The sequence below is a fragment of the Kitasatospora sp. NPDC087861 genome, from assembly GCF_044742585.1.
Classification (GTDB): Bacteria; Actinomycetota; Actinomycetes; order Streptomycetales; family Streptomycetaceae; genus Kitasatospora.
This window is the reverse complement of the sequence record NZ_JBIUUS010000030.1, coordinates 1-57,671: the sequence shown is the minus strand read 5'-3', so window position 1 is coordinate 57,671 and position 57,671 is coordinate 1. Positions and strand designations below refer to the sequence as shown.

Here is a 57,671-nt window from a genome sequence, read left to right as displayed (position 1 = left end):
ACTGCGGTCAGACCTCGGTACCCACCGGGGCGAAGTCGCCGTCGGGGACCGAGTGGTCCAGGCGGCGGGTCAGGGATTCGACGCCCGTCTCCGGGGCGAAGTCGCCGTCCGGGACCGAGTGGTCCAGGCGGCGGGTCAGGTTGGTGATCTCCGGGTCACCGGGCTGGATGGTGGCGGTGTTCACGTGCCTCTCCAATCGGGTTGGCTCTGCTCGCCCGGGTGCGGGTGCGCAGTCTTGCGGGGTGGTGCGGCCCGGCCCGTCAGACCTTTTCCGACGGACCGGGGGCTTGTTGGGCGCCCAGGGCCGCGAGTGTCGGCCAGAAGCGGCCGGAGGCGATGAGCGCCATTGCCTTTACTCGCTCTTCGGCTTGTCGCCGTTGTGGTCGCCCGACCCGTTGCTGGTGCCGTTCTTGTCGTCCATGCCGTGCACTCCTTCCGATTCACCCGCTGAGAAGCGCGGGGGTGGTGGGCTGCCGAAGGCCAGCGTGCGCAGCCAGGAAACCCCCAAAGAGGCAGCCAGCCCTGTGCGACAGCGAGTAGTCGCACCGTCACTCCGACGGGCAGGGCTAGTTGACCGCCGCGGCAAGATCAACGGCTGATAGCCAGCGGACTTTTCGACGGACTTTTCCACGGGCGGACCTATACACAGTCAGCGGCCCGCGGGCTACCGTCTGCGATGTGGAGACACAATTCACCCGCCTGTGCACAGAGTTCGGGTGGAGTAGCCCGGCCCGGTTCAGACAGGTGTACGCCGCGACGGCGCGCAAGCTCGGAGAGGACGAAGAGGTGAGCAGCCGCCAGTACCACCGCTGGCGTCAGCCGTTACCACCGTGCCCTCATCCGGCACGCCAGCGGGTTCTCGAAGCGATGTTGGGTATCCCGTTGGAGCAGGCGGGTTTTACCGTGCCACCACACCGTCGATCAGGACCAGCACCCACGCCACGAGAAGAGCCAGAAGACGTGAACCGCCGATCCTTCATCGCCATGGCCGGCGGTGCCGCCGTGTCCGCCAAGCTAACGCCGCCGCGAATCGGGACCGAGACCGTCATGGACCTGCGGGCCGGGCTCACTTCCTTGTACGGGCTGGACGACCGGTTTGGCGGTGCGACAGTCGGCCCCCTCGCGCAAGCTCACCTCGCTCGGGTCGAACGGCTGATCGCCACCAAGAGTTACCCGGGTACGATCGGCCGTCAGCTCCGACTGATCGCGGGGGAGACTGCGGAACACGTGGCGTGGCTGGCCTTCGACGCTGGCGACAACGTCCGGGCCAAGAAGCATTGGAAGCACGCACTCACCCGAGCCGAGGAGCTGCAAGACAACTCGCTCGCCGTAGTGGTGATGGCGTCCATGGCGCTGATGAGTCTTCGAGAACGCGAGCCTAGTACCGCGCTCGATCTCGCCCGCGCCGCACAGTCGAAGGCCGCGTCGTGGGCGCCCCCCTCGCTGATGTCCATCCTGATGACCCGGGAGGCCCGCGCTTACGCGATGATGGGCAACCCCGTCAGGGCCCGATCGACTTTGTCGCAGGCGACTCGCACCTTCGAGCAAGAACGCAACGAGCGACCGGTGCCCGACTGGGCGGTGTTCCACGGGCCGGCGGAGTTGGCGCTGGCGCAGGCATCCCTCTTCACGGAGGCGGGGCACCACAAGGCGGCCGTGGACTGGCTGCGGCGCTCGCTCCAACACCAGGAGACGAACTACGCGCGGAACGAGGCGCTGGTGCGGTTCAGCCTCGCCGGGGCGCTCGCGCAGGCAGGTGAGGCCGAGGAGTCGGCCCACGAACTCACCTCGGGAGCCGTCCTGCTGACCGAGGTGTCGTCCGGCCGGGCTCGCACATCGATGGAGGAGGCACACTCCCACCTGAAGCTGTTGAATCCCTCCCTGGCCGCTGCCAGCACCGCCCACCTGATCGCCTAAAAGGAGAATCGTGCAGACGCCCGTCTTAGAGACCTTCACAGATCCGGATGTCGCTGCCCGGGTGTTGGACGAGATAGCACCGCTGTACGAGCAGGTGTTCGCGGAGCCGCCCTATTTCGAGGGGCCCCGCGACCTCGCCGGGTTCCTGGAGGACTACGAGTCGTTCCGGACCATGCCCGGCTTCCGACTGGTGCTGGCTCGCTCAGGTGCTGCGTTGGTCGGGTTCGCTTTTGGTGTCCTGCTCCAGTCGGACAGCCGTTGGTGGAATGGCCTCGGCCTGAACGAGGGCTTCACCCGCGAAGACGGACACCGGACGTTCGTGATCCGGGAAATCGCCGTGGCTCCGGAGCAGCGCCGGCAGGGGTTGGGCCGGGAGCTGCACGCAGCCGTACTCAAAGGGGCTCAGGTGGAGCGTGTGACGCTTGCGGTCCGGCCCGAAGCACAGGCTGCGATGAAGATGTACGAAGCCCTCGGCTATCGGGACCTGGGCGACAAGCCCCCGGCCTGGGAAGGGGCCCCGGTGTACCGCTACATGGTCCGATAGCCCGCTACTCGGCTCCGGACGGATGCGTCCGCCGCGGACACCGCCGGACTTTTCCACGAGGCCCTGTCGCTCCATCGGTGGTTTCCAGGGGCGGGGCCTTCCGCTACGACGACCACTTGCTCGTCAACCCGCTGCTCCACCTCAAGCGAGTGGACGCCACCGGCTGGTTCGACAACAACGCTCACAGCTTCGAAGCCGTTTGGGCCCGCGCGCGGCCCTGGACACCTGACCACGAGGGGACCGCCGTACATGGGCAGGACCGAGTACTACAACGACCCCGACGCCCCCAAGGCCAACACCCTCTTCTCCAGAACCTCCCGGAGGCCACGTTCCTCGGCTTCGAGCAGAGCGAACGAATGGTTCGCCACCAACCGCGTGAGCTGGTCGCCAGCCTTGTGGACGTCGCGGAGGAACCACGCGCCGTCGAGCGGCTGGAAACCGGTTGCCGCCAGCCTCGGCGCGTAGCCGACGTTGTGCAGCAGAGCAGCGCAGATGAGCACGCCGACGCGGGCGCCCAGAACTTCTTCAAGGCTGCCCGCCCGGTCTGCCACGCCTTGGGTGTGTGCCCAGCGGCGGGGCAGCGGCCCGGCAAGCCCGCTCTCCGCCACCGCTCTGGCACAGGAGGTCGGCTGTTCGCTCATGCGTCGATGCTTTCCCACGTCGGCGCCCTCTGTACGCGCAGGCCCTTCGCCGTGACGGGACGAATTACCCTGCCAGATGGTCGAACTCTCCCGCCCTGACACCGCGTAGGAAGGCGCGGAGCTTGTCGGGCGTTGTGGTGATGATGACGTCGGGGTCATCGCTCTCGCGGAGTTTGATGCTGCGGTCGGGGGCTGCGGCAAGGTAAAGGCAGTTGGCCGACTCGGAACTGTAGCTGGACTTCTGCCAGTTGAGAGCTGACATGGCGCTTCCTCTCAGGTGTCCTTTTCGATACGGGCAATGAGATCACGCGACTTCGCCGGGCTGAGGGCACAGGCCTCCATAAGGTCCAGAACCTTCTGGTACCTCACCAGTTGCGCGTGGGCGTCAAGGAACTCGGAGCCGTGGTACGTGTCGAGCTGCACAGTGTCGAGTTGGGGCACGACCTCGGAGCAGTAGACGATGGACTGCCCGGAGCCGGGGAACGTGCCCGCACCGAAGGGAATCACGAGGACCGAGACATTCTCGCGGGTGCTGGCCTCGATGAGGTGTCTGTGCTGTGCGCGGGCCACGGCCGACCCACCGAACCCCATCCGCAGGGCTGCCTCATGGATGATCGCTGTGAGCGGGATCGCCCGCTGGCCGTAGACGACGGCCTGCCGTTTGATCCGGTACGACACCCGGTGCTCCACGTCGGGTGGCGTCAGAGATGGTACGACGTTGCTGGCGAGCACACGTGCGTGGTCGGCGGTCTGGAGCAGGCCGGGGATGTGAATCACCGAGGCGATGCGCATCGCCGTGGCGTGGTGTTCCGTTTCAGCAAGATCGAGCATGTTCGGCGGCAGGATGTCGCGGTATTCCTCCCACCACCCCCGGGGCCGCCTGCCCGTCATGCCGGCGAGAGCGTCGATCAGGTTCTGGTCCGTGCATGTGTACGCCCGGGCGAAGGCGCGGACGCGCTCAGCGCTCACCGCGTAGCGACCCGCTTCGATTCGGCTCATGTGGCCCTGGTTCACACCGACGAGGGCTGCGGCGGCGGTTGAGCTGAGCCCGGCGTTCTCGCGGAGTTTGCGCAGCTCAAACCCAAGGCGCTGCTGACGCAACGTCGGGGTGCCACTCGATGCCATCGCGATCCTCTCGTTCACTACCAGGAGTGATATGGCAAGTCTTCAATTGGATTCATGGAAACTATGCCATGTTGACGCTACCGTATGACATGGATCAGTTACCAAAGGTGCTGGCCGTTGGCTCAACCATGCCTTCAGGCAGGAGACTTCCATGACTGCTGAGCCCTCGCAAAACCCCCGCCCGGCCATGCTCGCGCCGACCGTTCCCGACCCCTTCGACCAGGAGCTGTGCGGGCTCGTACTCGACACCGCACCCCGACTGTTCGCCGTCGTGCAGGTGTGCGGCGAGGGCCCCGCAGACGCCGACGGGTGGGTCGTGGCCTGGGGGCTCGTCGATCGTGACGGGCCGACACACGTGATCGGCATCGACGGGCGGGCGCGGATGACCCTCCCATCTCCCGATCGAGCCTTGCGCCATTTTGCTGGGCGCCCGGGGATCACCGCGCGGCTGGTCTGGCTCGCGCAGCCGGGAGCTGCCGGGTTGGACCGGCCCGAAGCCGCTTGATCTTCGGCCTGATGGTGCATCTGTCGGCGAAGGAGCAGGCATGAACGGGTCGCAAGGGATGCGGCGGGCTCGGATCTTGGTCGCGGGCCCACCCGGTGTGCGTTGATCATTTGTTTCCCCTGGTTTAGGGCGGCCCGGCCGTTGTCGGCCGGGCCGCCCACCTCTCGCTGCGATTGCAGGTCAGGCCAGATGGGAGCAGCACTCCCGCGACTCTGATAACGGCGGCCCCGGCCCCCTTGGCCGGCGCCGCCGCCTTCGCCTTCGACTTCCAGCGGGGTGGGTGGAGTACTCAATGCCTGGGTGGGCCCGCGTCCAATGACGCGGGCCCACCTTTCTCATCCGCTCCATGTCCGCCCTGCAGTACATTCCGCGCCCCGCCGCGATCACGATCGCGGCGGGGCGGCGAAAGGAGCTTTGATTGACCTTCAACCTTCCCGCCTTCTGCGCAGAAAGTCGGCCTGACCGACTTCCTGCGCAGCTGCCCGGACATTCCGTCGCCGCTTCGGCCGCGCCGAAGCGGCGACGGGAGACAGGGCTGACGGCAAGGTCAGGGACATCCTTGACCCCGGCCCCAAATTTCTACTCTCCGGTGACCTTTCTTTGGGCGGCGGACTCCTCGCCCGAGGAGGCCGCCGCGCCTGTTTTCAGCAGCAGCCGATCTGCCCTTGATCCTGCCCGCCTCGCCGCCCAGGCGAGGCGGGCAGGATCAGTAGAGCATTTCCCTATTCAGCCCCATGGCTGGGCGTTCCTTGTGGGGTGGCCCCTCGATTCACCGAGAGGCCACACTACAATTCCTGCCTTCTTTTATGCTTCGTTCTTTGGTGCGCTGCCCCTCCTTGTTCAAGGAGGGGCAGCGCATTTATTTTTATATAAATTTCTTTTTTGAAGCTGAGCCAGCGCGAGCCCCGCCCCCACTAGAACCCAAGCCAGTGGGGCGGGGCTCTGCCGTGTCCGGTAACGCTTCGGCATCCACCGAGCTGCGGACCATTGACACTCCGCTGACGGGGCCCGTACGGTCCTTCCCAAGCGACTGGAAACTTTCCTAACAGTTCGGGTCCCCAGGCTCGACGGCGCCCCTCGTCGCCCCCCACCAGCCGAAAGAGGAGGATTCGCGCGTGACCAAGAACACCGCCAAGGCCCCTCTCGCCGGTACCCCCAGCCTGCTGCGCGCCATCAACGACCGCGCCGCCCTCGAACTGCTGCTGGAGAACGGCCCGCTCTCCCGCACCCAGATCGGCACCCTGACCGGACTCTCCAAGCCCACCGCCTCCCAGCTGCTGGGCCGCCTGGAGGCGGCCGGACTGGTCCTGCCGGTCGGCACCACCGCGGGCGGCCCCGGCCCCAACGCGCAGCTCTACCAGGTGAATCCGGCCGCCGCCCACGTCGCGGGGCTGGACGTCACCAACAGTGAGATCCGGGTCGCCGTCGCCGACATCACCGGCGCCACGCTGGCCGAGCACACCGTGCCGACCAAGGGCGTCCCGGCCGCCGAGACCGTCGCCAAGGTCGCCGCCGCCGTCGCCGGGACCGTCCGCGCCGCCGGACTCGCCGAGGGCGACCTGCACGCCGCCGTGATCGGCGTCGGTGGCGCCCCCGACCCGGTCACCGGCAAGCTGCGCTACGCCTCCCACCTGCCCGGCTGGCACTCGCCGCGGCTGGTCGAGGAGCTGTCCGAGGCGATCGGCGCGTCCGTGTCGATCGAGAACGACGTGAACCTCGCCGCCGTCGCCGAGCAGTCCTCCGGCGCGGCCCGGGGCTGCGAGGACTTCGTCCTCCTCTGGGCCGGTACGGGCACCGGCGCCGCGATCGTCATCGCCGGCCGGCTGCACCGCGGTTTCACCGGCGGCGCCGGGGAGGTCGGCTACATGCCGGTGCCCGGTTCACCGGTCGTGCGGGACGTGCGCCGCCGCAACTTCGGCGGGTTCCAGGACCTGGTCGGCACACCCGCCGTCCGGACCCTGGCCCGCGAACACGGGCTCGGCGCGCCCACCGCCGAGGAGTCGATCGCCAAGGCCCTGGAGACCCCGGGCGCCGGCGACGCGTTCCTCGCCGAGCTGGCGGCCCGGCTCGCCGTCGGACTGGCCGCGATCGTCGCCGTCGTCGACCCCCAACTGGTGGTCCTCTCCGGCGCGGTGCCCAGCGCGGGCGGCGAACGCCTGCGCGCGCTCGTCGAGGACGAGCTGGCCCGGCTCTCCATGGCCAGACCGGAAGTCCGCAGCAGCGCCCTGTCCGGCTCGCCCGTCCTGCTCGGCGCCCTGCAACGCGCCCTGGCGGACGCCCGCGAGGCGGTCTTCTCCACGCACTGACGCGCCCCCCTGACACCACCCGCCGCCACCGCTCCCCCGCCACCCCGCACGCACCCTGCACCCACCTCTCCCCACCCCCGAACGCGGGCCCCGAGGCAATGACGCCTGTCCGCGCACCCCCAGGAGGACCTCGAAGTGCACTCCACCACCTCCCGCAGAGGCCGCCGCACGATCGCCGCCATCACCGGCAGCGCCGTCCTGGCCCTGCTCGCCACCGCCTGCACCGGCAGCAACGACGCCGGCGGCAACGACGACTCGGCCAGCGGCAAGGACGTCACCATCACCTTCTGGCACGGCTGGAGCCAGGACAACGAGGTGAAGGCGATCAACGACAACATCGCCGCCTTCGAGAAGGCCCACCCGAACATCCACGTCAAGGCCGTCGCCAACATCGCGGACGACAAGGTCAACCAGGCGCTGCGGGCCGGCGGCGACGACGCACCGGACGTGGTGTCCTCCTTCACCACCAACAACGTCGGCATGTTCTGTTCGACCAAGTCCTTCGCCGACCTCAAGCCCTTCCTGGACAAGAGCGGCATCGACACGGCCCGGACCTTCCCGTCCGCGATGCTCAGCTACACGCAGTTCCAGGGCAACCAGTGCTCGCTGCCGCTGCTCGGCGACGCCTACGGCCTCTACTACAACAAGAAGGCCTTCGCCGACGCGGGCATCACCGCCCCGCCGAAGACCTTCAGCGAGTTCGCCGCCGACGCCGTCAAGCTGACCGTCAACGACGGCGACAGCTACAAGCAGCTGGGCTTCATGCCGCTGTACCACGGCTACGAGTCCACCACCGAGCACTTCCTCGGCCAGTACGGGCCCACCTACTTCAACGCCGACGGCAAGTCGGCCGTCGCGACCGACCCCAAGGTCGCCCAGATGCTCACCTGGCAGAAGAGCATGGTCGACAAGCTCGGCGGCTACGCCAAGCTGGACAAGTACCGCTCCACCTTCGGCGAGGAGTTCAGCGCCAAGAACCCCTTCCACACCGGCCAGGTCGCGATGGCCATCGACGGCGAGTGGCGCACCACCTCGCTCGCCGAGAACAAGCCCGACTTCGACTGGGCCACCGCGCCGTTCCCCGTCCCGGACGACCAGGCCGACTCCTGGGGCCGCGGCTACCAGACCGGCACCATCATCGGCATCGCCAGCGGCAGCAAGAAGCAGGCCGCCGCCTGGGAACTGGTCAAGTACCTGACCACCGACACCGACGCGGTCGTCAACTTCGCCAACGCGATCCACAACGTGCCGAGCACCTTCGACGCGCTCAACTCACCGAAGCTGGTCAGCGACCCGAACTTCAAGACCTTCCTGGACATCGCCAAGCACCCGCAGTCGGGCACCACCCCGGCGAGCGTCAACGGCGGCGGCTACATCGTCTCGCTGCAGAACCTCGGCTACGACTACGAGTCCGGCAAGCAGGGCGACCTCGCGGCCGGCCTGGCGGCCACCGCCAAGGAGATCGACGCCGCCATCGCCCAGGCCAAGTAGCGGCCAAGGTCCACGGAGCTCCCATGTCACTCGCGTTCGGCACCCGCAAGGGCACCGGATCGCCCGCCCCGGCGGCGCCCTCCACGCAGCACCTGCTGCGCCGGAAGCGCCGCCGGGAGGCGGCCCGCACCCTCGCCTTCCTCTCCCCCTGGCTGATCGGCTTCAGCGTCTTCTTCCTGTACCCGCTGATCTCGACCATCTACTTCTCCCTGACCAAGTACAACGGCTTCGGCGCCCCCACCTTCAGCGGCCTCAAGAACTGGGACTACGTCTTCAACGACCTCCCGGCGTTCTGGCAGGGCCTGCGCAACACCCTGTGGCTGGTCGTCATCATGGTGAGCCTGCGGGTGGTGTTCGGACTCGGCATCGGACTGCTCATCACCAAGGTCAAGACCGGCGTGGGCTTCTTCCGCACCGTGTTCTACCTGCCGTACCTGGCACCGCCGGTGGCCGCCACCGTCGCCTTCGCCTTCCTGCTCAACCCCGGCACCGGCCCGGTCAACCACCTGCTCGGCGAACTGGGGCTGCCGCAGCCCGGCTGGTTCTCGGACCCGACCTGGTCCAAGCCCGCGCTCACCCTGCTCGCCATGTGGGGCATCGGCGACCTGATGGTCATCTTCATGGCCTCGCTGCTCGACGTCCCCAAGGAGCAGTACGAGGCGGCCGAACTGGACGGCGCCGGGCCCTTCCAGCGCTTCCGGTACGTCACGCTGCCGAACATCTCGCCGATCATCATGTTCTCGGTGGTCACCGGGGTCATCCAGACCATGCAGTACTACACCCAGGCGATCGTCGCCGGGAAGGTCGCCGGCGGCATCGCGGGCAACTCCGGCCAGCAGTTCGAACCGGGCTACCCGCAGGGCTCCACCTGGACCCTGCCGCAGATGGTCTACAACCTCGGCTTCCAACGCTTCAACTACGGCGCGGCCTGCGTCGTCGCCCTGGTGCTGTTCGTCATCTCGATGGCCGTCACCTCGATCCTGCTCCGCCGCAAGTCCGGCTTCATGGCGAGCGACGACTAGGGCGTGTCTGACAGACACGCCCTAACGGACCCAGCGGACCAGTGAGGACCCCATCATGACGCTCAGCTCCACGCTCACCAAGGCGCCGTCCCCGGCCGGCGCCTCCGGCACCGGCGGCGCCGCCGCCCGGGTCGCCCGTCGCCGCGCGCTGCTCAACTGGGTGGCCGTGCACTCCCTGGCGATCGCCGCCGCGCTCTTCTTCCTGCTGCCGTTCGTGTTCGCCTTCCTCACCTCGGTGATGACGGACCAGCAGGCGCTCACCACCGACTACTGGCCCACCTCCTGGGAGTGGGGCAACTACGGCAAGGTCTGGGACACCCCCGGCTTCCTGACCTGGTGGCGCAACACCCTGCTCTACGCCGGCCTCGGCACCGTGCTGACCATCGTCTCCAGCCTGCCGGTCGCCTACGCGCTCGCCAAGTTCCGCTTCCGGGGCCGCAACCTCGCGCTGATGGCCGTCATCGCCATGATGATGCTCCCGCCGCAGGTCACCGTCATCCCGATGTACCTGTTCTGGGCGAAGCAGCTCGGTCTCGGCGGCTCGCTCTGGCCGCTGATCATCCCGATGGCCTTCGGCGACGCGTTCTCGATCTTCCTGCTGCGCCAGTTCCTGCTGACCATCCCCAAGGAGTACATCGAGGCCGCCCGGATCGACGGCTGCGGCGACCTGCGCACCCTGCTCAAGGTCGTCCTGCCGATGGCCAAGCCGGCCATCGCCGCCGTCGCGCTGTTCCAGTTCTTCTACTGCTGGAACGACTACTTCGGCCCGCAGATCTACGCCAGCAACAACCACGACGCGTGGACCCTCTCGTACGGCCTGGAGTCGTTCAAGGGCGCCCACCACACCAACTGGAACCTCACCATGGCCGCCACCCTCCTCGTGATGGCGCCGGTGATCATCCTCTTCTTCTTCGCACAGAAGGCCTTCATCGAAGGCGTGACACTGACAGGGGTCAAGGGCTGATGTCCGCACTCAAGTTGGCAATCGTCGGCGGCGGTTCGACGTACACCCCGGAGCTGATCGACGGCTTCGCCCGGCTCCGCGACACCCTGCCGATCGGCGAGCTGGTGCTCATCGACCCGGCCGCCGAACGCCTGGAACTGATCGGCGGACTCGCCCGGCGGATCTTCGCCAAGCAGGGGCACGGCGCGGTCGTCACCACGACCACGGACCTGGCGGCGGGCGTCGCCGACGCCGACGCCGTCCTGCTCCAGCTGCGCGTCGGCGGCCAGGCCGCCCGCAACCAGGACGAGACCTGGCCGCTGGAGTGCGGCTGCGTCGGCCAGGAGACCACCGGCGCCGGCGGCCTCGCCAAGGCGCTGCGCACCGTCCCGGTCGTCCTCGACATCGCCGAGAAGGTCCGGCGCACCAACCCAGACGCCTGGATCGTCGACTTCACCAACCCCGTCGGCATCGTCACCCGCGCCCTGCAGAACGCCGGCCACAAGGCCGTCGGCCTGTGCAACGTCGCCATCGGCTTCCAGCGCAAGTTCGCGACCCACCTCGGCGTCGACCCGGAGCTGATCCGCCTCGACCACGTCGGCCTCAACCACCTCACCTGGGAGCGCGGCGTCACCCTGCTCGACGCGCCCGGGGCCGCCACCGGCCGGGAGGTGCTGCCGGAGCTGCTGTCCTCCTTCGGCAAGGAGATCGCCGAGGACCTGCACCTGCCGCAGCCCGTCATCGAGCGCCTCGGCGTCGTGCCGTCCTACTACCTGCGCTACTTCTACCAGCACGACGCGGTCGTCGAGGAGCTCAAGGTGCAGGGCTCGCGGGCCGCCCAGGTCTCCGAGATCGAGCGGCAGCTGCTGGAGATGTACGCCGACCCGACCCTCGACACCAAGCCGGAACTCCTCGGCAAGCGCGGCGGCGCGTTCTACTCCGAGGCCGCGGTCCAGCTGATCGCCGCGCTGCTCGGCACCGGCGGCGCGACCTCCGTGCAGGTCGTCAACGCGCGGAACGACGGCGTGCTGCCGTTCCTGCCCGACGACGCCGTCATCGAGGTCCCGGCCGAGGTCGACGCCGACGGCGTCCGGCCGCTCCCGCAGCGGGCCGTCGAGCCGCTGTACGCCGGCCTCATCGCCGCCGTCACCTCGTACGAGCACCTCGCGCTCGACGCCGCCCTGCACGGCGGCCGCGACCGGGTCTTCGACGCCCTGCTCGCCCACCCGCTGGTCGGCCAGATCGATCTCGCCGACCAGCTCACCGATCGGCTGCTCGCCCACAACCGCGAGCACCTCGCCTGGGCCTGACGCCCACCGAGCCGCCCGGCCCGCGATATGAGGGTGTCGCGGGCCGGGCACGGCGAGGAGACCGACCACCCCCGGCCGGGGACAACGCCACGGCCGGGCCACGTACGAGCCGCGGGGACCTGATGACCCACCAGCCCGAACCACTCCTGCCCGGCGTTCTCGCCATCGACGCCGGCAACTCCAAGACCGACGTCGCCCTGATCGGCGTCGACGGCACCGTCCACGGCACCGCCCGCGGCGGCGGCTTCGCACCCCAGAAGATCGGCGGCGCCGCCGCCGTCGCCGGCCTCGTCCCGCTGGTCGAGCAGGCCGCCGCGGCGGCCGGCCACCCCGCCTGGAGCGGTGTCCTCACCAGCCACGTCAGCGCCTGCCTGGCCAACGCCGACCTGCCCGTCGAGGAAGAAGCCCTGCGCACCGCTCTGGAGTCCCACCCCTGGGGCGCCAGCAACACCGTCGTGAACGACACCTTCGGCCTGCTGCGGGCCGGCACCGACGGCCCGCGCGGCGTCGCCGTCGTCTGCGGCGCCGGCATCAACTGCGTCGGCCTGCTGCCCGACGGCCGCACCGCCCGGTTCCCCGCCCTCGGCGAGCTCACCGGCGACTGGGGCGGCGGTGGCGGCCTCGCCGTCACCAGCATGTGGCACGCCGTCCGCCACGAGGACGGCCGCGGCGGCCCCACCGCGCTCTCCCGCGCCATCGCCGAACACTTCGGCCTGCCCAGCGCCGGCGCCGTCGCCGAGGCCGTCCACCTCGGGCACCTGCCGAACAGCCGGCTGCACGAGATCGTCCGGGTGCTGTTCGCCGCCGCCGAGACGGGCGACGAGGTCGCGCTGGGGCTGATCGACCGCCAGGCCGACGAGATCGTCCGGCTCGCCGTCGTCGCCCTGCGGCGGCTGGAACTGCTCGACTCGCCGACCCCGGTCGTGCTCGGCGGCGGCGTGCTCGCCTCCCGGCAGCCGCTGCTGCTCGACAACGTGACCGCCCGGCTGGCCGAGGCCGCGCCGCTCGCCGAACCGCGGGTCGTCGTCGCAGCGCCCGTCCTGGGCTCGGCGCTGCTCGGGCTCGACCACCTCGACGCGGGCGCCGAGGCCCAGGCCCGGCTGCGCCGGGCGTACGAGGCGCAACGGCCCGTCGCCGCCTGACGGTTCCCCCCCAAGACCCCCGCCCCCGCCGGATCCGCACATCCGACGGGGGCGGGAACCACGGACCGTGCACCGGTCGTGTACCTGGGTGACGACGGCGACCGCCAGCGGGGAGACTAGTGCCATGGCCGTGCCTCGAACCCTCCTCGCCGCTCTGCTGTGCTGTAGTGCCGCAGCCGCCCTCGCCGCCTGCACCCCCGCCGACTCCGCGCCCACCGTCGCGGCCGCCTCCGCCGCCGCGGTCGCCGACGGGGCCTACGACGACGAGGACGACCTGCTGGACGACGACCTCGCCGACCCCGAGCCCAGCATGGACACCGCCTCCGTCCCCGCCGCCCCCACCGCCGAGTGCGCCACCCCGACCCCGACCGAACTCCCCGGCCACACCGTCCTCCTGGTCGTCGCGGTGGAGGAGAACGACCTCACCGCCCAACCCGCCCGCTACCTCTGCGACGAGGCCCGCTACGACGCGGCGGGCACCGCGGAGCACTACGGCTTCGCCACGGCGGGAGTCGAGGCCACCCTGGTGGACCGCGCGCACGGGGACCCGGTCAGACCGGTCCGGCTGGACGCGGTGATCAGCCACCTCGACGACTGCCTGGCGGGCCGCGACCCCGGCTCGCCCTACGGGTGCTTCGGGAACGCGTACGACGTGGTGCTGGACTCGCACGGGCGGATCATGCGGATCGGGGAGCTGGCCGTGCCGTAGGCGGTTCACTCGGGTTCACTCGGCGGCTCACGGTCCCGTGGGCGGTTCCCTCGGGGCTCACGGTCCCGTGGGCGCCGCACCGTCGCGCGGGGGGCTCAGGCCGGGGCGACGAGGCCGAACTCGTAGGCCTGGATGACCAGGTGGACCCGGTCGCGGGCGTCGAGCTTGGTGAACAGCCGGGCCACGTGCGCCTTAGCGGTGGCCACGCTGATGGTGAGCTCCTCGGCGATCTCGGTGTTGGAGAGTCCGCGGCCGACCAGGGTCAGCACCTCGCGCTCGCGCTCGGTGATCCCGTCGACGGCCGTCCGGCCGGTCCGGACCGCGGCGGGCTGCGGGCGGGCGGCGAACTCGCCGATCAGGCGGCGGGTGATGCTCGGGGCGATCAGGGCGTCCCCGGCCGCGACGACCCGGACGCCGTCCAGGATGGTCTCCAGGGCGAGGTCCTTGACCAGGAAGCCGCTCGCGCCGGCGCGCAGCGCGCCGTACACGTAGTCGTCGTCGTCGAAGGTGGTGAGGACCAGGACGTGGGTCGGCAGGTCAGGGGTGGCGGTGATCCGGCGGGTGGCCTCGATGCCGTCCATGCCGGGCATCCGGATGTCCATCACGGCGACGTCGGGGCGCAGCCTGGCGGCGAGTTCGACCGCCTCGGCGCCGTTGCCGGCCTCGCCGACGACCTCCAGGTCCGGGGTGTCGGCGATGAGCACGCGCAGGCCGGTGCGGATGAGCGGCTGGTCGTCGACCAGGAGGACGCGGATCATGGTGAGACCTCCACGGGGAGCGGCAGTCGGGCGGCGACCTGGAAGCCGCCGTCGGGGCGCGGTCCGGCGCTGAACTGGCCGTGCAGCAGGCCGACCCGCTCGCGCATGCCGGCGATGCCGTAGCCGGAGCCCGCGGACGGCCCGGTGGTGCCGGCGCCGAGGTCGACGACGGTGACGGCGAGTTGCTCCGGGCCGTAGTCGACGGTGACGTGGCAGTCCCGGGTGCCCGCGTGCTTGACCACGTTGGTGACCGACTCCTGGACGATGCGGTAGGCGGCGAGGTCCACCTCGGGCGGCAGCGCGCGGGGTTCGCCCCGGCGGGTGAGCGCGACCCGGACTCCGGCGCCGGCCGTCTTCTCGACCAGCCGGTCCAACTCGCCCAGCCCCGGGGCGACCTCCAGCGGCGCGGACTCCGGCTCGCCCTGGCGCAGTGCGCCGAGCATCCGGCGCAGGCCGGCCAGGGTCTCCCGGCTGGTGTCCTCGATGGCGTTCAGCGCGTTGCGGGTCTCGGCGGGCTGGGTGTCCATGACCCGGCTGCCCATGCCGGCCTGGATCGCGATGATGCCGATGTTGTGCGCGACCATGTCGTGCAACTCGCGGGCGATCCGCAGCCGTTCGGCGGTGATCGCCTGCTCGGTGGCGCGGCCGCGCAGCGCCTCGGCGTGCGCGCGGTTCTGCCGGACGGTGTTGCCGACCAGCCAGGCGATCGCGGCGGTGGAGGCGACCGCGGCCTGGGCGAACAGGTCGGTGGGGTAGTCGCTCGCCAGGCGCCAGGCCGCCATGGCGGCCACCACGGCGACCGGCATCGCGGCGGCGCACAGCGACACGGCCCGGGAGCGGGTGGCCGCGCAGTAGCCGATCGCCGCCTCGGCGAGCAGCAGCTGCACCGCGGCCGTCTCCTGGATCCGCATGCCGATCGTGAAGACGCACGCCGCGAGCGGGATCGCGACCGCCAGCAGCGGCAGGCGGACCAGCAGCGACGCCATCAGGACGGTGACCACCGCGGTGACCAGCAGCGGCATGTCCTCGACATTGCCGTTGTAGCGGAACAGGTGGGCCAGTTCGTCGTCCCGTTGGAAGCAGCGGACCCCGACGACCGTCACCCAGAACGCCGCCACCCACGCGGCCGGCGGCAGGCGCCTAAGCAGGGGCGGACGAGGGTTGATGATCACCGTCCGATGGTAGCGGCGGCCCGCGGGCCGGTGCATTGGCCCGTGGGCGTAATCCCTGGGGCCGGTCCGGCGGCCACCGGTTGTGGCCCGCGGCCCGATGTCCGGGCGGGGCCCCGGGCGGCACCGTGGTCCCCGTGATCGAGATCGAGCGACTGACCAAGCGGTACGGCGCCACCACGGCCGTCGACCAGTTGACCTTCACCGTCCAGCCGGGCACCGTCACCGGCTTCCTGGGCCCCAACGGCGCCGGGAAGTCCACCACCCTGCGCATGATCCTGGGCCTCAACACCCCCACCGAGGGGACCGTCACCGTGGACGGGGTGCCCTTCGCGAACCGGCCGCGCGGCCTGCGCCACGTCGGCGCCCTCCTGGACGCCCAGGACGTGCACGGCGGGCGCAGCGCCCGGGCCCACCTGTCGGCGCTCGCCCGGGGCAACCGCATCCCGCTCGGGCGGGTGGACGAGGTGCTCGCCGAGGTCGGACTCGGCAAGGCCGCCGGGCGCCGGATCGGCGGCTACTCGCTGGGCATGAAGCAGCGGCTCGGCATCGCCGGTGCGCTGCTGGGCGACCCGCCGGTGCTGCTGTTCGACGAGCCGCTCAACGGGCTCGACCCGGAGGGCGTGCTGTGGGTGCGCGGGCTGTTCCGCCGCCTCGCCGAGGAGGGCCGGACGGTGTTCGTCTCCAGCCACATGATGGCGGAGATGGAGCACACCGCCGACCGGCTGGTGGTGATCGGCCGGGGCCGGCTGATCGCCGACGAGAGCCTGGCGGAGTTCTCCGCCCGCAACGCGGTGACCTCGGTGGCCGTCCGTACGCCCGAACTGGCCGCGCTGGCGCAGGTGTTGCGGGCAGAGGGGGCGAGCGTACGGCGGGCGGAGCCGGAGGTGGGTGTGGTGACCGGCCTGCCCGCCGCCCGGATCGGCGAGCTCGCCCTCCGGCACGGCCTGGTGCTGCACGAGCTCACCACCCGTACCTCGTCCCTGGAGTCGGCGTTCATGTCCCTGACCGCCGACAGCGTCGAATACCTGGCAGGAGAAGCCCGATGAGCGCGACCACCCTCTCCCCCGTCCGGCCCGGCGGCACCCGCCCGGCCGAGCCGAGGCCGCGGTTCGCCGACCTGCTCGCCGCCGAGTGGATCAAACTGCGCTCGCTGCGGTCCACGTACTGGGTGCTGGCCCTCGCCTCGCTGGCCGCGATCGCGATCAACCTGAACGCCGTCCACACCGACCTGACCTACATCGACCATCCGCCCGCACCGATACCCGGCTTCCCCCCGTACCGGTACGACCCGCTCCACCACGGCCTCAACAGCATCTCCGCCGCGCTGATGGCCGTCGCCGCCGGCAGCCTCGGTGCGATCACCGTGTTCGGCGAGTACACCACCGGCATGATCCGCACCACCTTCGCCGCCGTGCCCGACCGCCGGGGCGTGGCCGCGGCCAAGGTGGTGCTGATCGCCGGCCTCACCTCGCTGGCCGGCGCCGTCGTGTCCGCGGCGTCCTTCTTCGGCAGCAACGCCATGCTGGCCTCCCGGCACGTCGGGCTCTCCCTCACCGACGAGGGCTGCCTGGGAGCCGTCCTCGGCTACGCGGCGATCGTGCCCGTCTGCGCGCTGATCGGCATGGCCCTCGGCGCCCTGCTGCGGCACGCCACCGCCTCGATCGTCTCGCTGGTCATGCTGCTGCTCATCGTGCCGATGATGTTCGGCGGCGACCGCTACCGTCTGCTGAAGGAGATCGGCAACCACCTGCCGCTCTCCGCCGAGGTGCGGCTGACCTTCAACCCCAACTCCTCGACGACGATGGGCAAGTACGCGCCGAGCGTGCTGGACTCCTGGATCACCCTGGGGGCCTGGGCGGCCGTCGCACTGACGGTGACGGTGGTCCTGATGCGGCGGCGGGACGTGTAGGACCCGTACGGCTGACGGCTCACGGCGTGCGGCTCCTCGAACCGTTCGCCCCCGTCACCGCCGAGCAGGCCCTGGCTCACCTCCACGCCGCCACCACCGCGGCTGACTGCCCCCGGAGCCGCCGTCGCGGCTCCGGGGCCGGATGCGTCAGAGGGCGGGGGCGGCGGCCTTGGTGCGGAAGGCGCCGAGGGTGGTGGCGGGGACGCCGCAGGCGGGGAGGAAGGAGGCGGCGCCGCCGTGGCGGGTGCGGACGCCGTCGAGGAAGACGGCCATGGCTTCGGCCGGGGCCTGCAGGAGCGGGGCGGGGATGCTGAGTTCACGGCCCTGGGAGTCGGTGACGCGGGCCTGGCGGTCGTTGAGGGCGGTGCGGTGGCGCTCGGCGAGGCCGGCGAAGATCTGCGGCAGGGCGTCGGCGGTGCGGGCGTAGTCGGCGACGATCCGTTCGGCGGGCACGTCGAGGAGGTCCAGCAGCAGAGCGGTCAGCAGGCCGGTGCGATCCTTGCCGGCGGCGCAGTGCAGCAGGACGGCGCCCGGGCGGGCGGCGGCCTCGACGGCGGCGGCGACGGCCTCGGGCGCGGACTCGGCCAGCAGCACGTAGTAGTCGCCGAGGTCGGCGGCGGTGGCCATGGTGCGCATGCGCGCGGCGAGGTCGTCGGTGGTGGGGTTGACCGGGGCCGCGACGACGGCTATCCCGGCGGCCTCGGCGGCGGCCCAGTCGGCGGGGTCGGTCTCGCGGGTGTCGCGCAGGTCGACGATGGTGCGGATGTCGCAGGCGCGCAGCTGGGCGACGGTGGCCTCGTCGGCGGCCGGGAAGGGCTGGGCGGAGCGGTACAGCACGCCGGGGCGGATCCGCCGGCCCTCGGGGTCACTGAGGACGGCGGGGTCGCGGAAGTTGACCAGGGACATGCGCGAGGCCTTTCGGTGGAGCCACAGGAGGAGGGGCCGGACATCTAGACGTCTAGATGTCTAGTCTCTCCCCCGGGCGTCGGGCAAACCGCGCCCGCCCGCACCCCTTCATCCCACCCCCGCGCGCGGCTCCCGTCGACCCGGGAAGCGGGCGCGGCGGCCCGGCGGGCGCGGGCGGCGGGCGGCGGGCGGCGGGCGGCGGTCCGGCGGGCGGCGGTCCGGCGGGCGGCGGTCCGGCGGGCCGGCGGGCAGCGGTCCGGCGGCGGGCCCGGGGCTTCGTAGGATCGGGCCTGTGGCGACGAACCCTCCCAAGACCCCGCTCTACCGCCGGCTGGCCCGGCGGCTCCAGGAGCGGATCGACGCCGGCGCGTACCCGGCGGGCACCCGGATGCCGAGCGAGCCCGAGCTGAGCGCCGAGTTCGGGGTGAACCGGCTGACCGTCCGGCAGGCGGTCGCGGAGCTGGAGCGGGCCGCCGTGGTGGAGATCCGGCGGGGCGTGGGCACGTTCGTCCGCGCGCCGGCCGTCCGCGTCTCGATCGCGGTGGATCCGCGCAGCCAGCGGTTCGACCTGGGCAGCGTGCACGCCGCGCTCCCCGGCACGGCGGACGGCGGGTCCGCGGACGGCGACGTCACGGGCGACGAACTCACGGACGACGGGTTCACGGACGACGGGTTCACGGACGGCGAGTTCGTGCTGGGCGCCCCACCGGTGTCCGGGTCGGCGGAGGACGAGGAGGCGGCCCGCCAGCTGGACCGGGCTCCGGCGGAGCTGTCCCGGGTGGACACGGTGATCCGGCTCGGCGGACGGGCCCGGGCGGTGTGCAGCTACTGGGTGCCGTTCGGCCCGCTACCGGGCACCCTGGTGCGGCCCGGCCGGCCCGGGAACCTGGTGCTGGACCTGGCCCGGGCGGCCGGGGTGGAGCTGGAGTACGACTGGCGGGCGTTCGGCGCGATCGGCGCGGACCTGGCCGACGCCGAACTGCTGGACGTCCCCGCCGGCACCCCGCTGCTGGTGCGCGAAGGGGTCAGCTGCACCCCGGACGGCGCTCCGGCGCTGTACGTCCGGCGGCGGATCGACGGCAGCAGCGCGCGCTTCGTCCTGAACTTCCGCGAGCCACGACCGGAGCCACGACCGGAGCGGCGATCGGAGCAGCCGCCGGAGCCCCCGCCGGGGCCGCCGTCCGGCCCGCGATAGCCCCAGGTCAGACCGCCGGCCCCGGGACGATTCGCGCCGTATGGATCCTGCTAAAGTTCCGCGCCGGATCATCAGGCGTCACGGGGGGCGGAGCACGGCGATGTCCGAGGGAATCGAGCGCCACATACCCGCCGAACTGGCCGAGGTCTACCTCGGGCTGCTGGCCGACTCCTCCCGCACCGGCAGGCTGCTGCGCCGGGACGAGCTGGAGTGCCTGCGCACGCTGGGCGAGCGCAGCGCCGAGGCCGGGTACGGGCTGCGCGACGTGGTCGCGCACTGCCTGTCGGTCACCCGACGGGCCTGGCAGGTACTGCCGGGCATCACCACGGCGGGCAGCGTCGGGGAGCTGCGCCGGACGGGCGACGCCGTGCTCGCGGCGACCGAGGCCGCGCTGGCCGCGCTCGGCGAGGGGCACGAGCGCGCCCAGCGCATGGCGGTCCATCAGGCGGAGTCCGCCCGGCGGGAGTTCATCGACGACCTGCTGTACGGCCGCAGCGACCTCGGGCTGCTCGCGGAGCGCGCGGAGCGGTTCGGACTGCGGCTGGCGGGCGCGTACGCGGTGGCGGTGGCGGTGGGCGGCACGCCGTTCGCGGACGTCCATCCGCTGGTGCACCGGGTGGAGCGGGAACTGGTCGGGCGGTTCGGCGAGCGGGACGTCCTGCTGGCCAGCAAGGACGGCCGGCTGGTGTGCATCGCCCCGGACTCCGAGCGCGCCGTCCTGGAGGCCTTCACGGACCTGGCGCTGAACCCCGGCCCCGGCTACCGCCCGGTGCTGCGGGTGGCGACCGGGCGCCGGCACTCAGGAGCGAGCGGGGTGCTGCGCAGCTACGAGGAGGCGCTGGGCGCGCTGGACTACGCGGACCGGCTGCACCTGCCGGCGAAGCAGCTGAAGGCCGAGGAACTGCTGGTCTTCCCGGTGCTGATGCGCGACCGGGCGGCGATGGCCGATCTGGTGCGCAGCGTGCTGGGCCCGCTGACCGAGGCGCGGGGCGGCGCGCGTCCGCTGCTGGACACGATCGCGGTGCAGGCGGAGGCCGCGTACGTGAACGCGGAGGCGGCCCGGCGGCTGGGGCTGAGCGTGCGCACGCTCGGCTACCGGCTGGAGCGGATCAAGGCGCTGACCGGCTACGACCCGTCGGACGCGCTGCAACGGTTCACCCTGGAGACGGCGGCGATGGGGGCCCGGCTGCTGAACTGGCCGGAGCAGCCGCTGTAGGCGGTGGCCGAGCGCCCCCGGCCGGTGCGTACCAGGGTGTCAAAGGGCCGTAAAGATTGCCGGATCCTGGCAATGTGCGGACGGCCCCCGCGCTGTCACGATCTCCGTGGCGCCGAAGTGCGGCGCCGTGGGAAAAGCGGGGGAGCGTGGCCGGGATGGGGGGATTCGTCGCGGCCGCGTTGGCTTTTCCGACGGCGCTGTTCAGCTTCGCGCTGGTGGTGGTCGTCGGGTACTGGCTGCTGATGCTGCTCGGTGGCCTCGGGTTCGACGCCCTGCACGGGGGGCACGGCGTCGGCCATGCGGGGCACGTCGGCCACGTCGGCCACGTGGGCCACACGGGCCATGTCGGGCACGGCGGCCACGTCGGGCACGGCGGCCAGGTCGGTCATGCAGGTGACGTGGGGCACGGTGCCGGGGGGCACGCGGGCCACGGGGGACACGCCACCGGCGACCACGACACCCACCACCACGGGGGCGTGCTGGGCGCGCTGGGGCTGGGCGGGGTGCCCGTGACGGTGGCGGTGTCGCTGCTGGTCGCGATCGCCTGGTTCGTCAGCCTGGCCGGCACCGTCCTCACCTCGGGGGCACCGGCGCGCGGCGGCGTGTTCGCCGTCGCGCTGGTCGCTTCCTGGGCGGGCACCCGGTTGCTGGTCCGCCCGCTGTCCCGGCTGTTCCCCGAGGACCGCCCGGCGACCCGGGGGGACTTCGTCGGCCGCGTCTGCGTGATCCGGACCGGCCGGGTGACGGCCGACTTCGGGCAGGCGGAGGTCACCGCCGAGGACGGCTCCACCGCGACCGTCCAGGTCCGCACGCTCACCGACGAGCCCGGGCTGGCGGCCGGCCGCACCGCCCTGATCTTCGACTACGACGCCGACGGCGAGCACTTCCTGGTGGCGCCGTTCGACCCGGCGGCGTTACCTGGCACCTGACGCCCCCACACCTGACGTCCCTGGACACCCCCGCGTCCGCTGACGCCCGACGCCCCGACGCCCCGACGTCCCGACGTCCCGACGTCCCCCGGCCGCCGCGTCCCCGGGCACCTGGCGCCACCGGACACCTGGCGCCCCTGGGCGTCGACCCCTTCCGCTCACCTTCGCACCGTCTCGTCAAAGGACTCCGTGATGGACACCATCGCCGTGGGTTTCGGCGTGCTCGTCGCCGTCGTGCTGCTCATCGTGCTCGCCATGCTGCTGTTCGTGGGCCGCCTGTTCCAGAAGGTCGAGCAGGGCAAGGCGCTGATCGTCTCCCGCACCAAGAAGGTGGACGTCACCTTCACCGGCACGATCGTCCTCCCGGTGCTGCACAAGGCCGAGTTGATGGACATCTCGGTGAAGACGGTGGAGATCCACCGCGCCGGCCGGGACGGGCTGATCTGCCGGGACAACATCCGGGCGGACATCCGGATCTCCTTCTTCGTGCGGGTGAACAAGACCGTCGAGGACGTCATCAAGGTCGCGCAGGCCATCGGCACCGCCCGGGCCAGCGACCCGTCCGCGATCCAGGACTTCTTCGCGGCCAAGTTCGCCGAGGCGCTGAAGACCGTCGGCAAGCAGCTCGACTTCACCGACCTCTACACGCACCGGCACGAGTTCCGGGACCAGATCATCGCGGTGATCGGCACCGACCTCAACGGCTACACCCTTGAGGACGCGGCCATCGACCACCTCGAACAGACCCCGATGAACCAGCTGGACTCCGACAACATCCTGGACGCCCAGGGCATCCGCAAGATCACCGAGCTGACCGCGATCGAGCACGTGCGCACCAACGAGTACCAGCGCACCGAGGAGAAGGAGATCACCCGGCAGAACGTGGACGCACGGGAGACCGTCCTGGAGCTCCAACGCCGCCAGGCCGACGCCGAGATCCGCCAGCGCCGCGAGATCGAGACCCTGCGGGCCAAGGAGGACGCGGTGATCGCCCGGGTGCAGGAGGAGGAGCGGCTGAACGCCCAGACCGCCTTCCTGCGCACCGAGGAACTGCTCGGCGTGCAGCGGGAGAACCAGGCCCGCGAGGTCGCGGTGGCGCAGAAGAACCGCGAGCGGGTGATCGCGGTGGAGAACGAGCGGATCGAGAAGGACCGCCTGCTGGAGGTGATCGGGCGCGACCGGGAGACCGAACTCGCCTCGATGGCCAAGCAGAAGGAGGTCGAGTCCCGCCGGCGGGAGGTCGCCGACGTGGTCCGCGAACGGGTCGCGGTGGAGCGGACCGTCGCCGAGCAGGAGGAGGCCGTCAAGACGCTGCGCGCCACTGAGGACGCCGAGCGCATCCGGCGCGCGGTGATCATCCAGGCCGAGGCGGAGGCGCAGGAGAAGCTCGTCAAGGACATCAAGGCCGCCGAGGCCGCCGAGACGGCCGCCTCGCACAAGGCCCGCGAGTCGCTGGTGCTGGCCGAGGCCCGGCAGCAGGCCGCCGAGCTCGACGCGGCTGCCAAGATCCGGATGGCCGAGGGCATCCGGGCGGAGGCCGCCGCCGAGGGGCTGGCCCAGGTGCAGGTGCGCGAGCAGGAGGCCGCGGCGGTGGAGAAGGTCGGCCGCGCCGAGGCCGCCGTCCAGGCCGAGAAGGCGAAGGCCGCCGCGCTGGAGGTCGGCGCCAGGCTGAAGGCGGAGGCCGAGGGCCTCACCGAGAAGGCCGCGGCGATGGCGAAGCTGGACGAGGCCTCGCGCGGGCACGAGGAGTACCGGCTGCGGCTGGCCGCCGAGAAGGACGTCCGGCTGGCCGGGCTGGACACCCAGCGGCAGATCGCCGAGGCGCAGGCCGCGCTGGTCGCGGCGGGGCTGGAGAAGGCGAAGATCGACATCGTCGGCGGCGACGGGGTGTTCTTCGACCGCCTGGTGCAGTCGGTGACGGCGGCCAAGAGCGTGGACGCCTTCGTCGGCCACTCGCAGACCGCCCAGGCCCTGGCCGGCCCCTGGCTGGACGGCAGCGCCAGCTTCACCGAGGACCTGACCAAGGTGCTGTCCTCGGTGTCCACGGCGGACGTGCAGAACCTGACGGTGTCCGCGCTGCTGATGCGGATGATCGGCTCCGGGGGCGGCGAGCAGGCCGGCCAGCTGCGCCAACTGCTCGCCTCGGCCAAGAAGTTGGGCATCGCCGAGACGCCGATCGGGGCGCTGGCCTCGGCCAACGGCTCCAGGTGACCGGCCGGGTGACCGGGCTTCCGACGGCCCGGGCACCCGATCGTCTGCCCGAGTACCCGGTCACCTGCCTGAGCACCCGATCGCCCGCCTGAGTACCCGATCGCCCGATCACCCCGAGGAACTGACGTGGTGGACGCCCTCGACGCCCGGCTCGACGCCGGCACCTACGAGGTCCTGCGCGACCGGCTCGCCCGGTCCGCCGCCGAACTCGCCGAACGCGCACGGGCGTTGAACGCCCGACGGGTCGAGGAGTTCGGCGCCGGGGAGCTGCGGCTCACCGGCACCGGCCGGCTCACCACCGACCGGGCCTGCCTCCCGCAGGACCTCACCGCCGCCGGCGGACTGTTGCTGCTCGGCGTCCGCCCCGGCACCGCCCCCGAGGCCGCCGATGCGGCGTCGTCGTCCGGCGCCTTCTCCGACGGGGGCGCCGGGCTGCTCGGGGACGTCCTCGGCGTCCACCACCCCGACCTCTCCCCCGCCCCCGCCGAGGGCAGCCTGCTGGACGACCCGCGCCTGCGCCAGGACCTCACCGACCTGCACCGCTACTTCCGGGACGCCCGGCTGGAGCGGCTACGCCCCGTCGGCGGCCGCCTGCTCGCCGTCTTCCGCACCGGCCCGGCCGCCGCCGACGTCCGGGTGCTGCGCTGGCGCCTCTCCGACGACGAACACGCCGAACAGCCCGCCTACCAGGACGGGCGCGGCGAACGCGACCACACCCCCGCCGACGGCCAGCAGCTCGCCTGGACCGCCCTCACCCGGGACGACCAGCTGCCCGCCGCCCCCGGCAGCCCGCCGCGCGCCGACCTCGGGGGCGAACTCCGGCTCGGCGTCGACGGCGGCCGGTTGACCATCGCCGCCGCCGACGGCCGGGAGCTGCACCACGAGCCGCTCGCCGAGGCCCTGCAGACCCTCGCCGACGCGCAGATCGCCCACACCCGGCTCGGCACCCTGCTGCTGGTGCGCGTGCGGCCGTACCAGGAGGAGACCGTCCGGCACCTGGTCTGCCACCTGCCCACCGGCCGGATCACCCGGATCGACGCGCTCGGCCAGGCCTGCCTGCGGCTGCCCGCCGGCCAGGGCGTGGCCTTCCCCGGCGGCTGCCACCTCGCCGACGGCACCGTACGCACCTTCGACCAGCCGGTGGACGGCCTGGCCTACGAGCGCACCCTCGTCTCGCCCAACGGCGAGGACGTGCTCTACGAGTTCCGCTCCCCCGCCGACGGCCGCACCCTGCTCCAGCCGTACAACAGCGTGCGCCAGGAGGCCGCCGCGCCGCTGCCCTGCCAGGGCTACGCGCTGCTCGCCGACGGCACCCTCGTCGCCCTCCGCCCGGCCGAGGACGGGCCCACCCGACTGCACCCCGTCCAGCTGTGGCAGACCCCGTTCACCAGCGAGCGGTACGCCGCCGCGCAGCCGCCCGGCACCGGCCCGCTCGCCCGGATCGGCAACGCCGACCTGGTCCGCGGCCTCGCCGACTGCCTCGCCCTGGCCCGACTGGCCGCCGCCGGCGCCGACACCCCGGCCGGCCACCAGGCCGTCCTCGCCGCCTGCACCCGCACCACCGACCGGCACCACTGGCTCGGCCAGCCCGGCCTCGGAGACCTCGCCGCGCCGCTCGCCGAGATCCGCGACACCGCCCGGCAGGTCATCGCCGAGTACGAGGCCGTCGCCGAACTCACCGCGCACGCCGCCCGGCAGACCGAACAGACCGCCGACCACGTCGAGGGCCTGCTGCGCACCGCCCGCGGCGAGACCCTCGCCGACGCCGCCGAGTGGGTCGACCGGCTCGCCGGACTGCGCCGCGCCCAGGGCCGGGTCGAGGCACTGCGCGACCTGCCGCGCGCCGACCCCGCCCGGATCGACGCGCTCGCCGCCCACCTCGCCGAAGGCCTGGCCGAGGCCGCCGTCCGCGCCGTCGGCCAGCTCGCCGAACCCGAGGCCTTCGCCCCGCACCGGCGGCGCGCCGGCGAACTCGCCGACCGCTGCGCCGCCCTCGCCACCGCTGCCGAGGCCGACCCGCTGGGCGCCGAACTCACCGCGCAGAGCGAGGCGTTGCAGACCGTCTCGGAACTGGTCGGCACCCTCGACCTGGCCGACGCCACCACCCGCACCGCCATCCTGGACCGGCTCGCCGACGTCCTCGGGCTGCTCAACCGCGCCCGCGCCGCCCTCACCGTCCGCCGCCGCGAACTGCGCACCCGCGAGACCGCCGCCGAGTTCGCCGCCGAGACCGCCCTGCTCGCCCTGCTCGCCCAGGCCACCACCGCCGCACTCGCCGCCGCCGACACCCCCGAGGCCTGCGACGACCAGCTCGGCCGACTCCTGCTGCGCATCGAGCAGTTGGACACCCGCTTCGCCGACGCCGACCCGGCGCTGGGCGAGCAACTCACCGACCGGCGCGCCGAGATCCACGACGCCCTCACCGCCCGCCGCCAGCAGCTGCTCGACGAACGGGCCCGCCGCGCCGACCGGATCGCCTCCTCCGCCGAACGCATCCTCGACACCCTGCACCGGCGGCTGACCGCCCTCGACACCGCGGCCGAGATCGACGCCGCCCTCGCCGCCGACCCGACCGCCGTCAAACTGCGCGATCTCGCCGCCCAGTTGACCGCGCTCGGCGACCGGGTCAGGGCCGAGGAGCTGACCGGACGGCTGCGCGCCGCCCGCGGCCGCGCCCACCGGTCCCTGCGCGACCGCGCCGAACTCGCCGGCGACGGCCCCGGCACCCTGCGACTGGGCCGCCACCTGTTCGCCGTCACCACCCAGCGGCCCGAACTCACCCTCGTCCCCTGGCGCGGCCGCCCCGCTTTCACCCTCACCGGCACCGACTACCGCTCCCCCGTCACCGACCCGGCGTTCGCCGCCACCGAGCGCTACTGGGACCGGCCGCTGCCCTCGGAGACCCCCGCGCTCTACCGGGCCGAGTACCTCGCCGCAGGCCTGCTGCTGGCCGCCGAACCGGACGGGCTGGACGCCCTGCGCGCCGAGGGCGACCTGCTGGAGTTCGTCCGTCGCGCCGCCGAGCAGCGCCCGGACGAGGGCTACCAGCGCGGCGTGCACGACCACGACGCGGCGCTGCTGCTCCGCGCCCTGCTCGAACTCCACGCCGGAGCGGGACTGTTGCGCCACCCGGCGGCCGCCCGGGCGGCCGCGCAGCTGTACTGGGCGTACGGCGCCGACGAGCGGCAGCGACTGGCCTGGCGGACCCGGGCCCGCTCGCTGGCCCTCGCCCGGCAGGCGTTCGGCGCGGCCCCGGCGCCGGCCGTCCTGATCGCCCTCGACGCCTTCGCCGGCGAACTCGGCGCGGCCGTCTCGGCGTTCGCCGCCGGGGCCGGGGCGGACGGGTCCGCCGGGCTCAGCGCGTCCGCGGGGCTCAGCGCGTCCGCGGGGCTCGGCGCGTCCGCGGGGCCGTACCTGGTGGCCGAACTCGCTGCCGCCGAGCCGGCGTTCGCGCTCTCCCCGGGGGCGTCCGCGCTGCTCGACAAGTTCCACGCCGCACCCGAGTCGGCCGGGCTCACCGACGCCCTCGCCGCGCTGCCCGCCGAGCCCGCGCTGCTGCCCGCACGACGCCAACTCGCGCGCGCCTGGCTGGAGTCCAGCGCCGACGCCGCCGACCCGGCCGACCTCGCCGAGGCCGCCGCCGTGCTGCTCTGCCCGTCCCTGCCGCGCCGACCCGCCGAGGGCGCCGTCGCCACCCGCCTCACCGGACTGCTCGGCGACCACCCCCGGCTCACCGGCGGCGCACTCGACCTGCGGCTCGACGAACTCCTGGACCGCACGGCGGAGTTCGCCGCCACCGAAGTCCCCGGATACCGGGCCTACCAGCGGCTGCGCGCCGACCTGCTGGCCGCCGAGCACACCCGGCTGCGGCTCGACCAGTACCGCCCGGCCCCGCTCAACGGCTTCGTCCGCAACCGGCTCATCGACCAGGTCTACCTGCCGCTGGTCGGCGACAACCTCGCCAAGCAGCTCGGCACCGTCGACACCGGCGGACCGGTCGACCGTAGCGGCCTGCTGCTCCTGGTCTCCCCGCCCGGGTACGGCAAGACCACCCTGGTCGAGTACCTCGCCGAACGGCTCGGCCTGCTGCTGGTCACCGTCAGCGGCCCCGCACTCGGCCACCGGGTCACCTCCCTCGACCCCGCCGAGGCCCCCGACGCCACCGCCCGCCGCGAGGTCGAGAAGATCAACTTCGCCCTGCACGCGGGCAACAACGTGCTGCTCTACCTCGACGACGTCCAGCACACCTCGCCCGAGTTCCTGCAGCGCTTCATCCCGCTCTGCGACGCCCAGCGCCGGATCGACGGGGTGTGGGACGGCGAGGCCCGCGAATGGGACCTGCGCGGCAAGCGCTTCGCCGTCGTCATGGCCGCCAACCCGTACACCGAGTCCGGCCGCCTCTTCCGGCTGCCCGACATGCTCGCCAACCGCGCCGACGTCTGGAACCTCGGCGACGTCATCGCCGGGCGCGACGACCTCTTCGCGCTCAGCTTCGTCGAGAACGCCCTGCCCGCCAACCCGCACCTGGCCCCGCTCGCCACCGCCGACCGCGCCGACCTGGACACCCTGCTGGCCCGCGCCGCCGGCTCCCCGAGCGGCCCCCTCGCGGGCGCGTGGCCCGCCGCCGAGGTCGAGCGGATGACCGCCGTCCTCGCCGGGCTGCTCCACCTGCGCACCACCGTCCTCGCCGTCAACCGCGCCTATCTGGCCTCCGCCGCCCAGAACGACCGCACCCGCACCGAGCCCCCGTTCCTCCTCCAGGGCTCCTACCGCAACATGTCCAAACTCGCCCAGCGCCTCGACCCCGCCCTCACCCGCCCCGAACTCGACGCGCTCCTCACCGACCACTACCGCGCCGAGGCCCAACCCCTCGGCGCCGACGCCGAGGCCCAACTCCTCAAGCTCGCCGCCCTGCGGGACACCCTCACCCCGGACCAGGCGGCCCGCTGGGCCGAGCTGCGGCGCGCCTGGCGGAGTTGAAACCGGCGGCGGCCACCCGGGAGTGGTTGCTCAGGTGAGGGTGCGGCGCGAGCGCTGCGAGCGACCGGAACACGTCTGCGGGTGTGAATCCGGCCGGGTGCGGTCCGGCCACGATTACCAAGCACCAAGCGGTTCGGCGTTGTTGTTCACGGCCGGTTCGACGCCGAGCGGGCAGCAAGGTTGCGGCGCACAGCAGCCTCGGCACGTCCGCCGACCTCCGCTCACCAGGAGGAGCGAGGCATCTGATCAGCTCATCGCGCGACCGCACAAGACCTCCCGGCTGGGCAAGCCCCGGGCCGCATGCGTGGCGTGCGAGTCCGAGCACCACGTCCGGGGCTAGCTTTGGGCACATGGGCGCTCAGGAACTCGATCTCGCCGGGCTGCGCCGCGTCTACGGGCGCACCGGGAGCCGGTTGTTCTACACCCGGGTGGCCAGGAACGCCCGGCACTGGGGCTGGACGGAGCCGGGGCAGTCGAAGTGGCGGCTGTGGCGGGCGCAGCGGCAGCTGCAGGACGTGCTGGGGCGCAAACTGGCGCTGCCGACGGGCGCCCCGGTGCTGGACGCCGGGTGCGGGGCGGGGGTGGTGGCGCGGGCGATGGCGGACCGGTTCGGTCTGCTGGTGACCGGGGTCGACGTGCTGGACTTCCACCTCGCCGAGGCCCGCCGGCTCAGTGCCCGGGCGGCACTGGCGGAGCGGACCGTCTTCTCCTGGGGCGACTACCACCGACTCCCCTTCGAGGGGGGATCGTTCGACGGCGCGTACTCGATGGAGACGCTCGTCCACTCCTACGATCCGCCGCGCGCGCTGGCCGAGTTCCACCGGGTGCTGCGCCCGGGCGGACGGCTGGTGCTGCTCGGCCCGATGAGCACCGCGCCACTGGACGAACTCGCCCCGCAGGCACGGGCGGTGCTGGAACCGTACCTGGACGCGATGGTGTTCCCCGGTGCGAAGGTCTACCACGCGCGCAACCTGCCGCAGCTGCTCGCCGAGGCCGGGTTCGAGGTCGAGGAGGCGCTGGACGCGACGGCGTACTACACGCCCACCTCGGAGGCGGTGCACGCGTACTTCCGGCTGCCGTGGGCGGTGCTGCGGCGGTTCGGCGATCCGGCGCGGTGGCTCAACCTCCGCTCCACCGTGGAGATGTACGCCGTCCGCGAGTACGTCGCCTGGTACGTCCACACGGCCGTGAAGCCGGGCAGGTAGCACCGGCACCCGGACCCGAACCGGCGAGGTGCCCCGGGGAACGGTCGATCGGGCTGTTCCGGCGCCGGGTGCGGCAGTTCTACCCGGACACGGACGGTACTCGCCGAGGCCGAGGCGGCGGGCGGTTCGGCGGTAGGCGTTTCGGCAGTGGGCGTTTCAGCGGTGGGCGGCGCCAGCGGGCGGCGGCGGGCAGTGGGCGGTCAGGTGCCGCCCGGTGCGGCCAGCGTCTCCCACACCGGATCGGGCAGCCCGGGGACCGTCCGCCCCGCGGCCTGCCACATCCGGGCCAACTCGGCATAGATCGGCGCCTCCGGGTCGAGGTGCAGATAGCTTTCCGCACCTTGGAGGATCGTTTCTTCGACCGACCGCCGCCGCGGAGCCGGCATCACCCCAGGACTACTACTCACGCCCGCCCAACGGACCCCGTCCGGACCCGGACACGGCCGCGTCAACCCCACAGCCCGCACATCAACCCCGCGCGGGCTCATCCTGCTCCGGAGAAATTATGCAGACCGGTCTACATGTTCCTGCTGGACATCACCTCGCACAGATCAACTACTTCGCCAGCAGAATCACCTGTCCGACTTCCTGCGCACGGGAATGAATCAGTAGACCGGTCGACATATTTCTCCCGGGCCCACACCCGCCCACACCCGCCCACCGCCGTCTACCGCCGCCCGCGGGCTGCGGCCAGCAGCTCCGGGACGGTGGCGAGCTTCACCCGGGGCCGCCCCTCGGCCTCGCCGCGGGTGCGCTCGGCCCGCTCCACGGCGCGCAGTTCCTTCAGGCCGACAGCGTCCGGGCGGCGGTGGCGGACGAGGCGGTCGAAGTCCTTGCGGCTCGCCGTCGGCGCGACCAGGGCCCGGGCGGTAGCGTCGTCGAGGAGCGCGTCCACGGTCTCGCGGGCACAGGCCCGGTTGGCACCGATGCCGCCGGACGGTCCGCGCTTGGCCCACCCCACCACGTACGTCCCCGGCAGCGGCCGCCCCGTCCCCGGGTCGACGACCCGCCCGCCGTGGTGCGCGACCGTCGCGGTCCGCTCGTCGAAGGGCAGTCCCGGCACCGGCACACCCCGGTGCCCGATCGAGCGCACCACCAGCCCGGCCCGCAGCACGTCCGTCTGCCCGGTCGGCTCGGCCCGGTCGCCGGTCGGGTCGCCGGCCCGGTCGCCACCCTGGTCACCCGCCCGGTCACCCGCCCGGCCACCGACCAGGGTGGTCCGGGCGACGGTCAGGCCGGTCACCTGTCCGTCCCCGGTGAGCGCGGTCGGCGCGGACAGGAAGCGCAGCACGATCCGCCGGCCCGGCGCCGGCTCGGCACCCCCGTCGAACGGCACCAGCGGCAGCCCGGCGAGCAGCGCGGCCCGCGAGTCCGGCGCGGCCGTCTCGATCGCGGCCCGGACCTCCGGGTGGTCCTCGACCACCACGTCGACGCCCGGCAGTTGCCGCAGCGCCAGGAACTCCGCTGTGGTCCAGGCCGCCTGGGCGGGCCCGCGCCGGGCGAGCAGCACCACCTCCCGGACCCGGCTGCGGCGCAGCGCGGCGAGGGCGTGGTCGGCGATGTCGGTGGCGGCGAGCCGGTCGGGGTCGGTGAGCAGGATGCGCGCGATGTCGACGGCGACGTTGCCGTTGCCGACCACCACCACCCGTTCGGCGCCGGGCCCGGACAGGTCCACCGCGTCGGCGGGCACGGTCGGTTCGGCGTTGTACCAGCCGACGAAGGCGGTGGCGGGCAGGCTGCCCGGCAGATCCTCGCCGGGGATGCCGAGCCGCCGGTCGGCGGCCGCGCCGACGGCGTACACGACGGCGTGGTGGTGGGCGGCGAGTTCCTCGTGCGTGACGTCGGCGCCGATGTCCACGTTGAGGTGCATCCGCAGCCGGGGGTCGTGGAAGACGCTCGCGAAGCTGTCGGCGATGCGCTTGGTGGACTGGTGGTCGGGCGCGACGCCGTGGCGCAGCAGGCCGCCGGTGACGGGCAGTCGGTCGATCATGGTGATCTCGGCACCGGTGCTGCGCAGCAGTTCCTGTGCGGTGTACCCGGCGGCAGGGCCGGTGCCGACGATGGCGACGCGCAGCACGCCGAGCCCGTCGGGCAGGCTGCGCGGGAAGCCGGGCGCGCCCCAGGCGTGGTCACTGGGGTGGTCGCGGTACCAGTCGCGGTTGAGGTCGCCGAACGCGGTGTCGGGCCCGCGCAGCCGGTCGACGGGGAAGACCGCGTCCACCGGGCAGGCGTCCGCGCAGGCGCCGCAGTCGATGCAGGCCACCGGGTCGATGTACAGCATGTCGGTGGTGCCGAACTCCGGTTCGTCCGGGGTCGGGTGAATGCAGTTGACCGGGCAGACGGACACGCACGAGGCGTCGTTGCAGCAGGTCCGGGTGATCGCGTAGGCCATGGCCGGGGTGGGGTCCTCGCTGGAGGTGAAGACGTGTGGGGGGATTCGGAGCGGCAACTGACGCATCCGGAGTGGTGTCTGACGTGACGTCAGAGCATGTGGACGCGGCGGTAGATGGCGGCCGAGCGGCTGGTGATCAGCCCGGTCTCGGCGAGGAAGGCCATCAGGTGCCGGGAGCTGGTGCGCATCATCGCCTTGCGGTGCTCGTTGGCCCGCACTTCGGCGAGCGCCCGTTCGATGTCGAGCCCGGCGGCGCGGTAGACCCCGGGGTGGACCATGCTGCTGACGATGACGTACGCGCCGACGGCGATACCGGTGGCCGAGGTGCGGCGGCGGGCGGGGCCGGCGTGGCGCATCCGCTCGCGGATCTCCTGCCGGGCGAACTTCATGTGCCGCGACTCCTCGACCACGTGGATCCGGGAGGTGCCGCGGACGATCTCCAGGACGTTCTCGCCGCGCATCCAGTCGCGCTGCATGACGTCGAGCACCTCTTCGGCCACCAGGATTCCGCCGTAAGCCAGTTCACCCTTCGCGAGGGCCTTGAACGCGCGCCCGGCCTGGGCGATGACCTTGTTGGGCCGGTACGCGGGGACGCCCATCTTCTCGCAGGCGCGGGCGAACATGATCGAGTGGCGGCACTCGTCGGCGATCTCGGTGAGGGCGAACTGGAACTCGGCGCTGGCGGGGTTCTTGAGGTACTGGTCGCGCAGCACCATCTGCTGGAGGATCATCTCGAACCAGATCCCGGTGTTCATGATCGAGCAGACCTCGTGCCGGGTGAGGGTGACCCGCTGCCGCTCGGTCATCTCGTCCCACAGCCGGGTTCCGTAGAGGGTGCTCCACTCCGGGTTGAGGCCGTAGTGGTCGTCCGGGAGGGGCGCGTCCCAGTCGACCTCGGTCGAGGGGTCGTAGGAGAGGGTGGCGGCGGAGTCCAGCAGCCGCTTCGAGACGTCGTCGTCGGCCGCGGTGTGGCCGTGCGCGCCCGCTGCCCGCCCCGCCGCCGCGTTGATGAGAGCCATGGCTGCCTCCAGGTGCCTGCTCCGCGGGTGCCCGCTCACCCGCTTATTAGACGGACAGTACAATAAGAGCCCGCCCCCGAGAACCCCCTGCGCAGCACCAAGCAGGCGCACGGCCCGAGGCCCGCGCCCCCTCCCCGCTTCGGAGCACGACGAAGGGCGGGGCCCGCCCGGACCCCGCCCCACACCGCCCCGCGTCACCCGCCGATCGCGCCCCGCAGCGCCTCCGCCGCCTCCGCCGTCGCCTCCCGGAAGCGGTGGCCGACGCCGAGGTAGTTGGCGTAGCCGTGGATGAGGTCCGGCTGCCGGCTCAGCCGCACCGTCACCCCGGCCGCCCGCAGCGCCTCGGCGTAGGCCTCCCCCTCGTCCCGCAGCGGGTCGAAGCCCGCGGTGCCGACGTACGCGGGCGGCAGCCCGGACAGGTCGGCGGCGAGCAGCGGCGACAGCCGCGGGTCGGCCGGGTCGGTCGGCCCGGGCGCGTAGCGGTCCAGGAACCAGTCCATGTCCGCGCTGGTCAGGAAGAAGCCGTCACCGAACAGTTCGCGCGAGGGCCGCCGGACGGAGGCGTCGACCGCCGGGTACAGCAGCAGTTGGAACACCGGTGCCGGCCCGCCCCGGCGCACCGCCACCTGCGCGGTGACGGCCGCCAGGTTCCCGCCCGCGCTGTCCCCGCCGATCGCGATCCGCTCCGGGTCGGCGCCCAGGTCGACCGCCTTGGCGTAGGCGTAGTCGAACGCGGCCAGCGCGTCGTCCGCCGCCGCCGGGAACGCGTGCTCGGGCGCGCGCCGGTACTCCACCGACAGCACCCGCACCCGGGCCCGCTGCGCCAGGAACCGCACCACGTGGTCGTGGCTGGCCCGGCTGCCGACCACCCAGCCCCCGCCGTGCAGGTACACCAGCAGCCCGGAGCCCGCCGCCAGCCCACCGGGCGTGTACAGCGTGGCCGCCAACTCGCCCTGCTCCTGCGGGATCCCGACGTTCCGCACGGCGACCGGCTCGATCCTCGCCCCGCCCACCAGGTACCGCGCGTGCTCCATCGCGGCCCGCGACGGCCCGACGCCACCGGGCATCACCAGGGCGGCCTTCGACAGCCGCTGCAGCTTGAGGATCAGTTGCGCGTCCAGTGCCAGCACCTGCCCGTCCCTGACCACCGGCGCGCCCGCGATCGCCCGGCGCAGCCCCTCCGGCAGCGCGTACGCGCCCCGGACGACGGCGGCCTGGATCCGGACAGGGAGTGGAATCGTCATCGCTGCTGCCTCCTGGGGCCGCTCCCGGAGCCCCTCGACCGGGGGCCCTGACCGGGTGCCCATGATGGGCCCGGCCCGGCGGCCTGGGAAGCCCCCTCGACGCCCCTTCGACGCCCCCTTCACCCGCCCTCGACCCGACCGACCCGGCCGACCGGCGCAGGCGGCCGGTGCCGGCGACTCTCACTCGCACGAGTGAACGACCGGCCGGGGCACGGCCGGAGCGCCGGGCCGGCCCGAGTCCCACCGCGACCGGACGAAGGCCGACGGCGGCAGCTGACGGCTCGCCCCCTGCCCCCTCCCCCGCCCGCCGGGGGCCGCGCCGCCGTCAGGAACGGTCCCGCGCCTTGCTCCCCCGGCCCGTCCGCGCACGCCGGTCCTCGGCGTCGAACGCCGCCAGGGTGCGCGTCCCGGGCCCGAGGGCACCCTCCAGTGCGCGCAGGACGTCGCCGTCCAATCCCCCCACCGCCTCGGCGAGTTCCTCCGCCACGTCCCGGGTGATCTCCGCCGCCACGACGTCCTCGGGCGTACGCGGTCCGAGCTTGCTGACGGCGGCGGCCGCGCGGGCGGGGGTGAGCAGGGCCGAGGCCTGGACCAGGAGCCAGGCGGGGACCCCGGCCGCGCCCTGCGGCGGGACGAGGTACGGACGGGCGCCGTCGTAGCGCTCGTCCTCGGCGAAGGCCTGCTGCTTCACCTTCAGGACGGGGCGGACCGCTGCGCCCGTCTCCCGCCACTCCCCCGCGGGCTTGAGCACGTACCCCTCGGCGAGGTTGTCCGCCGGCTCGGGCAGTCCGAACAGCGCGGGCACCCGGCTGGGGAAGGCCACCGGCAGCTCCTGGAGCACGTTCAGCGGGCCGTGCCCGAGCAGCGGTACGCAGCTGAGCCCGGCGGCGGCCGCGGCGGCGCGCAGGTCGCGGTCGGCGATCCACCACCGGCCGTCGGCGGTCTCCATGGTGGCGTCGAACGGCAGCCACCGCAGGTCCGGCGCGTACCAGACGCCCGTCTGCACCGGCTCGACCCCGGCGGCGGCCGGCACGTCCGGGTGCGGGTAGGACCCGCCGGCCAGTTCGCCGTAGACCGTCACCACTGCCTCGTCACCCCGCCCGCCGCGGACGGCGGAGGCGAGGCGGGCGGCCGCCACCGAGATCACCGGCCAGATCCGGCTCACTCCGAAGAAGCCGTCCAGCGCCTCGCCGTCCAGGAGTTCGCGCCGCTTGGCCGCGCGGACCGCCCCGGCGCCGTCGCAGACCACCGCGAAGTGCGCCCCGTGCACCTTCTCCGCGGCGGTCCACTCCCGGCTGCCGGGTGCACCGGAGCGCGCCCGCGCGGGGATCTTGGGGTAGGGCCGCAGCGCGGCGTCGTCGAACGTGGTGTCGGACACGGACTCGATCCTCGCCGCCGTCCCGCGCCGGGGCAACGGAGTTACCCGCTCAGGCCCCCACCGCTCCCCACCGGGCCTCGCGAGGCGAAGACGGCGAGGTCCTGGGCCACCGCCGCCGCCACCGCGGACTGCTGCGGCTGGAGGTAGAAGTGGCCGCCGGGGAACCAGCGGGCGGAGAACCCGCCCGTCGTGTGATCGCGCCACTTCAGCAGGTCCTCGCGGCTCACATGCGGGTCCGCGGCGCCGCCGTAGGCGCTGATCGGGCAGTCGACGCGCGCGCCGGGGGCGCCCTGGTACGTCTCCACGGCCCGGAAGTCGGACCGCAGGGCGGGCAGCACGGCGGCCATCAGTTCGTGGTTGGTGAGCAGGGCGGTGGCCGTGCCGGACAGCTCGGCCAGTTCGTCGGTGAGACCGGCGTCGTCCCGCAGGTGCACCCCCCGGTCCTGCCGGACCGACGGCGCCGCCCGCCCGGAGGCGATGAGTCCGGCCGCGCCCTGCCCGGTGCGCGCCTGGAGCTCCAGGGCCACCTCGTAGGCCACCACCGAGCCCATGCTGTGGCCGAACAGCACCGGCCGCCGGTCCAGCCAAGGGTCGAGGGCGTCGGCGATCCGGCGCGCCAGTTCCCGGATGTCGTCGACGGGCCGATCGGCGATCCGGTCCTGTCGGCCCGGGTACTGCACGACGAGCACCTCGGCCGTCGCGGACAGCGCCTTGGACAGGCCGACGTAGGCGGTCGCGGAGCCGCCGGCGTGCGGCAGGCACAGCAGCGTCGGGCCGGCGCCCGTGGGCTGGTGGTACTGCCGGATCCAGGTGCCGCGTCCCACCCGGCTCTTCACTGCGGTCATGGTCAACTCACCTTCCGGAAGGCGTGATCGGGGCGCGCTGCCGGGGTCGGCGGCGCGAAGAGAACGAATAGTCGCCGACAAGGGGCCTGACGCTTTTCCGCGCCCCGCATTCCGGGACGGTTCAACGAATTCCGCGGCGAGAATATAAGACCATTCGGTAACTCAACCTACGCAGTTGAACGTGCACTTGAAGGTACTGGCACAGGGTGACGGCACCCCCGCTACTCTCTATTCCGCGCGGACGACTCCTGGCATCCAGCAAGGCGTTCAACCGATGAATCCGAACAATTGAACAGCGCCGCGGCAAGGCGCGCGACGCCACGAGTGACGCCGGATGACGTCACCATGACGTCATCCGGGGTTGCCGTGACGTCACAAGTGTGGCAAGCTGACGTCATGAACCTCGAAGCGTATGTGGGCAAGCTGCGACAGGAGCTGACGGCGGCCGCCGAATCCAATGGGCCGGACGCCGTCGAGCTCACCGAGCGCCTGCTGCGCCCGATGGAGGCGGCCGTCCGACTGACACTGTTGGACGCCCTGTCGGACGCGGCAGAAGAGATCACGACCGGGCTCGCGCCCGGCTCGGTGGACCTGCGTCTCCGGAAGGGGGTGGCCGACTTCGTCGTCACTCCCCCACCGCAGACCACCCCCGAGGAGGCGCACCGACCGACCGAGACGCCGGTGACGTCACCGGTGACGCCGATGACGTCACCCGCGACGCCGCTCGACGTCACGGACGGTGCCGTGGCCCGGATGACCCTGCGCCTGCCCGAGCCGCTCAAAGCCCGGGTGGAGCAGGAGGCCGGCGCCGGGGGCCTCTCGACCAACGCCTGGATCGCCCGCACCCTGACCGACGCCATCGACCAGCTCGACCGCAGCAGGCTCCGCGCCGCCGGGGCCGACCGGCCCGGCCGCAACTTCAGCGGCTGGGTGCACTGACCGACCGCCCCCGACCGCCCCGACTCGCCGCACCGCACCGCACCGCGCACCCGACCCGCATCAGGAGTGATTTGTCATGCACACTTTCGAAACCCCCGCCCCGATCGACGTCGAGCTCGATCTGGTGATCGGTGACGCCCGCGTCATCGCCGGTGACCGCTCCGACACGATCGTCGACGTGGCCCCCGGCGACCCCGCGAGCGCGGCGGACGTGACCGCCGCCGAGAAGACCACGGTCGAATTCAAGGACGGCACCCTCGTGGTGAAGGCTCCTCGGCAACGCGGTTACCTGGGCATCGGCAGTGGCAAGGGCGCCTCGGTGCGGGCTACCGTCCAGGTGCCGGCGGGCTCCCGGGTACGCGGCGCCGTCCAGGAGGGCGGCTACGACTTCGAGGGCCTGCTCGGCTCCTGCGACCTGCGCACCGGCAGTGGGGACATCGCACTGGGCCAGGTCGGCCCGGCACGGCTGAAGACCGACCTCGGTGACGTCACCGTGAGCCGCGTCGCCGGCGACGCCGAGGTCAGCACCGGCGGCGGCAAGCTGCGGATCCGCGCGATCGAGGGGACCGCGGTCATCAAGAACCTCGCCGGCGACAGCGAGATCGGCGACATCGCCGGTGACGCCAAACTGCGCGCCTCGGCCGGCGACCTCGTCGTCCGCCGGATCCGTGCCGGGCTCACCGCCAAGACCGACGCCGGCCGGATCATGGTGGACGAGGTCTCGCAGGGCAAGGTCAGCCTGACGTCCGGGGGCGGCGGGCTGGAGGTCGGCATCCGCGAGGGCGTCGCCGCCTGGGTCGACGCCCAGTCCGAGACCGGCAGCGTGCGCAACCTGCTGGACGACTCCGGCAAGCCCGCGGCGACGGCGCAGACCGTCGAGGTCCACGCCCGCACCCAGTTCGGCGACATCGTCGTGCGGCGCGCCACGGCCGACCCGCTGGACTGACCGACCGTCGGGTCCTGCCCACCGGAGCCGGACCGGCCGGCACCGAACGCCCGACACCACCCGACCCGCCGGATCCGGCCCGATCGAAGGAACGACCGATGACGTTGACGCTCATGACGAATCGAGGGGACATGACTGCACCACGGCGGTCCGCCATCACCGTACGCGGACTGCGGAAGGCATTCGGCGAGCAGGTCGTGCTCGCCGACCTGAACCTGGACGTGGCCGAGGGGACGATCTTCTCCCTGCTCGGACCCAACGGAGCCGGCAAGACCACCACCGTCGAGATCCTGTCCACCCTGGTCGCGGCGGACGCCGGCGAGGTGCACATCGCCGGCCACGACCTGGCCCGCGACCCCGGCTCGGTCCGCCGTTCGATCGGCGTCACCGGCCAGTTCTCGGCGGTGGACGGGTTACTCACCGGCGAGGAGAACCTGCTGCTGATGGCGGAGCTGTGCCACCTCTCCCCCGCCGACGGGCGGCGCCGGGTGGACGAGCTCCTGGAGCGCTTCGACCTGACCGAGCACGCCAAGAAGGTCGCCGCCACCTACTCCGGCGGCACCCAGCGCCGCCTCGACCTCGCCATGACCCTGGTCGGTGACCCCCGGGTGATCTTCCTCGACGAGCCGACCACCGGCCTGGACCCGCGCAGTCGTCGCGCCATGTGGGAGATCATCCGCGAGCTGGTCGCGGGCGGCACCACGATCTTCCTGACCACCCAGTACCTGGAGGAGGCCGACCAACTGGCCGACCGCATCGCGGTGCTGGACCAGGGCAGGCTCGTCGCCGAGGGCACCGCCGAGGAGCTCAAGCGGCGCATCCCGGGCGGCCACATCCGCCTGGAGTTCACCGACGAGCGGGACCTCACGGCCGCGGCCCGCCTGCTCGACGCCTCGCCCGAGCCCGACTCCCTCGCCCTCCAGGTCCCCGGTAGCGGCGTCCGCGCCCTGCGCGCCGTCCTCGACCGCCTCGACCAGGAGGGGATCGAGCCGGAGACCCTGTCGGTGCACACGCCCGACCTCGACGACGTGTTCCTCGCCCTGACCAGCCGTCCCGGCGCCGAGAAGAAGCAGGAGGCCGCACGATGAGCACCGCCAACTACGCGCTCCGAGACACGCGCACCATGATGCGGCGCAACTTCCGCCACAGCATGCGCTACCCGCTGCTGATGATCTCCTCGCTCGGCGTGCCGCTGATCATGCTGATCCTGTTCCGCTTCGTGCTGGGCGGCTCGATCGCTCCGAGCGTCAGCTCGGGCCCGTACATCGACTACGTGGCGCCCGGCGTCATCCTGATCGCCGCGATCATGGGCGCCTCGGGCACCGCGATCGCCGTGAACACCGACATGAAGTCCGGCATCATCAAGCGGTTCCGCACCATGGGCATCTCCCGCGGGTCCGTGCTGGCCGGCCACGTCGTGCGCAGCGTCATCCAGACCGTCATCGGCACCGCCCTGGTCGTCGGCATCACGCTCGCCGTCGGCTTCCGCCCGAAGGCCGGGCTGACCGGCTGGCTCGGCGCACTCGGCATCGTCGTGATGCTCGCCTTCGCCCTGACCTGGCTGGTCGTCGCGTTCGGCCTGGTGGCGCAGACCCCCGAGGGCGCGAACAGCTCCACCCTGATCTTCCAGGTGCTGCCCTTCGTCAGCAGCGCCTTCGTCCGGCCCGAGTCGATGCCCACGGGCGTCCAGTGGTTCGCCGAGCACCAGCCCTTCACCCCCTTCATCGACGCGGTGCGGGGCCTGCTGATGGGCACCCCGGTCGGCAACAGCGTGCTCTGGTCCGCCGTCTGGTGCGTCGTCCTGAGCCTCGTCGGCTATGTCTGGGCCCGCTCGGCCTTCGAGCGCTCCCCCTCCCGCTGACCCGCGGGTCACCCCGAACGGCCGTTGTCCGTTCTCGCCACCCCCGTCCTGAACGGGCGGCGGTCCCAGCAGAGCCCCCGGCCCACCCGGCGCCGGGGGCTCTGCCGTGCTCCGGAGCGCCACCTCGGCTGCAACGGGGCCGGCGGCGTGCGGAACGTGGAGCGGTACGGCCACCGACCGCAGGCACGACCCGTCGCGCGCCCGGGGGCCGGTGGCCGGTCGGTCGTCCGCCGCACGGCCGCGGCCCGACAGCCCCGGGATCGGATGCTGCGGCCGGTCCCCGAACTCCCCTCCGCGAGGGCGGAGTCCACGGCCCGTCCGGCCCGAGCTCGAACGACGACGGCCCGCGGTCTCGCCGCGGGCCGTCGTCGTGGAAGGGTGCTCCCCCTCGAGTTCCCTCACCTCAGGACGACCGGGAGCTTCTTCGGGCCGTTGAAGTTGGGGTTCGCGAAGTACTCGGCGGTGCGGTCGGTGTCGAGCCGGATCTCCCGGTAGCGCTCCAGCATGATGCCCAGCGCGATCCGCCCCTCCAGGCGGGCCAGCGGAGCGCCCACGCAGAAGTGGACGCCGTGGCCGAAGGCCGAGTGCGGCGGGGTGTCCCGGCCCTGGCCGAAGCGGTTCAGGTCGAAAGTGTGCGGGTCGGCGAAGCGGGCGGGGTCGTAGTTCGCGGAGAGGATGCTCGCGAACACCGGCTGCTGCGCGGGGATGGTGACGCCGGCCAGCTCCACCTCCCGGGTGGTGATGCGGCCGCTGGCGTTGAACGGCGGCCGCAGCCGCAGCGACTCCTCGATCGCGGCCGGGACCAGCCCCGGGTCCGCCCGCAACTGGTCCACGGCCCACGGGTTGTCGTCCAGGCAGCGGACCGTGTTCCCGAGCAGCAGGGTGGTGGTGACGTGCCCGGCGAGCAGCAGGATCGCCGAGAAGGTCATCACCTCCTCGTCGGTCATCCGCTCCCCGTCCACCTCGGCCTGCACCAGCTTGGTGATGAGGTCGTCGCGGGCCCGGCTCCTGCGGTCCCGGACGTGCTCCAGGAGGTACTCCTTCATCGGCGCGACCGCCTCGGTCGCCTTCCGCGCCAGGTCCGGGTCGAAGGGGTTCTCGAAGGTGGCGTCGAAGAGGTTGTCCACCCAGGAGCGGAACAGCTCGTGGTCGGACTGCGGCACCCCGAGCAGCTCCGAGATCACGGTGATCGGCAGCGGGTAGAGCAGGGCGTCGACCAGGTCGACCTGGTCCGCGCCGTCCACCTCGTCCAGCAGCGCGTGGGTCAGCTCGCTGATCCGGGGGGCGAGGTCGGCGACGGTGCGCGGGGTGAACGCCTTGTTGACCAGGCTGCGGTACTTGCGGTGGACCGGCGGGTCCATCTGCGTGATGTTCCCGGAGCGGAACATCTGGTCGGGGGCGATCACCGACATGTCGGAGGAGAAGACCGCGTGGTCGGTCAGCACGCGCTGCACGTGTTCCTGCCGGAACACCTGCCACATCCGCAGCTTCCCGTCGAAGGCGACGGGGTGTTCCTCGCGCATCCGGCAGGCCCAGTCCAGCAGGGCGGCGCCGCCGTCGGTCGGCGCGGGCATCACTTCGGGGAGCAAGGTCTCGGTCATGGTGGAATCCGTTTCCAGGAGAGGTGTGACAGCGGAAGGGGAACGGCGGCTGGTCAGAGAGTGAGTCCGCCGTCCACGCCGAGGACCTGGCCGGTGATGTAGGAGGCCCGGTCCGACAGCAGGAACAGCACCAGGTCGGCCACCTCGTCGGCAGTGCCGAGCCGGCCCTGCGGAACGCGTGACACCACCTGCGCGCGCACCCGCTCGGGCAGGTCGACGGTCATGTCGGTGTCGATGAAGCCGGGGGCGACGGCATTGGCCCGGACGCCGCGGCCGGCCACCTCCTTGGCGAGTGCCTTGGTGAAGCCGCAGACGCCGGCCTTGGCGGCCGAGTAGTTGGACTGACCGACGTTGCCGTACACGCCGGAGACGGAGGAGAGGGTCACGACGGCCCCCCGGCGGCGCTTGACCATGCCGAACACGGCGGCCCGGCAGACGTGGAAGGTGCCGTCGAGGTTGGTACGCAGCACCTGCTGCCAGTCCTCGTCGGAGGTGAGGACGGCCGGCCGGTCCCGGGTGATGCCGGCGCTGGTGACCAGCGCCTCGGCGGGGCCCAGGGCCGCCTCGCCTGCCTCGACGAACTCCCGGGCCGCGGCCGGGTCGGAGACGTCGGCGAGGTGGGCGTGCACCCGGGCGCCGCGCTCCTTCGCCTCCCGTTCGACCTCGGCGGCGAGGTCGCCGCGGGAGTGGTAGCAGAACCCGACGTCGTAGCCGTGTTCGGCGAGGCGCAGCACCGTGGCGCGCCCGATGCCCCGTGAGCCTCCCGTGACCAGTGCCACCGGACGTCCGGACATGTCGATCCTCCTTGCTGGTAGGTGGGGCGGGAACGGTGGAGCCCGCGGGTGGGACCGGCGCGCACGGCGCGCCGGTCCCACCCGCGGTGAAGTCAGCCGATGCGCAGCAGCGCGCAGCCGACCCGGCCCTCCGCGTCGGTCGCGGTGGCCACCACCAGCCGGCCCGGCTCGCCGGGCCGGGACAGCAGCTCCGCCAGCTGGAAGCCGGCCGCCGCAGCCCGGGTGTCCCCGAGGGCGTCGAGGCTGGCGGTGGCGAGCGGTACGTCGCCGAAGACCTCGGCGATCGCCGCGAGTTCGGCCTCGCCGCGCGGCCCGAGGGCGGGGGACGGCGCGACCACGGCGACCTTCCCGGGCTCGACCCCGGCCCGGTCGAGGGCCCGGGTCAGACAGTCCCGCACGGCGGGGCGCACCAGATCCGGCTCCGGGAAGAACCCGAACTCGACGGCGACCACCGCCGCCCCCTCGCCGTGCGGGCCGCCGGACCCGCCGGGCCCGTCCTTGCCGACGGGTCCGGCCGGCTCCAGCAGGAACATCACGCACCCCTCGCCGGAGGGCCGCTGCGGATCGTCCTCGTTGCGCGCCTGCTCGTAGGAGTCCCGGGCGTCCGAGCACTCCTCCACCGCACCGACCAGCACCGCCCTGGCGTGCCCGTTGCTCTGCAGCCGGCAGGCGTAGCTGAGGGCGAGCAGCGAGGTGAGGTGGCTACCGCAGATGGTGGAGTTGGGGCCCTTGATCCGGTGCCAGATCGCGCACTGTCCGGCGTGGTAGTTCATCAGCACGACCGGGAAGAGGCTGGGCGGCACGTCGAAGGGCTTCTCCCGGGTGTAGGAGTCGTGGTCGAACTCGGTCAGGCTCTGCAGGCTCCCCTCGGTGGTGCCCAGGACGAGACCCAGCTCGTCGTCGGCGCAGCGACGGTCGTCCTTGCCCAGCCCGGTCCGCTCCAGTAGCTGGCCGGTGGTCACCACGGCGAGTGCGGTGGCTCGGTCCATGGACCGGATGCCCTTGCGGCCGAGGGCCTCCTTGATGTCGAAGCCGGGCACCAGGCGGGATCCGGCCTCGGGGGCGGCGGGACCGTCGAGCACGGCCTGCCGGTGCCCCTCGGCCGTCCGGCCGAGCGGGGAGTGCGCTTCCCACGCGGTGATGACACTGTTCACGGACGAACCTCCCGGTCGATTCGGCCCATCAGGAGGACGGCGTCGTTGCCGCCGAAGGCGAGCGCGTTGTTCTGCACGATGCGCAGGTCGGCCGCGCGGGCCGTGTTGGGCACGCAGTCGATCTCGATCTCCGGGTCGGTCTCGATGTGGTTGATGGTGGGCGGGATGAATCCCTCGTCCAGGGCGATCGCGCAGGCGGCGGCACTGAGCGCGCTGGACGCGCCCATGCAGTGGCCGAGCATCGACTTCAGCGCCGTCACCGGCGGCGGGCTGTCGCCGAACACCTGGTGGATGGCCGAGGCCTCGGTGGCGTCGTTGGCCAGGGTGCCGGTGCCGTGCGCGGATATCAGGTCCACCTGGTCGGCGGTGATGCCCGCATTGGCGTGCGCCCGGCTCATGCAGGCGGCCATGCTGTCGCGGTCGGGGGCCACCGGGTGGTGCGCCTCGCAGACCAGTCCATGGCCGAGGACCTCGGCGTAGACCCGGGCGCCCCGGGCGAGCGCCGAGTCCAGGCTCTCCAGGACGAGGACGGCACTTCCCTCGCCGGTGAGGATGCCCTGCCGGCCCTTGTCGAAGGGCCGGCAGACGTCGGGGGCGATGGTGCCCAGCCGGTAGAAGCCGACGAAGATGTTGCGCACCAACGCGTCCGCGCCGCCGCACAGCGCCAGCTCGACCTCGCCTGCGGCCACTGCGTCGAAGCCGTAGCCGATCGCGTAGTTGCCCGCCGCGCAGGCCGTGGGCACGGTCACCGCCTCGGTGCTGAGCAGGCCCAGTTCCTGGGCGATGTCGGCGGACAGCCGCCCGGACCGAGCCCGGCGGGCCCGGCCTCGGTCGACCGCCCCCGTTCCGGCCGCGAGCTGCTCGCGGACCGACATGCCGATCTCGTCGGCCCCGCCGCTCAGGGTGCCCACCGCGATCAGCGAGCGGCGGCGGCGCACCTCCTCCGCCGCCAGGCCCGCGTCCTCGACGGCCAGCCGGGCGGCGACCGCCGCGAGCTGGCTCGCCCGGCCGGTGTCGGCCGGCACGAGGCGGTGGAGCAGCTCCTCGGGATGGAAGTCCGTGACCTCGCAAGCCGTGGTGTGTTCGAAACCGCTGGTGTCGAAGCTGGTGATGGTTCGTGCCCCGGAGCGGCCCTCCCGCAGCGCCCGGGCGAACTCCTTCGCGCCCAGGCCGATGCTGCTGATGACCCCCAGACCGGTCACCACCACGCGTCGCCGCGCGGATGTCTGTCCTGCCATATCGGGTTCCTCCGTTCGTGCCGTCCGTTACTTGCCGCCCCGCGCTTCCAGCACCACCTCGTAGGTGCTGGCGAGGTCCTGCATCCGCAGCAGCTCCTGCTGCTTGATGGAGACGTCGAAGTGCCGCTCCAGCTGGGCGAGCAGCTCGATCGCCCGCATCGAGTCGGAGTCGAGGTCGTCCTGGAAGTGGGCGGTCCAGGAGACCTCCTCGACCTCGACCTCCAGGACGTCCGCCACGATGTCGCGGATCTTGTCGCGCAGGTCCGTGTCGATCGCTGTGCTGGTCATGGTGTTTCCCTCCTGTGTCCGGCCGACCGGCCGGTCACTGTCCGTCGAGCAACTGGTTGACGACTGCGCAGATCTGCGCCGCGGGTTCGGGCAGGTGCATTCCGTGGTGTGTGCAGTCGATGTCGAACTCCCGGATCCCGCCCATGACGTAGGGCTTCCACTGGGGCGCGTAGGACGCCCAGGAGTTGTGGGCCGCGCGGAAGAAGACCACGTCGCCGTCGTAGACGGGCGCGTCGAACTTCCCCATCAGGGCCATGTGTTCGATCTGGATCCTGGTCATGGTCTCGAAGAGCGAGTCGTACTCCTCCGTTCCGGCCAGGTGTCCGACGTAGAGCCGGAACATGGCCCGGATCTGGTCCTCGTCCGCGTCGGCGGTCCCGGCGGTCTCCGCGAAGAAGTCGCTGGGCGCGCAGTCGAGCAGGGCGAGCAGCGCCACCTCGTGGCCGCGGTGGCGCAGTTCGGCGGCCATGGCGTGGGCGAGGGTGCCGCCGAACGACAGGCCGAGCAGGTGGTACGGCCCCTCGGGCTGCACCGCCAGCAGCTCCGTCAGGTAGTCGTCGACCATCTCCTCGATCGATGCGGGCAGCGGCGAGGTGCCGTCCAGCCCACGTGCCTGGATGCCGTACACCGGCCGGCTGTCCGCCACCCGGCCGGCGTAGCCGAGGTAGCACCAGGACAGGCCCCCGCCCGGGTGGATCCACCACAGCGGCTTCTCCTCACCGCCGGTGCGCAGCGGCAGGACCACGGCGAAGGGATCGGCGGACTGACTGGTGCCGGTGTCACCGGCCAGCCGGACCGCGAGTTCCGCGACCGTGGGCGCCTCGAACAGGGTCCGCAGCGGCACCTCGACGCCGAGCAGCTCACGAACCCGGTTGGCCAGTCCGATGGCCCGCAGGGAGTGGCCGCCGAGGGCGAAGAACCCGTCGTCGATGCCGACCCGGTCCAGGCCGAGGGCCTCGGCGAACAGGGCACACAGGATCTCCTCCCGGGCGTCGCGCGGCGCCCGGAAGGTGGCGGCGGGCAGTTCCGGGGCCGGCAGTGCGGCCCGGTCCGGCTTGCCGTTGGCGGTCAGCGGCAGCGCGTCCAGGACCACGAAGGCCGACGGGACCAGGTAGCCGGGCAGCCGCTCGACGCTGTGCTCACGCAGCTCCGCCGGGTCGACGTCGCCGACCAGGTAGGCCACCAGCCGCTTGTCGCCGGCGGTGTCCTCCCGCACCAGCACCAGGGCCTGTCCTACTCCGGGGTGGGCGGCGAGGACGGACTCGACCTCGCCGGGCTCGATCCGGAAGCCGCGTACCTTGACCTGGGCGTCGGCGCGGCCGGCGTACTCCAGCAAGCCGTCGCCGGTCCACCGGGCGAGGTCGCCGGTGCGGTAGAGCCGGGTGCCGTCGCCGGCGAACGGGTCGGCGAGGAAGCGTTCGGCGGTCAGGCCGGGCCGGTTCAGGTAGCCGCGGGCCAGTCCGGCTCCGGCGAGGTAGAGCTCGCCGGTCACGCCGACCGGGACCGGGCTGAGCCGCTCGTCGAGGACGTAGGCCCGCATGTTGTCCAACGGCGTACCGATCGGAACGGCAACGGGCACCTCCTCACGCGTTCGCATGGCATGGCGGGTGGCGAAGGTCGTCGTCTCCGTCGGCCCGTACCCGTCCACGACCACCGTGCCCGGGCAGGCGGCAAGGACCCGCCGAACGGCCTCCGCGGCGACCGCGTCCCCACCGGCCCAGACCTCACGCACCCCGGCGAAGCAATCCGGACGATGCTCGGCGAGCAGGTGGAACAGACCCGCGGTCAGCCAGGCTCCGGTGATCCGCGCATCGCAGAACAACCCGGCCAAAGTGGCCAGATCAAGCTCCCCGGGCGGCGCGACCACGACAGTGCCGCCACCGAGCAGCGGAACCCACAGCTCGTAGGTGGCCGCGTCGAAGGAGTGCGGCGAGTGCAAAAGCACCCGCTCGTGCGCACCGCCCTGCCAGGCCCGGTCCGACGCCAGCGCCACGACGTCCTTCTGCCGAACCGCGACGCCCTTCGGCTCCCCGGTGGAACCGGAGGTGTACATCACGTACGCCAACTGGTCCGGGTGCACCGAGACCTGCGGATCACTCTCCGGACACCCCTCGGCCCCGACCAGATCACCGTCGCTCAGCAGCACCACCGCACCCGCCTGCCGGCGGATCCACTCCAGCCGCTCCCCCGGCCACGCGGCATTCAACGGCACGTACACCCCGCCGGACTTGGCGACCGCCAGCAACGCCACCACCAACTCGACCGAACGCTCCATCAGCACCGCCACCGGCACCTCCGCCGACACACCCCGCCCGATCAGCCAGTGCGCCACCCGGTTCGACCACGCATCCAACTCCGCGTACGTCAGCACCCCTTCCTCACCCACCACGGCCACCGCGTCCGGCGTCACATCCGCCTGACGGCGGAACAACTCCGCGACCGCCCCCTCCGGCACACCCGTCGCGGTGTCGTTCCAGTCCACCAGGACCCGCCGCCGCTCCTGCACCGACAGCACCTCGACCTGCCCCAGACGCAACCGCGGCTCGGCGGCGACCTGCTGCAACACCCGGACGAACCGGTCGGCCAGCGCCGCGACCGTGGCACGGTCGAAGAGGTCGGTGGCGTACTCGATGCCGCCGCGCACCCCCCTGCCGTCGGCTCCGGACACCTCCATCACGTTGAAGAACAGGTCGAACTTCGCGGTGTCGGTCCAGGCGGCGTGCGGGGACACCCGCAGGCCGGGGAGTTCGAGGTCGGCGGCGGCGAAGTTCTGCCAGGCGAACATCACCTGGAACAGCGGGTGGTACGCGGTGGAGCGCTCGGGGTTGAGCAGTTCCACCAGCCGCTCGAAGGGCACGTCCTGGTTGTCGTACGCCGCCAGCGCCTTGCGGCGGGTACCGGCCAGCACCTGCTCGAAGGTGGGGTCGCCGGACAGGTCCAGGCGCAGCGCCCAGGTGTTGACGAAGAAGCCCACCAGGTCGACGAGGGCCTCGTCGGTGCGGCCGGCGATCGGCGAGCCGATGGTCAGGTCGTGGCCGGCGCCGAGCCGGGACAGCAGCACGGCCAGCGCCGACTGCAGCACCATCGACACGGTGGCGCCCCGGTCCCGGGCGATCCGCTCCAGCGCGGCCAGCAGCTCCGGTTCGAAGCCGAACTCGACGGTGTCACCCCGGTAGCCGGCCCGGGCGGGTCGCGGCCGGTCGGTCGGCAGGTTCAACGGCTGCGGTATGTCCGCGAGTTCTTCGGTCCAGTAGCGCTGCTGTGCCTCCAGCAGCGGGGTCGGGATGTGCTCGTCGCCGAGCAGCTCGCGCTGCCACAGCGTGTAGTCGGCGTACTGGACCGCCAGCTCCTCCCACCCGGGCGCCCGGCCCGCCCGGCGCGCGGTGTACGCGGCGGCCAGGTCGCGGGCCAGCGGCGCGACCGACTCGCCGTCCCCGGCGATGTGGTGCAGCACCAGGACCAGCAGGTGTTCGTCCTCCCCGGTCCGCAGCAGACGGACCCGCAGCGGGAGTTCGGCGAACAGGTCGAAGGGGTGCCCGGCCGCGGCGGTGAGTTCAGCCGGCACCTCGGCGGCGGCGACCTCCGCCACCGGGATCTCCGGGGCGGCCTCGTCGAGTGGCAGGATCCGCTGGTACGGCACCCCGTCCGGGTCCTCGGCGATCAGCGTGCGCAGCACCTCGTGCCGCCCCACCACGTCGCGCACGGCCCCCGCCAGCGCGTCGGTTTCCAGTGCGCCGGACAGCCGCAGCACCGACACCAGGTTGTAGGTCGCCGAGGGGCCCTCCAACCGGTGCAGGAACCACATCCGGCGCTGCGCGAAGGACAGCGGCAGGTACTCCGGGCGCTGCTCGGCCCGGCGCAGCCGGGTGCGGGCCCGGGAGCCGGAGCCGACGGCCTCGGTGAGCGCTGCGACGCTGGGCGCGTCGAACAGTGCGCGGATGGGCAGTTCGACGCCGAGGACCGCGCGGATCCGGCTGACCAGCCGGGTGGCGAGCAACGAGTGGCCGCCCAACTCGAAGAAGCCGTCGTCGATGCCGACCCGCTCCAGGCCGAGCACCTCCGCGAACAGCCCGCACAGCACCTCCTCCTGCGGGGTGCGCGGCGCCCGGTAGGAGCCGGCAGCGAACTCCGGCTCGGGCAGCGCCCGGCGGTCCACCTTGCCGTTCGGGGTGAGCGGCAGCGCGTCGAGCGCCACCACGGCCGAGGGGACCATGAACTCCGGCAGCCGTTCTCGGACGTAGCCGCGCAGGGAGGCCACCAGGGCGCCGGCGCCGCGGCCGGCCGCCGGGTCGTTGACCAGCGTCCGGTCGGCCCGCCGGGACGGGGTGTAGGTGCCGGCGAGGAGGCGGCCGGCAGTGGGCGGCGCGGGCAGCACCAGCACGTCCATCCGGTCCACCGCCTCGGGCGACCAGGTCGGCACCGCCTCCCAGCCGAGCCCGGCGGCCCAGTCCCACAGGTCCTGCGGGTCGAGCGGGGCGCCGGCGTCCGGGGCCTGCGGTTGCGGCGCCACCTCCAGGGCGCGGGCGGTGGCGGCCTCCCCGGTCAGGCGGGCGTTGGGGATGCCGGTGACCCGGAGGGCGGCCGGGTCGAGCGCACGGCCGCGCCGCTCCACGTCGTCGAGGCCGTCGACGTCCCGGCCCCAGACGAGGACGGGCAGCCCGGCGCCGTCCAGGGCCTGGACCGGCGCCTTGTGCAGGACGACCTCGTAGCGGTGGCGGGTCAGCTCGTTGTGCACCCGACCGGGCTTGAGCCGGATGTCGACCGCGCCGGCCGCGTGCTCCTCGGCCCAGCGGGCGAACCACTCGGGGTCGACGACCAGTTCGCGCTCCGCGCGGACGGCCTGCTCGACGGCGGCGCGCAGGCCCTCCGGCTCCGCGCCCGGCTGCTGGAGCCGCTGCACGGCGGCGTGCAGCAGGGGTAGCGAGCCCGCGTGGCGGACGTCGCCGACCACGATCCGACCGCCGGGGGCGAGCAGCTCCATGGCCTGCGCCAGGACCCGGTCCAGGTAGGCCGCGTCGGGGAAGTACTGGGCCACCGAGTTGACCACGACCGTGTCGAAGTAGCCGAGCGGCAGCCCGTCGGTGTCGTCGGCGGGCCGGCAGAGCAGCCGTACCCGGTCGCCGCAGCCGGCCTCGCCGACCTGGCCGCGCAACCGCTCGACGACCGACTCCGAGAAGTCGGTCGCCCAGTACTCGTCCACGGCCTCGACGAGGTGGGCGAGCAGCAGACCGGAGCCCACACCCAGTTCGAGCACCCGGCGCGGGGCGAAGGACAGGATGTGCTGTACCGCGGTGTCCCGCCAGGGCCGCATCTGCTCCAGCGGGATCGGTTCGCCGGTGTAGGCGGACTGCCACACCCCGAAGTCCTCGCCCCAGGCGGCCTCGGCCGCGTCGGCGTACGCCTGGTCGTAGACCTCCTGCCACTCGCGGACCTGGTCACGGGCGCCGGAGCCGGAGCGGTCCCGGGCGGGCACGACGTACGCGACCAGCCGCTGGTCGCCGGGCTGCTTCTCGCGGGCCACGACCACGGCGCGGGCGACGTCGGGGTGGCCGGCCAGTGCGGACTCGATCTCGCCGAGCTCGATCCGGAACCCGCGCACCTTGACCTGGAAGTCGACCCGCCCGAGGTACTCCAGCTGCCCCTGGCCGTTCCAGCGGGCCAGGTCCCCGGTGCGGTACATCCGACTGCCGGCCGGGCCGTACGGGGAGGCGGTGAACCGCTCGGCGGTCAGCGCGGACCGGCCCCGGTAGCCGCGTGCGAGGCCGTCGCCGGCCAGGTACAGCTCGCCCGGCACGCCGGGCGGCACCGGCCGAAGGCGGTCGTCGAGCACGTACACCCGGGTGTTGGCGATGGGCGCGCCGATCGGGGTGCCGCCGCCCTCGGTGAGCCGGGCCGCGGTGGACCAGATGGTCGTCTCGGTCGGCCCGTACAGGTTGGTGACCTCGGGGGCCAGGGCGCACAGCGAGTCGGCGAGGTCCGCCGGCAGCGCCTCACCTCCGACCAGTACCCGGACCCGGCGGACCCCCTCGGGGTCCTCGGCGACCAGCGTCTGCCACAGCGACGGGGTGGCCTGGACGGCGGTGACGCCGTGCCGGCGGATCAGCTCCGTGACGGCGGAGGGCCGGGAGACGGTCTCCTTGTCCGCGAGCAGCACCGCGGCGCCCGAGACCAGCGGCAGGTAGAGCTCCAGACCGGCGATGTCGAAGGAGACCGTGGTGACGGCGAGCAACCGGTCCTCGGCGGTCAACGGGAACCGCTCACGCATGGCGGCGAGGAAGTTGCCCAGGGCCGCATGCGGGATCACCACGCCCTTCGGCCGTCCGGTGGAGCCGGAGGTGTAGATGACGTACGCCGGGTGGGCCGGAGCGAGGGCGACCGCCGGGTCGGCGTCCGGGTACCGGGCGAAGTCGCCGGCCAGGTCCTCGTCCCGCAGCACCAGGACGGGTTCCGCGTCGTCGAGGACGTACTGGATGCGGGCGGCCGGGTAGTCGGGGTCGAGCGGGACGTACACCCCGCCGGCCTTCAGCACGGCGAGCAGGGCCACCACCAGGTCGGCGGACCGGTTCATCAGCACCGCCACCGGCGCCTCCGGGCGGACGCCCCGCTCGACCAGCCAGTGCGCCACCCGGTTGGCCCGGGCGTCCAGTTCCGCGTACGTCAGGACGACGTCCCCGCACAGCACGGCCGGGGCGCCAGGGGTCTCGGCAGCCCGGCGGGCGATTAGCCCGGGGACGGGGGTCGCGGGCACGTCGAGCACGGTCTCGTTGCGGGTGTCCAGCAGCATCCGCTCGGCGGCGGAGACCACGTCCACGTCGCCCACCGCGGTGCGCGGGTCGGCGACGACCTGCCGCAGCACCCGGACGAAGCGCTCGGTGATCGCCTCGACGGTGGACCGGTCGAACAGGTCGGCCGCGTACTCGACCACACCGATCGCGCCGTCCCCGTCGGGGGCCTCGGCCAGGTTGAAGAACAGGTCGAACTTGGCGGTGTCGGTGGAGACCGGCTCGGGCGTCATCCGCAGCCCCGGCAGCTCGAACTCGCCCCGGGTGAGGTTCTGCCAGGCGAACAGGACCTGGAACAGCGGGTGGTAGGCGGCGGAGCGCTCGGGGTTGAGCAGTTCCACCAGCCGCTCGAAGGGCACGTCCTGGTTGTCGTACGCCGCCAGCGCCTTGTCCCGGGCGAGCGCCAGCAGGTCCTCGAAGGAGGGGTCGCCGGACAGGTCCAGGCGCAGCACCCAGGTGTTGACGAAGAAGCCCACGAGGTCGGCGAGCGCCTCGTCGGTCCGGCCCGCGATCGGGGAGCCGATCGCGATGTCGTCCCCGGCACCGAGCCGGCGCAGCAGCACCGCCAGTCCGGCCTGGAGCACCATCGACACCGTGGCGCCCCGCTCCCGGGCCAACTGCTCCAGGCCGACGAGCAGTTCGGCCTCGAAGGTGAACTCGATGCTGCCTCCGCGGTGACCGGCCACGGCCGCCCGGGGTCGGTCGGTGGGCAGCCGAAGCGGCTGCGGCACGCCGTCCAGTTCCGCGTGCCAGTAGGCGGACTGGCCGGCGAGCAGGCTGTCCGGGTCCTCCTCGTCGCCGAGCAGCTCGCGCTGCCACAGCGTGTAGTCGGCGTACTGGACCGCCAGCTCCTCCCACCCGGGCGCCCGGCCCGCCCGGCGCGCCGTGTACGCGGCGGCCAGGTCACGGGCCAGCGGGGCGACCGACTCGCCGTCCCCGGCGATGTGGTGCAGCACCAGGACCAGTACGTGCTCGTCCTCGCCGCAGCGCAGCACCCGGGCCCGCAGCGGGAGTTCGGCGAACAGGTCGAAGCGGTGGTCGGCCGCCCCGGCGATCGCCGCCTGGACCTCCTCGGCCGCGACCTCCACCACCGGGATGTCCAGGACCGCCTGGTCCACCGGCAGGATCCGCTGGTACGGCGTGCCGTCCGCGTCCTCGGCCAGCAGGGTACGCAGTACCTCGTGCCGCCCCACCACGTCCTGCAGAGCGTCGGCGAGGGCGTCCGGGTCCAGCGCGCCGGACAACCGGAGCGCCGAGGCGATGTTGTAGGTCGCGGACGGGCCCTCCAGCCGGTGGATGAACCACATCCGACGCTGCGCGAAGGACAGCGGCAGGTGCTCCGGACGCTCGGCGGCGCGCACCAGCCGGGTGCGGGTGCGCCGCGCCTCGTCCAGCCCGGCCGCCAGGGTGGCGACCGTGGACGCCTCGAAGAGGGTGCGGATGGGCAGTTCGACGCCGAGGACCGCGCGGATCCGGCTGACCAGCCGGGTGGCGAGCAGCGAGTGCCCGCCCAACTCGAAGAAACCGTCGTCGATGCCGACCCGCTCCAGGCCGAGCACCTCCGCGAACAGCCCGCACAGCACCTCCTCCTGCGGGGTGCGCGGCGCCCGCTGCGAACCGGCTGCGAACTCCGGCTCGGGCAGCGCCCGGCGGTCGAGCTTGCCGTTCGGGTTCAGCGGCAGGGCGTCCAGGCGGACCAGCGCCGCCGGCACCATGTACTCGGGCAGCAACCCGGCCACGTGCGCGCGGACCGCCTCCGGCTCGGCCGCGCCGGTGGTGTACCCGACCAGCCGGCGGCCGCCCTCGGCGTCCGGGCGCACCACCACGGCGCTCTGCTCCACGCCCGGGCAGGAGGCCAGCGCGGACTCGACCTCGCCGAGCTCGATCCGGAACCCGCGCACCTTGACCTGGTCGTCGACACGTCCGGCGAACACCAGGTCGCCGTCGGCGTTCCAGCTGACCAGGTCGCCGGTGCGGTACATCCGCTCGCCGGCGCCGAACGGGCAGGCCACGAACCGGTCCGCGGTGAGGTCCGGGCGGTTCAGGTAGCCGCGGGCCAGTCCGGTGCCCGCGAGGTACAGCTCGCCGAGCGTGCCGGCCGGGACCGGGCGCAGCCGGGTGTCGAGCACGTACACCCGCGTGTTGGCCACCGGGCGGCCGATGGGCGCGGCATCCCCGGCCGGGCCCTGGTCGTCGGCGGTCCAGGCGGTCGCGTAGACCGTGGCCTCGGTGGGGCCGTAGATGTTGGAGAGCACCGCCTCGGGAGCGGCGCGACGCAGCTGGGCGAGGGTGTGCGCGGCCAGGCCCTCGCCGGCCAGCACGACATGCCCGACCGCTCCCAGGACGCGGGGGTCGCGGGCGATCGCCGCCATGGCGGACGGGACACCGCTGAGCAGTCCGCCCGGCGCGATCGCGGCCGGGTCGTCGGCCAGGGCCAGCAGGTCGGCGACGATCCGCACGGTGCCGCCGCAGGCGAGCGGCGCGAGCAGTTCGAAGACCGAGACGTCGAAGTTCAGCGAGGTGGCGGCAGTCACCCGGCTCAGTGCGGCGACGCCGAACCGGTCCACCGCCCAGGCCACCAGGTTCACCGCACCGCGGTGAGCGACGACCACGCCCTTGGGGCGGCCGGTCGAGCCCGAGGTGTAGATCACGTAGGCCGGATGGCCGGGCGCGAGCGCCACCTCGGGCCGGGTGTCCGGGTGGGCCGAGGCGTCGGGCAGTTCGGTCAGGGTGAGCGTCGGGCGGGCGTCCCGCTCGATGTACTCGATGCGCTCGGCCGGGTAGTCGGGGTCGATCGGCAGGTAGGCGCCGCCGGCCTTGAGGATGGCCAGCAGGGCCACGACGGCGTCCGTGGACCGGGGCAGGGCGACGCCTACCAGGGTCTCGGGACCGACGCCCCGCTCGACCAGCCAGTGCGCGATCCGGTTGGCCCTTCGGTCCAACTCGACATACGTGAGCAGGTTCTGACCATCAGTCACCGCCGGGGTGTCCGGGGTGCGGTCGGCCTGCGCCTCCACCAGGTCCACGAGCGTGCCGTCCGGCAGCGGGGCCGCCGTGGCGTTCCACTCGACCAGGACCCGCTGCTCCTCCTCGGGCGAGAGCACCTCGATCCGGCCGACCTGGATGCCCGGGTCGGCGAGGAGCTGCCGCAGGACCCGCAGGAAGCGGTCGGCCACGGCCTCGATCGCCGCGCCGTCGAACAGGTGTCGCTGGTACTCCAGGATCAGCCGCAGGTCCGGGTCGGCGGCGGCGATGACGGTCAGCGGGTAGTGGGTGCCGGTGGCCGGGGTCAGCCCGGTCACCGTGAGGCCGGACGCGGAGGTGGCCTCCGCGATGCCCGCCTGGTCGACGGGGTAGGACTCGAAGACGACCAGGGTGTCGAAGAGCGTGCTCAGGCCGGTCTCGTGCTGGATGTCGGCCAGCGGGTGGTGATGGTGGTCGAGCAGGGCCGCCTGCCGCTGCTGGAGTCCGGTCAGCAGGTCGGCGAGCGATCCGTCCGGTGCGCAACGGGCCCGCACCGGGAGGGTGTTGATGAACATCCCGGCCATCGTGTCCACCTCGGTGAGGTCGGCGGGCCGCCCGGAGACCGTGGCGCCGAACACGACGTCCTCGCGCCCGGTGAGGCGGGACAGCAGCACCGCCCATACGCCCTGGACGAGCGTGTTGACCGTGATGCCCAGCTCGGCGGCGCGCCGCACCACCGCCCGCGCGTCGTCCGGCGACAGCCGCACGTCGAGCTTGCCGACGGCCGACGCCTCCTGCCTCGCCCGACCGACCGCCTCGGGTGCCAGCAGGGTGGGCTCCTCGATGCCGTCCAGTTCGGCCGCCCAGGCGCGGGCGGACTCGGCGCGGTCGCGGGCGGACTGCCAGACCAGGAAGTCCCGGAACCGGCCGGCCGGCGGCAGTGCGGCGACGTCGCCCCCGGCGGCGTAGAGCCGCAGCAGGTCCTGCATCAGCACCGGCAGCGACCAGCCGTCCAGCAGGATGTGGTGGTGGGTGAAGACCAGCTCCGCGCGGTCCTCACCGGTCCGGACCAGCGTCATCCGCAGCAGCGGGGGCACGGCCGCGTCGAAGGTCGTGGCCAGGTCCTCGGCCAGCAGCTGCCGCAGCGCCTCCGCGCGCTCCTGCTCGCCCCGCTCGCGCAGGTCGACCTCGCGCCAGGGCAGGCGGGCGCCGTCCACCACGAGCTGGACGGGGGTGCCGTCGGCGGCGTCCACGAAGGCGGTCCGCAGGTTGGCGTGCCGCTCCAACAGCCCCTGACCGGCCGCCCGCAGGCGCTCGGCGTCGACCTGGCCGGCCAGGTGCAGGGTCAGCTGCACCTGGTAGGCGTCGAAGGCCGCATCGGCCATCCGGGCGTGGAAGAGCAGGCCGGACTGCAGCGGGGTCAGCGGCCAGGCATCCGCGAGGCCCGGGTAGTCGCGCTCCCACTGCTCGATCTCGCCTTGGCCGACGGCGACCAGCGGCAGGTCGGATGGCGTCAGGCCGCCAGCCTCCGGACCGGAGACGTGCTCGGCGATCCCGGTCAGCGCCCGGCACCACAGCTCGGCCAGCTCCGCCACCTCCTCGTGGTCGAGGAGTCCGGCCGGGAACCCGAAGGTCGCGCCCAGCCGAGGGGCACCGTCCGGGCCGTCGGTGACCAGGGCGTTGACCTCCAGGACGGACATGGCGGGCATGTCGGCGTCGAGCGGCGCGGCGAGCCCGGACGCGTCGGCGGCGGGGGTCCAGCCGAGGCCGCGCAGTTCCTCGGGCATGTCGGCCGTCGAGAACCGGCCCAGGTAGTTGAACCCGATCTGCCCAGTCGATCCGGCCGCCGCGAGGACCCCACCCGTCTCCGGGTTCAGATACCGCAGCAACCCGTACCCGACACCCTTGTCCGGCACCGCCAACAACCGCTCCTTGACAGCCTTGACCACCCGGCCCGCCGCAGCACCACCGCCAAGTGCCTGCTCGACGTCGGCACCACCGAGATCGAGCCGCACCGGGAACATGCTCGTGAACCAGCCCACCGTCCGCGACAGATCCGCCCCCGGCACCACCGCCTCCTCACGCCCGTG

At 72.9% G+C, this 57,671-nt stretch carries 42 protein-coding genes; 22 read left to right on the top strand and 20 right to left on the bottom strand.

The window, feature by feature from the left end:
• Positions 1 to 7: 7 nt before the first annotated feature.
• Both ACIOJE_RS31835 and ACIOJE_RS31830 read right to left on the bottom strand, forming a co-directional pair.
• On the bottom strand, positions 8 to 184 hold the full coding sequence (locus ACIOJE_RS31835; protein WP_400781000.1) for a hypothetical protein: 177 nt from the start codon (positions 182 to 184) through the stop codon (positions 8 to 10).
• 168 nt (positions 185 to 352) lie between these two features.
• Positions 353 to 508 carry a hypothetical protein gene (locus ACIOJE_RS31830; RefSeq protein ID WP_400780997.1) on the bottom strand — a complete coding sequence of 52 codons (156 nt, stop codon included), beginning with the start codon at positions 506 to 508 and terminating at the stop codon, positions 353 to 355.
• Between the two features lie 452 nt (positions 509 to 960).
• On the opposite strand from ACIOJE_RS31830, the gene ACIOJE_RS31825 reads away from it, so the two are divergent.
• Positions 961 to 1,917, top strand: coding sequence for a hypothetical protein (locus ACIOJE_RS31825; protein WP_400780994.1), 957 nt, complete (start codon positions 961 to 963; stop codon positions 1,915 to 1,917).
• 10 nt (positions 1,918 to 1,927) lie between these two features.
• Positions 1,928 to 2,461 carry a GNAT family N-acetyltransferase gene (locus tag ACIOJE_RS31820; RefSeq protein ID WP_400780991.1) on the top strand — a complete coding sequence of 178 codons (534 nt, stop codon included), beginning with the start codon at positions 1,928 to 1,930 and terminating at the stop codon, positions 2,459 to 2,461.
• Positions 2,462 to 2,727: 266 nt separating this feature from the next.
• Here the strand turns inward: ACIOJE_RS31820 and ACIOJE_RS31815 are convergent, their stop codons facing one another.
• The 3 genes from ACIOJE_RS31815 to ACIOJE_RS31805 all read right to left on the bottom strand — a co-directional run bounded on the left by ACIOJE_RS31815 (position 2,728) and on the right by ACIOJE_RS31805 (position 4,227).
• Positions 2,728 to 3,102, bottom strand: a complete 375-nt coding sequence (locus tag ACIOJE_RS31815; protein ID WP_400780988.1) for an HD domain-containing protein — start codon at positions 3,100 to 3,102, stop codon at positions 2,728 to 2,730.
• A 64-nt stretch (positions 3,103 to 3,166) separates the two neighbouring features.
• Positions 3,167 to 3,364 (bottom strand): DUF397 domain-containing protein, encoded by a 198-nt coding sequence (locus tag ACIOJE_RS31810; RefSeq protein ID WP_400780986.1) that lies wholly within the window; start codon positions 3,362 to 3,364, stop codon positions 3,167 to 3,169.
• 11 nt (positions 3,365 to 3,375) lie between these two features.
• Positions 3,376 to 4,227, bottom strand: coding sequence for a helix-turn-helix domain-containing protein (locus ACIOJE_RS31805; protein ID WP_400781034.1), 852 nt, complete (start codon positions 4,225 to 4,227; stop codon positions 3,376 to 3,378).
• A 151-nt stretch (positions 4,228 to 4,378) separates the two neighbouring features.
• Here ACIOJE_RS31805 and ACIOJE_RS31800 point away from each other — a divergent pair, with 151 nt between their 5' ends.
• The 8 genes from ACIOJE_RS31800 (at position 4,379) to ACIOJE_RS31765 (ending at position 13,655) form a co-directional block, all read left to right on the top strand.
• A complete protein-coding gene (locus tag ACIOJE_RS31800; RefSeq protein WP_400780984.1) occupies positions 4,379 to 4,732 on the top strand; it encodes a hypothetical protein in 354 nt (117 codons plus the stop codon).
• A 1,115-nt stretch (positions 4,733 to 5,847) separates the two neighbouring features.
• Positions 5,848 to 7,038 carry an ROK family transcriptional regulator gene (locus tag ACIOJE_RS31795; protein WP_400780981.1) on the top strand — a complete coding sequence of 397 codons (1,191 nt, stop codon included), beginning with the start codon at positions 5,848 to 5,850 and terminating at the stop codon, positions 7,036 to 7,038.
• A 135-nt stretch (positions 7,039 to 7,173) separates the two neighbouring features.
• Entirely contained in the window at positions 7,174 to 8,529 is a 1,356-nt protein-coding gene (locus ACIOJE_RS31790; protein ID WP_400780979.1) for an ABC transporter substrate-binding protein, read from the top strand.
• 23 nt (positions 8,530 to 8,552) lie between these two features.
• Positions 8,553 to 9,551, top strand: coding sequence for a sugar ABC transporter permease (locus tag ACIOJE_RS31785; protein WP_280677908.1), 999 nt, complete (start codon positions 8,553 to 8,555; stop codon positions 9,549 to 9,551).
• A 55-nt stretch (positions 9,552 to 9,606) separates the two neighbouring features.
• Entirely contained in the window at positions 9,607 to 10,515 is a 909-nt protein-coding gene (locus tag ACIOJE_RS31780; RefSeq protein WP_280677906.1) for a carbohydrate ABC transporter permease, read from the top strand.
• Positions 10,515 to 11,804 (top strand): 6-phospho-beta-glucosidase, encoded by a 1,290-nt coding sequence (locus tag ACIOJE_RS31775; protein WP_400780976.1) that lies wholly within the window; start codon positions 10,515 to 10,517, stop codon positions 11,802 to 11,804. Before ACIOJE_RS31780 ends, ACIOJE_RS31775 begins: the two co-directional genes overlap by 1 nt.
• A gap of 122 nt (positions 11,805 to 11,926) precedes the next feature.
• Positions 11,927 to 12,946 carry an N-acetylglucosamine kinase gene (locus tag ACIOJE_RS31770; RefSeq protein ID WP_280677902.1) on the top strand — a complete coding sequence of 340 codons (1,020 nt, stop codon included), beginning with the start codon at positions 11,927 to 11,929 and terminating at the stop codon, positions 12,944 to 12,946.
• Between the two features lie 124 nt (positions 12,947 to 13,070).
• Entirely contained in the window at positions 13,071 to 13,655 is a 585-nt protein-coding gene (locus ACIOJE_RS31765) for a hypothetical protein (protein ID WP_400780974.1), read from the top strand.
• Positions 13,656 to 13,750: 95 nt separating this feature from the next.
• Here the strand turns inward: ACIOJE_RS31765 and ACIOJE_RS31760 are convergent, their stop codons facing one another.
• Together ACIOJE_RS31760 and ACIOJE_RS31755 are read right to left on the bottom strand one after the other, a co-directional pair.
• Positions 13,751 to 14,413 (bottom strand): response regulator, encoded by a 663-nt coding sequence (locus ACIOJE_RS31760; RefSeq protein ID WP_400780971.1) that lies wholly within the window; start codon positions 14,411 to 14,413, stop codon positions 13,751 to 13,753.
• On the bottom strand, positions 14,410 to 15,585 hold the full coding sequence (locus ACIOJE_RS31755; RefSeq protein WP_400780968.1) for a sensor histidine kinase: 1,176 nt from the start codon (positions 15,583 to 15,585) through the stop codon (positions 14,410 to 14,412). Before ACIOJE_RS31755 ends, ACIOJE_RS31760 begins: the two co-directional genes overlap by 4 nt.
• 134 nt (positions 15,586 to 15,719) lie before the next feature.
• On the opposite strand from ACIOJE_RS31755, the gene ACIOJE_RS31750 reads away from it, so the two are divergent.
• A complete protein-coding gene (locus ACIOJE_RS31750) occupies positions 15,720 to 16,631 on the top strand; it encodes an ABC transporter ATP-binding protein (RefSeq protein ID WP_280677894.1) in 912 nt (303 codons plus the stop codon).
• Positions 16,628 to 17,494, top strand: a complete 867-nt coding sequence (locus ACIOJE_RS31745) for an ABC transporter permease (protein WP_400780965.1) — start codon at positions 16,628 to 16,630, stop codon at positions 17,492 to 17,494. Before ACIOJE_RS31750 ends, ACIOJE_RS31745 begins: the two co-directional genes overlap by 4 nt.
• 147 nt (positions 17,495 to 17,641) lie before the next feature.
• On the opposite strand, the gene ACIOJE_RS31740 is transcribed toward ACIOJE_RS31745, so the two are convergent.
• On the bottom strand, positions 17,642 to 18,400 hold the full coding sequence (locus tag ACIOJE_RS31740) for a tyrosine-protein phosphatase (protein WP_280677890.1): 759 nt from the start codon (positions 18,398 to 18,400) through the stop codon (positions 17,642 to 17,644).
• 292 nt (positions 18,401 to 18,692) lie between these two features.
• On the opposite strand from ACIOJE_RS31740, the gene ACIOJE_RS31735 reads away from it, so the two are divergent.
• The 6 genes from ACIOJE_RS31735 to ACIOJE_RS31710 all read left to right on the top strand — a co-directional run bounded on the left by ACIOJE_RS31735 (position 18,693) and on the right by ACIOJE_RS31710 (position 30,136).
• On the top strand, positions 18,693 to 19,595 hold the full coding sequence (locus ACIOJE_RS31735; protein WP_400780961.1) for a GntR family transcriptional regulator: 903 nt from the start codon (positions 18,693 to 18,695) through the stop codon (positions 19,593 to 19,595).
• Between the two features lie 100 nt (positions 19,596 to 19,695).
• Positions 19,696 to 20,811 carry a PucR family transcriptional regulator gene (locus ACIOJE_RS31730; RefSeq protein WP_400780958.1) on the top strand — a complete coding sequence of 372 codons (1,116 nt, stop codon included), beginning with the start codon at positions 19,696 to 19,698 and terminating at the stop codon, positions 20,809 to 20,811.
• A gap of 155 nt (positions 20,812 to 20,966) precedes the next feature.
• Positions 20,967 to 21,740, top strand: a complete 774-nt coding sequence (locus ACIOJE_RS31725; protein WP_400780956.1) for a hypothetical protein — start codon at positions 20,967 to 20,969, stop codon at positions 21,738 to 21,740.
• A gap of 192 nt (positions 21,741 to 21,932) precedes the next feature.
• Positions 21,933 to 23,951, top strand: coding sequence for a flotillin family protein (locus tag ACIOJE_RS31720; protein ID WP_400780953.1), 2,019 nt, complete (start codon positions 21,933 to 21,935; stop codon positions 23,949 to 23,951).
• A 126-nt stretch (positions 23,952 to 24,077) separates the two neighbouring features.
• Entirely contained in the window at positions 24,078 to 28,931 is a 4,854-nt protein-coding gene (locus ACIOJE_RS31715; protein WP_400780951.1) for a DNA repair ATPase, read from the top strand.
• Between the two features lie 350 nt (positions 28,932 to 29,281).
• A complete protein-coding gene (locus tag ACIOJE_RS31710) occupies positions 29,282 to 30,136 on the top strand; it encodes a methyltransferase domain-containing protein (RefSeq protein WP_400780949.1) in 855 nt (284 codons plus the stop codon).
• Between the two features lie 200 nt (positions 30,137 to 30,336).
• Here ACIOJE_RS31710 and ACIOJE_RS31705 read toward each other — a convergent pair whose 3' ends face one another.
• The 6 genes from ACIOJE_RS31705 to ACIOJE_RS31680 form a co-directional block, all read right to left on the bottom strand.
• On the bottom strand, positions 30,337 to 30,522 hold the full coding sequence (locus ACIOJE_RS31705) for a hypothetical protein (protein ID WP_400780946.1): 186 nt from the start codon (positions 30,520 to 30,522) through the stop codon (positions 30,337 to 30,339).
• A 281-nt stretch (positions 30,523 to 30,803) separates the two neighbouring features.
• The gene (locus tag ACIOJE_RS31700) at positions 30,804 to 32,528 is read right to left on the bottom strand and encodes an FAD-dependent oxidoreductase (RefSeq protein ID WP_400781032.1); all 1,725 of its coding nucleotides are present in this window, start codon (positions 32,526 to 32,528) and stop codon (positions 30,804 to 30,806) included.
• 89 nt (positions 32,529 to 32,617) lie between these two features.
• A complete protein-coding gene (locus tag ACIOJE_RS31695; RefSeq protein ID WP_400780943.1) occupies positions 32,618 to 33,547 on the bottom strand; it encodes a diiron oxygenase in 930 nt (309 codons plus the stop codon).
• 194 nt (positions 33,548 to 33,741) lie between these two features.
• Positions 33,742 to 34,791: an alpha/beta hydrolase gene (locus ACIOJE_RS31690; RefSeq protein ID WP_280677870.1), complete on the bottom strand. Its 1,050-nt coding sequence runs from the start codon at positions 34,789 to 34,791 to the stop codon at positions 33,742 to 33,744.
• A 325-nt stretch (positions 34,792 to 35,116) separates the two neighbouring features.
• Positions 35,117 to 36,169, bottom strand: a complete 1,053-nt coding sequence (locus ACIOJE_RS31685) for an RNA ligase family protein (RefSeq protein WP_400780941.1) — start codon at positions 36,167 to 36,169, stop codon at positions 35,117 to 35,119.
• Between the two features lie 41 nt (positions 36,170 to 36,210).
• The gene (locus ACIOJE_RS31680) at positions 36,211 to 37,014 is read right to left on the bottom strand and encodes a thioesterase II family protein (protein ID WP_280677866.1); all 804 of its coding nucleotides are present in this window, start codon (positions 37,012 to 37,014) and stop codon (positions 36,211 to 36,213) included.
• A 396-nt stretch (positions 37,015 to 37,410) separates the two neighbouring features.
• Between ACIOJE_RS31680 and ACIOJE_RS31675 the strand changes: the two genes are divergently transcribed.
• The 4 genes from ACIOJE_RS31675 to ACIOJE_RS31660 all read left to right on the top strand — a co-directional run bounded on the left by ACIOJE_RS31675 (position 37,411) and on the right by ACIOJE_RS31660 (position 40,760).
• Positions 37,411 to 37,953: a hypothetical protein gene (locus tag ACIOJE_RS31675; protein WP_280677864.1), complete on the top strand. Its 543-nt coding sequence runs from the start codon at positions 37,411 to 37,413 to the stop codon at positions 37,951 to 37,953.
• A gap of 76 nt (positions 37,954 to 38,029) precedes the next feature.
• Positions 38,030 to 38,899, top strand: coding sequence for a DUF4097 family beta strand repeat-containing protein (locus ACIOJE_RS31670; RefSeq protein ID WP_280677862.1), 870 nt, complete (start codon positions 38,030 to 38,032; stop codon positions 38,897 to 38,899).
• A 131-nt stretch (positions 38,900 to 39,030) separates the two neighbouring features.
• Positions 39,031 to 39,987, top strand: coding sequence for an ATP-binding cassette domain-containing protein (locus ACIOJE_RS31665; RefSeq protein WP_280677860.1), 957 nt, complete (start codon positions 39,031 to 39,033; stop codon positions 39,985 to 39,987).
• On the top strand, positions 39,984 to 40,760 hold the full coding sequence (locus ACIOJE_RS31660) for an ABC transporter permease (protein ID WP_280677858.1): 777 nt from the start codon (positions 39,984 to 39,986) through the stop codon (positions 40,758 to 40,760). Before ACIOJE_RS31665 ends, ACIOJE_RS31660 begins: the two co-directional genes overlap by 4 nt.
• A 398-nt stretch (positions 40,761 to 41,158) precedes the next feature.
• On the opposite strand, the gene ACIOJE_RS31655 is transcribed toward ACIOJE_RS31660, so the two are convergent.
• From ACIOJE_RS31655 to ACIOJE_RS31630, 6 genes are all read right to left on the bottom strand, one after another.
• Positions 41,159 to 42,361 carry a cytochrome P450 gene (locus ACIOJE_RS31655; RefSeq protein WP_400780936.1) on the bottom strand — a complete coding sequence of 401 codons (1,203 nt, stop codon included), beginning with the start codon at positions 42,359 to 42,361 and terminating at the stop codon, positions 41,159 to 41,161.
• A 53-nt stretch (positions 42,362 to 42,414) separates the two neighbouring features.
• Positions 42,415 to 43,155, bottom strand: a complete 741-nt coding sequence (fabG, locus tag ACIOJE_RS31650; RefSeq protein WP_400780933.1) for a 3-oxoacyl-ACP reductase FabG — start codon at positions 43,153 to 43,155, stop codon at positions 42,415 to 42,417.
• A gap of 92 nt (positions 43,156 to 43,247) precedes the next feature.
• The gene (locus ACIOJE_RS31645) at positions 43,248 to 44,309 is read right to left on the bottom strand and encodes a beta-ketoacyl synthase N-terminal-like domain-containing protein (RefSeq protein WP_400780930.1); all 1,062 of its coding nucleotides are present in this window, start codon (positions 44,307 to 44,309) and stop codon (positions 43,248 to 43,250) included.
• Positions 44,306 to 45,547: a beta-ketoacyl-[acyl-carrier-protein] synthase family protein gene (locus ACIOJE_RS31640; RefSeq protein WP_280677851.1), complete on the bottom strand. Its 1,242-nt coding sequence runs from the start codon at positions 45,545 to 45,547 to the stop codon at positions 44,306 to 44,308. Before ACIOJE_RS31640 ends, ACIOJE_RS31645 begins: the two co-directional genes overlap by 4 nt.
• Positions 45,548 to 45,574: 27 nt before the next feature.
• Positions 45,575 to 45,835, bottom strand: a complete 261-nt coding sequence (locus ACIOJE_RS31635; RefSeq protein ID WP_280677849.1) for an acyl carrier protein — start codon at positions 45,833 to 45,835, stop codon at positions 45,575 to 45,577.
• Positions 45,836 to 45,869: 34 nt separating this feature from the next.
• Positions 45,870 to 57,650 (bottom strand): amino acid adenylation domain-containing protein, encoded by an 11,781-nt coding sequence (locus ACIOJE_RS31630; protein WP_400780927.1) that lies wholly within the window; start codon positions 57,648 to 57,650, stop codon positions 45,870 to 45,872.
• Positions 57,651 to 57,671: the final 21 nt, after the last annotated feature.

Bases quoted from the DNA above. Each gene is read 5' to 3' on its own strand.
- ACIOJE_RS31815 (WP_400780988.1), bottom strand. From the start codon at position 3,102: ATGAGCGAACAGCCGACCTCCTGTGCCAGAGCGGTGGCGGAGAGCGGG.
- ACIOJE_RS31810 (WP_400780986.1), bottom strand. From the start codon at position 3,364: ATGTCAGCTCTCAACTGGCAGAAGTCCAGCTACAGTTCCGAGTCGGCC.
- ACIOJE_RS31805 (WP_400781034.1), bottom strand. From the start codon at position 4,227: ATGGCATCGAGTGGCACCCCGACGTTGCGTCAGCAGCGCCTTGGGTTT.
- ACIOJE_RS31800 (WP_400780984.1), top strand. From the start codon at position 4,379: ATGACTGCTGAGCCCTCGCAAAACCCCCGCCCGGCCATGCTCGCGCCG.
- ACIOJE_RS31785 (WP_280677908.1), top strand. From the start codon at position 8,553: ATGTCACTCGCGTTCGGCACCCGCAAGGGCACCGGATCGCCCGCCCCG.
- ACIOJE_RS31780 (WP_280677906.1), top strand. From the start codon at position 9,607: ATGACGCTCAGCTCCACGCTCACCAAGGCGCCGTCCCCGGCCGGCGCC.
- ACIOJE_RS31775 (WP_400780976.1), top strand. From the start codon at position 10,515: ATGTCCGCACTCAAGTTGGCAATCGTCGGCGGCGGTTCGACGTACACC.
- ACIOJE_RS31770 (WP_280677902.1), top strand. From the start codon at position 11,927: ATGACCCACCAGCCCGAACCACTCCTGCCCGGCGTTCTCGCCATCGAC.
- ACIOJE_RS31765 (WP_400780974.1), top strand. From the start codon at position 13,071: ATGGCCGTGCCTCGAACCCTCCTCGCCGCTCTGCTGTGCTGTAGTGCC.
- ACIOJE_RS31760 (WP_400780971.1), bottom strand. From the start codon at position 14,413: ATGATCCGCGTCCTCCTGGTCGACGACCAGCCGCTCATCCGCACCGGC.
- ACIOJE_RS31745 (WP_400780965.1), top strand. From the start codon at position 16,628: ATGAGCGCGACCACCCTCTCCCCCGTCCGGCCCGGCGGCACCCGCCCG.
- ACIOJE_RS31740 (WP_280677890.1), bottom strand. From the start codon at position 18,400: ATGTCCCTGGTCAACTTCCGCGACCCCGCCGTCCTCAGTGACCCCGAG.
- ACIOJE_RS31730 (WP_400780958.1), top strand. From the start codon at position 19,696: ATGTCCGAGGGAATCGAGCGCCACATACCCGCCGAACTGGCCGAGGTC.
- ACIOJE_RS31725 (WP_400780956.1), top strand. From the start codon at position 20,967: ATGGGGGGATTCGTCGCGGCCGCGTTGGCTTTTCCGACGGCGCTGTTC.
- ACIOJE_RS31720 (WP_400780953.1), top strand. From the start codon at position 21,933: ATGGACACCATCGCCGTGGGTTTCGGCGTGCTCGTCGCCGTCGTGCTG.
- ACIOJE_RS31710 (WP_400780949.1), top strand. From the start codon at position 29,282: ATGGGCGCTCAGGAACTCGATCTCGCCGGGCTGCGCCGCGTCTACGGG.
- ACIOJE_RS31705 (WP_400780946.1), bottom strand. From the start codon at position 30,522: ATGCCGGCTCCGCGGCGGCGGTCGGTCGAAGAAACGATCCTCCAAGGT.
- ACIOJE_RS31700 (WP_400781032.1), bottom strand. From the start codon at position 32,528: ATGGCCTACGCGATCACCCGGACCTGCTGCAACGACGCCTCGTGCGTG.
- ACIOJE_RS31695 (WP_400780943.1), bottom strand. From the start codon at position 33,547: ATGGCTCTCATCAACGCGGCGGCGGGGCGGGCAGCGGGCGCGCACGGC.
- ACIOJE_RS31690 (WP_280677870.1), bottom strand. From the start codon at position 34,791: ATGACGATTCCACTCCCTGTCCGGATCCAGGCCGCCGTCGTCCGGGGC.
- ACIOJE_RS31680 (WP_280677866.1), bottom strand. From the start codon at position 37,014: ATGACCGCAGTGAAGAGCCGGGTGGGACGCGGCACCTGGATCCGGCAG.
- ACIOJE_RS31675 (WP_280677864.1), top strand. From the start codon at position 37,411: ATGAACCTCGAAGCGTATGTGGGCAAGCTGCGACAGGAGCTGACGGCG.
- ACIOJE_RS31670 (WP_280677862.1), top strand. From the start codon at position 38,030: ATGCACACTTTCGAAACCCCCGCCCCGATCGACGTCGAGCTCGATCTG.
- ACIOJE_RS31665 (WP_280677860.1), top strand. From the start codon at position 39,031: ATGACTGCACCACGGCGGTCCGCCATCACCGTACGCGGACTGCGGAAG.
- ACIOJE_RS31660 (WP_280677858.1), top strand. From the start codon at position 39,984: ATGAGCACCGCCAACTACGCGCTCCGAGACACGCGCACCATGATGCGG.
- ACIOJE_RS31655 (WP_400780936.1), bottom strand. From the start codon at position 42,361: ATGACCGAGACCTTGCTCCCCGAAGTGATGCCCGCGCCGACCGACGGC.
- fabG (WP_400780933.1), bottom strand. From the start codon at position 43,155: ATGTCCGGACGTCCGGTGGCACTGGTCACGGGAGGCTCACGGGGCATC.
- ACIOJE_RS31640 (WP_280677851.1), bottom strand. From the start codon at position 45,547: ATGGCAGGACAGACATCCGCGCGGCGACGCGTGGTGGTGACCGGTCTG.
- ACIOJE_RS31635 (WP_280677849.1), bottom strand. From the start codon at position 45,835: ATGACCAGCACAGCGATCGACACGGACCTGCGCGACAAGATCCGCGAC.